Source organism: Desulfobulbus rhabdoformis (assembly GCF_016919065.1).
Lineage (GTDB): Bacteria > Desulfobacterota > Desulfobulbia > Desulfobulbales > Desulfobulbaceae > Desulfobulbus > Desulfobulbus rhabdoformis.
Window position 1 is genome coordinate 115,344 of sequence record NZ_JAFFQA010000003.1, and the last position, 57,671, is coordinate 173,014.

A 57,671-nucleotide genomic window follows, 5' to 3' on the forward strand; every position below is an offset into this window, starting at 1 on the left:
TAAGGAGATAAATGAATGGCTGCTCCCACATTTCCAGTAAACGCCCATCGCCACGATCCCTACCGTACCTTCAAGTTTCAGATCATCATCGACGGAAAGCCTGTGGCCGGTTTGAAAAAAATGGGTGCGCTCAAACGCAAGACCGAAGCGGTTAAATGGCGTTCTGCCGGTGATCCATCAACCGAGCGCATTCTTCCCGGCGGCACCAGTTATGAACCTGTAACCCTGGAGCAAGGACTCTCCCATGACCCGGTTTTTGAAAACTGGGCCAACCTGGTCAACAATGTCGACGGTGATGCGGCCATGTCATTGGCCAATTTCAGAAAGGATATTGTGATTAACGTGCTCAACCTTCAGGGAACCGTGGTTCTATCCTATGTACTCTACCGGGCCTGGGTCTCTGAGTATCAGGCGCTCCCGGAGATGGATGCGGGCTCGATGAACGCGGTTGGCATTCAGACCATTACACTCCAACATGAAGGCTGGCAGCGCGATACGGCGGTGCAAGAGCCTGCGGAGTCCTGATAGAGCGTGTTGCTTCCAGGTGGCCTCTTTGAAGGTGGAACTCGCTCTCGGCACTGGAGCTTTAAACCGGTTTCAGGACGGCTGGAGTTGGCGCTCTGTGAGGCTGCCGAAACAGGTAGCAATACACCTCGGGCAGTGACCCAGGTGCTACGTCTGGCCTTGGCCCATTTAGGAGAACGACCAGTAACCGAGGCGCGGGTGGCCAACCTTTGTGTTGGGGACAGGCAATTTCTCATGCGTGAGCTTGAGCAGCATCTGGGCAGAAGCGGTGGCTGGTTTCATGCCGATTGCACAACCTGCGCCAACCGCTTTGATTTTTCTTTGCAGTACGCCGATCTTCCAGTGCAGGAAGCCGGGCCATCCTACCCCCTGGTCCGGGTGCAGTGGCAAGATCGGCAGATCTGCTTCCGCCTGCCAACAGGGGCTGACCAGGAGCAGATTCTTGAGCAGCCCCAGCCAGAGGCAACATCCTGGTTGTTGCATCAACTGCTGGAGGAACCGGAATGTGTTCTTCCCTGCGACAACGGTTTTCAAAGTGTCGTCGATGCCGCCTTGGAGGAGGTAGCTCCGGGCATCGTTACCCGGGTTCTGACCTCCTGCCCGGAGTGTGAGGCGGAAAATACCGTTGAGTTAGATCCTTATCGCCTGCTTGCCTGGAAGAGTGATGGATTGTTGAAGGAAATTCACCAGCTGGCCAGTCACTACCATTGGAGTGAGGCGGAAATTCTGGCACTCCCCCGCTTCAGGCGGCAACGCTACCTGGATTTGATAGATCAGAGTCGCGGGATGATACAATAACAGGGAATTCCAATACATCGACATTGTACAAGTGATGAGTTTACTCGGCGATACCATACGTGATGCCCATCGTCCTTTGCCCAGTGCGGAAGAAGGACAACTGCGACGTATGGTGTTCCCGGAGGATACGGAGAGCAGCCCAAAAGAGGAACACACAACCTCAGAGCTGCAGACCGTGTTTCGATTTCAGAAGGAGGGGCAACCGTCGCCCAAGACGGGGCCCCGCGAGGCGTCCTTCCGGCCGGGAGCTGCTGATACCGGTTTACCGGCTGGTGACCCTTTGTCAGTGGAGAGTACGGTTGAAAGGCCAAGCTTATTCACCAGCGATGTTAACGGCAACGAAGACATCTTTTCCGTAAAGGGCGATAATCGAGGAAACGAACTGGAAACAGGACAGAGCAATCACGGAAGTCCGAGTTGGACAACGGCAGCCAAGATGAGCGCTGTTTCAAGTACGCATCAGTCAGAAGTTATGTCTGAGCCAAACGAATCAGTTTCTGCACATCAGCGGCATCAGTCCCGCGAACAAAACGGCAGTGGGCGAACTGTTAGTGAACAAGAAGAAACGTACCAGAGCCGGATTCCGGGTCAGGGCGCCCCTTCTGAATCCTTTTCCACCGCACCGATCACCCCCCTGAGATCGGTATCACCGGGACCGACTCCAGTCGAGCGGCCACATGTCCCTGGCCAGACACCACGTCAGGCTGAAGCGGTTCCCGGTCAAGCGGTGGAATCTTTTGAAGCAGTACCCGGTGAGGCCGGTCCCCAGCAACCGGAAGAGCAAAAACCACGAACAACTCTTGCCCAGAGTGGTGCCCCCAGGGAGCAATCTGGTGTCCAGGAGCCTGTTTTTCCAACCCAAGCGATTGAGAGCCAGCCCTCCGCACCTTCTTCCGGGCCACACCTCGTGATCGGCCGCATTGATGTCGTGGTGGTAGCCGATTCCAAGCAGGCCAGTTCGGGTGCACGGGTTCACACTCGATCAGATTCCGGCTTTGTCAGCCGCAACTATTTAAAACGGCTCTGATATGGCATTGGTATCCTCTCCTCTCTCCCAGGTGTGCAAAGGTATTCGCTCCTATCTTGATGCTGCGGTCAACGGACCAGATCGCAGCCGGGTCAGTGTGGGCCTGGATACACCGGCTGAAGCCGCCTCTTCCGGGGCTGGCGATTCTGATCATCGGCTCAATCTCTTTTTCTACCGTTTTGAACCCGCTGGACTGTTTCCCGATATTCTCCCCGGTGAAACAACCTGGATGCGCACCTTCTGCTTGATAACTCCCTTTGCCGGTGAGGAAGAGAGCGTGGGGCCCGGGGAAAACGACCTGCGCCTGATCGGCGAAGTCAGCCGCATCTTCCACGAACGGCCTATCTTCCATTTGGATGTGGATGGGGTGCGTTACCACCTGCAGGTGATCATGCAACCCATGGCTCTTGATCAGCTCAACCAGCTGTGGTCCACCCAGGGAGATACGGTCTACCGGCCCTCACTTCTCTATGAGATCTCTCTTATGCCGGTGGTCCCGGTGGACAAGGCTGTTCCCGCTCCCCTGACCGGTGGTCTGGGGCTGGAGGTTCTCTCGAGTCTTGATACCCATGATGTGAGTCCGAAAACCAAGCCGCCTCTGGTGATGGTCATGGAGCCGGATGTCCGCTTGCCGGATTGGACTCCGGCCGTTGCCTTGGTTTATCAGGGACAGTGCAGCCTGAGCCTGCTTTTCCAGGTGGGAAGCGAGGCTCTGGCCAGTTTTATTCCCCATATCTGGCTGGCAGGGGAGGTCGGGGCCTCAGTTAACCTCCGCTGGGAGACCTGGGAGACTGGTCGTGGTTGGCAAAAAGTGGAGCCAGCCACACCGGTACTGGTGCCCAACCGGGCCATAGACCCGGACAACGTGGGGATTGCTACGGTTGTCCCGGCGACGCTGCCCTTTGCTGATCGTGCCGGTCAAATGCTGCTGTATGCCGAACGCAGCCTGATTCGTCCTTCGGATGGAGCCACCATGCAGCTGCGCTCCAACCCATTGCTCATAACCCTCTATGGTGGTTGAGCCCATGAATATGGCCCGGAACAACAGACTTGATCAGCTTGATCCCGAATGGCGTCGGCTGGAGCTGTTGTGCTGGTGTCTCTCCAAAGGGCGTCGCGGGGAAAAACCAGGCGATGATGAGCTACAACAACTCAGAGATTTACAGGCTCAGGTCCATGCACTGCGCGGGCAGGACGGGGGCTGGCAGAGTCTTCTCGAGCTTGAACTTCATCCCCTGGAGTTTGATATTCTGGCTGCTGTGCTGGCACCTGAACTTGAACCCAGAATTGGCTGGAGCTTTCAAAATCTGCAGGCTGGGTTGAGCCAACCCTGGGCAACCCGTAGCCTGATGCAGGAGCTTTTTGCCCTGGATGTGCAGCAGGCTGCAGAGTTGCGAGGCTTTCTCGGGCCGCATGGAACCTTGCGGCGGCGCCGTTTGATTCGCTGTGAACAGGAGGGGCCTTATGCTCCGATTGTTCCCGAGCCTGTGTTGATCGGGTGTATTACCGGTATCACTATGGAAATTCCTCCGCCTCCCGGTGCAACTCCAGTGCATCAGCAGGCCGGTTGGGATGACCTGGTGTTGCCGGCAAGTAAGCTGGCCATGCTGAAGGAGTATCTGCTTTGGATTGAGCAACGAGAGACGGTCGTTCATTCCTGGCAAGGGCAGCCTGTCGGTGGCCCGGTGGCACTATTCACCGGCCCATCTGGAACGGGCAAGACCTTTGCGGCCTCGGTACTGGCTGGATCGCTTGGCTGGCAACTTTTTCGGGTGGATCTGGGGTGCCTGGTCAGCAAGTACGTGGGAGAGACCGAGGAAAATCTCAATAAACTCTTTGATGCAGCCCACAACCAGCCCATGGTGCTCCAGTTTGATGAGGCCGATGCCCTCTTTGCCAAGCGTGGGGAAGTGAAAGAGGCCCGGGACCGCTATGCCAATATGGAGGTCAGCCATCTCTTGAGCCGCATCGAAGCCCATAACGGCCCCTGCATTCTCACCACCAACCTGCGTAAACAGCTCGATGGGGCCTTCACCCGTCGCTTCCAGATGGTGGTTGATTTTCCTCGGCCCGATGCCGAGGCCCGTGCTGCCCTCTGGAGCCATTTGCTGCCCCCCAAGGCACCGCTTGATCCACAGGTTGAGTCAGCCTTTATTGGTGGAGCCGTGGCACTGACCGGTGGTTCGATCCGTAACGCGGCGCTCCATGCCGCCTACCTTGCCGCCGGTGCTGAGTTGCCCATTGGTCTTGCCCATATCGCTCATGCGATCTGGCGTGAGTTGGGGAAAGAAGGGAGGGAGATTCAGCTCCAGGACCTCGGGCCGCTTGCCGAGTATCTCCCCTCGGAGCTTGTGCATGAATACTGAGATTGGCCAGTTGCAGCTACAGCTGCCGCCGGGTTTCGAAAAGAGGGCCCAGCGCATCGGTCGCCTGGTGGGAGAGAACCTGGCTCACTATACAGCGCTTCCTTCCGGGCGTATAGAGCACCTGCAGGTGGGACCCGTTCGCATTGAACGCCACTTTTCCGATAGCCGGGTGGCCAGGCAGATAGCGGAATCAATTTATTCTGCTCTCCATGGTCAGTCATTTCATCCCTAAATCCGTCAGAGGGAGCATCGCCAAGTAACTGGTTTTGTGTAATGGGCAAGAGTTCTGACACATTTTTTACCAAAGGAGCCCAAAACGTATGATAGCCCATCTGAAAGGATTTCTGGTTGAGTACGCCACCAGCAAACCACCGTTGATGCTCTCTTTTCGTTTTAACCCCCAGAACCTGACACGCAACCGCAGTGTCACCCTCAATTTAGGCAGTACGCCCGCCACCCGTGGCGGCTATGATTTTGCCTTGCCTTCAGAGACATCCCGTGTGGCTCAAGGGGTCACGGTGGAACCGGAGTCTTTTGACCTGGAGATTCTTGTTGATGCCACCGATCGTATGAACATATCGGATCCCATTGCCCAGACCATCGGCATCCAGCCGGAACTCGACACCCTGCGTTCCATGGTTGAGCCCAAGATTCAGGGGCCAGACGGCGTCCAGACCCTGGCCGGTCTTGGTTTTGGAGGTGATCGGGCCTTTCAGCACAACCAGTCCGCCTCGGTGCTGCTTCTGGTCTGGGGGATTCAGGTGCTGCCGGTCTTTCTCAAGAGTATCGAGGTGGCCGAATCCGCCCACCTGCCCAACCTGACCCCGTATCGGGCCACGGTCAAACTGAGCCTACAGGTTATTGAGGGCAACAATCCCTTTTACGCGGTGGAAAAACGGCGCCAGGATATTGGCTCCAAACTCAACAGCCACCAAACTGTTCTCGGAGGAATTTTGGGAGGGCTTATCTGATGCTGCTGTCCAATTCACGCTATAAAAACGGACGTCGATTTGAAGCGGATACTCAGGGCGTGGTGCGGTGTAAAGGGATTCGCGAACGAGAGATCGGTGCGGCGGTTGGTGTGGTGGAACACATGATTGAGGCCGGGGATCGTCTCGATCTGCTGGCGCATCGCTACTACAACGACGCTCGTCTCTGGTACCGCATCCTTGATGCTAATCCAGACCTGGCAAACGGGGTTGAAGTGTCGCTGTCCCAGCGGGTGGGTGAGGTCATTTTGATTCCCAAAGCCAAGGGGTGATCCATGCCGCTTGATCTGTTTGCTCAGCGTGATCGCGATCCCGCCGAATGCATCATCACCGTTGATGGGGCCGAGATCAGCGAGTTCTACCCCTTTTTGCTTGAGGTGCGGGTGGAGTGCAGCCGCACCGAGGCAGCGACCGCTACCTTGAGTTTTGAAACCAGACGCGACGAACTGGGGACCTGGACAATCCAGGATGCCGGAGTGCTTGAGCCCTGGAAACGGATTGTGATTACAAGCGCTTTTGGCAGCCGGGAAGAGGAGATCATGCGTGGCTACATTCGTGAGGTCCGTCTGGAGACCCCCGAGGATGCGGGGGCTGCCCAGGTTGTGGTGGAGTGCCAGGACGACTCGCTGCGCCTTGATCGTACCCACAGACGAAGAACCTGGGGCACCTCCGAGCTGCCCACCAGCGATACGCTGCTGCTCTCTGAAGTACTGGCGACCTATGGCATGCTGCCCCATGGGGACAACGAGTCCGGACAAAATCGGCTGGTGGGAGTTGCCCAGGACGATACCGATATCAAGTTTCTCAAATCACGGGCGGAATTCAATGGGTATGAACTGATCTTTCGCGACGGGCGGGTCTACTTTGGCCCCATGCGCCTGGAGGCTGATCCGCAGGCCACGATCATGGTCTATGCAGGGGAGGCCACCAACTGCCTCTCGCTTTCTGTGCGTGCAGACGGACATCAACCCGACGCGGTCAGCTACGATCTGCCCAGCGATACTGGGGACAGTGTTGAGTCCCCTGAGCCTGTCCGCTCGAATCTCTTTTTACTGGGGACCAGCCGGGCGGACTCCACCGATGCCGGGCTGGAGGATTTTGTCTGGCGCATGTCGGCCCAGGCCAGCGCAGACGCCGAACGTATGCGGGCCCTGGCCCAGATGAAGGCCAATGATCTTGATATCCATCGTCTGCAGGGAGAGGGAGAACTCGACGGCGCCCTCTATGGTCATGTGTTGCAACCCGGCTTGCCTGTTCCGGTGGATGGCCTTGGCGAGCGCATGTCGGGAATCTATTATGTGGACAGTGTCAGCCACAGCTTTACCGCTACGGGCTACAGGCAGCAGTTTCGTCTGCTGCGCAACGGTTATGGCGACAACCTGGCTACGGTTACAGGCCTGATGCGATCCCTTGCTGGAGTGATCTGATGCCCGATGACGTCATAGGACAACACCTCTCGCAGATGCTGCGCGAACGCCGAGCATACGGCAAGTACCGTGGCTTTGTGGTCGACAACGACGATCCCCAGCGTCTGGCTCGGGTCCGGGTGCAGGTGCCCAGCCTTCTGGGCGAGGCAGAGACCGACTGGGCCTTGCCCTGCCTGCCCTGCGGAGGCCTGGAAAATCAGGGATTTTTTACGGTGCCCGATATTGGCACCCAGGTCTGGGTGGAGTTCGAAGGAGGGAACCTCGACTATCCCATCTGGACAGGGACCTTCTGGCAACAGGAAGCAGATATTCCCGAAGAGGTGAAAGAGGACCAAACCACAACCAAGCTTTGGCGTACGCCTGGAGGTCATGTCCTGCTTTTGGAAGACTGCGGCGGGGAAGAGACCGTACGCCTGGAGCACTCGGGTGGTGCCAAGCTGGAGATGGATGCCGAGGGCAACCTGGAACTTGCCAACAATGACTCGGAAAAATTGGTTCTGAGTGCCCAGGAGCAGAGCCTGAATCTGGAAGATCGGCATGGCAACAGGCTGATTTTGGACAGCACAGGGGTCACCCTGGAAGATATGAATGGCAACCGGTTCAGTCTGCGCACCTCGGGCATTACCATTGAGACGGGTGGGACGATTTCGTTGAATGGAACCTTGGTGGAGTTGGGCGGCAGCGGTGGAGAGCCGATCATCAAAGGACAAAGCCTGTTGACCCTCTTGGCCACACATGTGCATCCCACAGGCGTGGGGCCCAGCGGTCCTCCCGTCCCCCAGGGGGAAATGTCCACACTTTCTCTGAAGGTTACCAGTGCATGAGGAACTATCATGGCGCGTCGACTTATTGATCCCCCCTATCTGAGTTTTCCCCTGGAGGTGAGCGCAGACGGTCCTCGTCTGGCCAGTCGCTCCGAACATATTCGTGGACAGATCGAGCAGGTTCTCTTTACCCTGCCCGGTGAGCGTGTCTTTCGCCCGGACTTTGGTGCCGGGGTCAAGGCGTTGGTCTTTGAACCCAACAGTACCCCCCTGTGGCAGATCACCAAACGCCGTTTGCTCTCAAGCCTTGCCGATGCGCTCCAGGGGGAGGTTGATCCCAAAAGTATCGAGATCGAGGTCACTGGCGAGGAGGCAACCCTGACCATCACCATTGGCTATACCCTGGCCGCTGTTGGTGTGCATGAGACCCAGACCTTTACCGTGGGAGGAAGCTGATGGCACAGGATCCTGTTGCGGCTCTACTTTTTGATGGAGGATGCCCGGACTGTGGTCGCCGGGTAATCGATCTGCCTGATGTACTGCCAGAGGTGGGGGATGATTTTGACTGGGATCAGCGAGATTATGACGGATTTCGCCTGTTCATGCTGCAGGAACTTGCGGCCAGGTTTCCCGAGCGGCGACGCTGGACCCCGGCCGATGTGGAGGTTGCCCTGGTTGAGGTGTTGGCCTATGCGCTTGACCAATTATCCGACGGCCTTGATCGCGCCCAGGCCGAGCGGTATCTGGAAAGCGCCAGGCGACCGGAGTCATTACGGCGTCTGCTGCTTATGGTGGGCTATGATATAGCCGGCCAGACCAAACGGACCCAGCAAGGGCCTTTTGCAAGCCTTGGCGCAGAGCAGGCTGCAACACCGCTTGATGCAGCTGATCGGCTTCGTTTTGATGACTGGTGGCTGGATCACCCCGAAAAGATGGAGCAGGCCCGGTTGGATGGTCCACGTTCCATCCATGACCAACACCGCATGGTCACCCTGGAGGATTTTCATTTGCAACTTGAGCGTCATCCTCTGGTGCTGCGAGCCCATGCCTGGGAGCGGTGGGACGGTTCCTGGTCCACCGTTCATGTTGCCGTGATTAACTGGCGCAGGCTTGATCTGGATACGCCCTGTGATGATTTCAGTGATGATATCTGGTTGCAGACGCAAAGCTTTCACGCCGAGCGTGGTGTCCATCTGCCGGAGCGTGCAGATGATCCTAATGTCCGTTCGATTCTCTACCCGTATCTTGAGGCCTACCGCATGGTTGGCCAGGAGGTGGTGCTTGAAGAGGCGGTTGAGGTGGGAATCGTGATGAGCCTCTCCATTCAGGTGAACAGCGAGTATTTCCAGTCAGAGATTCGCCACGCAGTGGAACGTGCTCTGGGAACAGGGCCGGGGGGCTTCTTTGCCCCGGGAAGGCTCCGGTTTGGAGAAGATCTCTTTGCCAGTGACCTCTATGAGTTGCTCATGTCCCTGGCCGGGGTGGATAATATCTGCATCAACCGGTTCAAGCGGCTCGGAGATCGATTTCGGGACCAGGCTGCCAGTGGACAGATTGTCCTGGAGGGCTTGGAAGTGGCTATCTGCGATAACGATCAGGCCCAGCCGGAACGGGGCTATTTCACCTTGAGTTTGCATGGAGGACGCAAAGGATGAGTGATCTGACCCGCTGGAACCGTGCCGGTCTTTCCCGCTTTGATTACGTAGACGGCAACGCAGCTGTCTATCTGGAGCGTTTACGTGCGGGCCTGGCCAATCGTTTCCCCGGTTGGCAGCCGGTCGCCGGGGCGACTCCACCGGTCGATGCGGAGAGTGAAGAGGCGAAAAAAGAGCGGCTGGAAAATCTCTACAGCGCAGACCCAAGCGATATGCTCTGGCAGTTGACCCGCCAGTTTGCCCGTTCCTACCATGTATTGGGTGCTCATGTTGACGCCTTTGCTAATGAGGGAACCCTGGAGACCGCCAGCCAGTGGGAAAACCTGCGTAGACTGGTGGCCCTGCTTAATTATGCGCCCCTGCCACCAGCCTCTGCCTCTGTCCCCCTGGCCCTGGAGGTGAAAGAAGGAAAAAGCGGGACCGTGGCCAGCGGTTTTCAGGTGAAACATACCCCCACCGAGGGGAAACCCGTCATCTTTGAAACGCTTGAGGACTGTGAGGTCGATGCCGCCTGGAATGGGTTGCGTGCCCGGGGCTACCAGGTGAGCCCTGTCCCGCTGGCTGGTTCTGAGCTTGTTGTTCTGGAAAAGCTTGAGAAAGTTCGCATTGGTGACCCCCTGGTTCTGGAAAACGAGCAGAGCGGGAAACTCTCCGCTCATCTGGTGCAAGGGCTGGTGCTCGAAGAAACAACCAGCAGGTTGAGCCTGAGCCCGGCCATACCGGCGGGATTTACCCGGGGGACAACCCTGGTGCACTGCTGTCCTCAGGAAGAACTGAAACCGCTTGGCCCTCAAACTGGAGGGGTCGAGGCTGTGGGGCATAGTCTGCAGCTGGCGACTGCCAGCAAGGGGCTGGCACCCGGCGATATCGTGGTTATCCGCTCAGAGGACAACAAGCCCCTGTATCGCCGGATCAAAGCGGTGCATGACGATCGCTTAGTCTTCTATCATCCCATTGGCCAGTTGACCTTGCGTGGTGCCACTGTGGCCCGGCCGGTGAAGCTGCCCATAAGTGAGCTGGCAAATCCCCCCAAAGGTCGTGAAATCCTTGATGCGGACAGTGATGGACAGGCCAAAGGGACAGTGATTGATATCGTCTATGCCGCAGGTGACTGGTCCCGGCTTGCAGGGCAGTGGTTGGCGGACCGGACTGATCGGGGCAAGGGGAGTTCCAAACGGGAGTATTTTCCGGTGTATAACTGTACCCATGCCAAATATGTCCCTGTGGAAACAGAGACCTTTTCCGTGGAAAAGGGAGATCGTCCGGGCTACACCACTCTTACCCTGAGCTATCATCCGGATACCGATGGTGTTCCCGGAGCTGTTGATCTCCGCCTGAAAAATCCGCAGACCCTGCTAGCTCCCCCGGATGGTGCTGGTCCCTGGCTTGTGGATAGTTTCCTCAATAAGAGCGAGGGGGGAGGGCTCACCAAAGAGCTGGTGACTGAATCTTGTAAGAAAACCACTGCCGGAGATCTGGCGGTGGTGGTCAGGGCTGGGCAGCTAGCCTGGAGTCGGCTTACCACTGTGGCCCATGACCGGGAACATGCGGAGTCCATCCTGACCGGGGGGCCCAAATGGCAGGATCGGGGCGGCGGTCCCTTTTTCTTGAGTCGCACCCGGGTACACAGTCATTTTACAGAGCAGGTTCGGGTTCGTGACTGGCAGGAGAACACAACCCCGTTGCGTTCAGCGCGTATTTACCTGCAGAAACCTCTTTTCGGGGCCAAGGCAGGCCGCCTGCTGCTGGTCAGCAATACGACCGAGGTCTTCCAGAGCCGGATTGAAGAGATAGCTGCAAATGGTGCCTGGCTGCGACTGACTGATGCACCACCCGAGGGAACTACGGTTGGAAATCTGGAAATTCTTGCCAACGTGGTGCTGGCAGGTCATGGCGAATCTCGGCCCTGGCGGGTTCTTGGCAGTGGCGATGGCTCAAAAAACAGTCAGTGCTTTACCCTTGAGGTGGAAGAGCTCAGCTTTGTTACCGATTCCACCATGGACAGTGGGGTCAGAGCGGCGCTTGCAATCAAGGTGGGCAATGAAACCTGGACTCAGGTGGATAATCTCAAGGATTCAACAGCGACAGCGGCCCATTATCAGGTACGGATGAACGAAGACGGCTACGGCGTCATCGAGTTCGGTGATGGTCGTCACGGCAGGCGTCTTCCCTCTGGGACGAATAACCTGCGGGTTCAGCTGCGTCAGGGGGTGGGGCTAGGGGGCAACCTTGTTCCTGAATCCCTGGTTAAACCGGTGCAGCCACACCCGTTGATTACAACGTTGCGCCAGCCTTTGGCGTCCAGCGGCGGCAACGATCGCGAAGGAAACGCGGATCTGCGCCAGAATGCCCCGGCCAGCCTGCTTGCCTTACACCGGGCAGTCTCCATAGAAGATGCTGCCCAGTTGGCACGCAGCCACCCCAGTGTCTGGCAGGCAGCCGCTTTTCGCCTGCGGCCCGGTCTGGGTAGACGGGAGCGGATCGAGGTGGTGGTCATGGCTGCCGGTGGCGGTTTTCTCTCAAGCAGTCTCAGGCTGGCTGTGCAGCGTTGGCTGGTCGCCCGTTGCCAACCGGGGATGCAGGTGGTTGTCACGGATTACCAGGGGGTGTCTTTTGAACTTGCTATCACGGTGCGCATAGGTACAGGCATGGACCCGCAAACTATGAAAGAACTGGTGGAAACAAGCCTCAGAAATACCCTGTCTCTGTCCAGAAGAGCGCTGGGACAGCCTCTTTATCGCGGAGAAATCTATAGCATTGTCGATGGCGTGCATGGGGTGGAAAACAGCTCGTGCGAACTTCTTTTTCCCTGGCCGCAGAGTGGCGTTCCAGAAAATGATCGCCCTGAGTCGGTTTCTGCCAATGGGACGCTTATGTCGATTCTTCCTTTGCCCAGGCAGTGTTTGGTGCTTGATTCTTCGGCTCTCAACGTACGCATCGAGGCGGCGGAGGAGGGCTTGGCATGAGTACTTCGTATAATTCCCCGGATTATGCTGCCCGGATGCTGGAATGGCTCCCCACGCATTGGCGGGCGCGGGATAAAGGGGATCTCGACAATCTGCTCGCAGTGTACGGCGAGTTGCTCGATGCCATGCACGCAACCATCCATCAGCATCTCTACGATGGGTTTCCGGACAAAGATAGAAGCGGTAATCACTGTCAGGATTGGCTTATTCCCTATTTTGCCCGGTTGTTGGATGTGCAGCTGGTCTCCCCGGATGGGGACGGACGGCGGGAAGAGGTGGCCAAGGCCGTGCACTGGCGGCAGCGCAAGGGAACCCGAATTAGTGTTGAGGGAATCGCCGAGGCGGTCGGTCAGTTCGAGGTGGAGGTGCAGGAAGGCTGGAAACGGGTGGCCATGACCCCCCGTGTCGATCGTCCGTTGCTTCCGGAGCAGGCCTATGGCGAGGAGCCGATTTCAGGGAAGAAGACACCTCCACTGCATGCGCGTCATCCTGGACTGGTGGCCGCAACGGTTGATTTTCGTTACTGCTCTCGGGCGGTTCAGTGCCCAATCAATAACGATGGCGCCAGCAGCACACAGTTTCCCGGCGTCAAGGAACCGGTGTGCTGGCGCCAGGCCAATCGACACGGTGTACCCTGCGTTCCGGACAGTTACCAGGATTCATCACGTCGAACCGTTGACCTGCGAACTCCCGGTGACCAGCAGGGGCGGTATCATCCCAGACGATTACTGCTCCATCTGCCGCCCCCTGAAGGTTTTTTCTCAGCGGACCATCTAAGTGTGCAGTGGTCCCAGATCGAACCCTTGGTGCAGGAGGCGTTAGAGCATCAAAAAGCAGCGGTGTTTAAAGATGCCATTGGTATCACGGCAGAACGAATTCAACTCGGTGGAAGCGCATTACCGTTGATCACTCTGCAGGGGCTCAGCGAAGTTCCGGTACGCATTCGTGGAATAGTCAGTTTTGAGACCGAAGCAGTCTACCGGCTTGCCAACCTCTGGTGCGATAATCGGGTGGATATTCGCAAAGGGGTCATTCAACTTGCGGGCTGTGCCCTGCGCCATCTTCGCTCCACCGTGGCCGAGCGCACAAAACCGGTGATTATTGCCAGCAACTCGATGTTTAAACGGCTTGAGGCTGCCCGCGGCCTGGTACGGCTGGAGTATGTGACAGTACTGGAAACCATGCTTGCTGAAGACTTAGAGGCAAGCGATTGTATCATCCTTCCTTCACTTCACAAAGATCGGGTGGACCAGGATGTCCCCGGCAGTGGTTGTCTGCGCTATAGCCGGATTCCTTTTTTTCCCAAGGATGCCAAAGGACTCAGGCCGGTTGATCTGGCTGCTGGTCGTTATTCCGACTGGTTGCGTCAGGGCCAGCCCTCCAAACTGCGTTGTGCCACCACCACCTGCACCACTGAGATTCCAATTTTTTGCAATGAGGTTTTTGGCGAACCCGGTTGCGGTGTGCTTGCAGGCCGTTGCACAGCCAGTATTGCCACCGGTGCCGAGGATGGTGGCGAAATGGGGGCCTATCATGGTCACCGTTATGTCCTGCGGCGCTTGGCCGTCGTTGAGAAGCTGCGAGAATTTTTGCCCGTGGGCATGGAGCCGGTTTTGGTGATGGATGAAAGCCTGCGTTGTGTGCCGGCAAAGGCGGTCAGTTAGTGTAAATTTAACCTGACAAGGTCGATTGAATGAAAACTCAAATATCGAACAATTCGTTTCAAACAGGCAAAGATTATTCTGGTGTCTATCTGCAGCAGGGCAGAATGATCACCGATGCGGACTGGAACGAACTCACTGATATCGAGAAAGCACGTCTGAGCAGTGTTCTGGCTGATCTGGTTGATGGAGGTGCGCCTAGGGGCAGCGATGGCTTGCGCATCATCGCAGACCCGGAAGGATCGACCAATGTGTGCATTCAACCGGGGCGACTGTATGCCGAGGGCGTATCCGCCGAGTTGCGAGCTGCTGAAAATGTAAGCATCGATAAACAGCCCGATTACCCCCTTCAGGCGGTCTACAGTGGTCAGAATTTGCATCTCTATGCCGATATCTGGGAGCGGACTGTTACCGCACTGGAAGATGCATCCCTGATGGACCCCGGCCTACACGGGGCGGACACGGCCACCCGAACTCAGACCATGCTCCAGGTGAAGTGGAGCCCCAGCAGTGGTGGCAATGCGCTTGATCCCCGGGATACCAAACTCAATCCAGCTCTGGGCAACGGCGAACTCAAACTGCGCCTTGCCCTTATCACCGGTTCTGCTGATAGTTGCGATCCCTGTGCGAGTCAGGCAAACGTGGATGAGCGCATCGGCAATTACCTCTTTCGGGTTGAGGTGCATCAGTATGATGCGTCCACAAAGATTCTGACCCTGAAGTGGTCGCGTGATAACGGTGCGGAAGCCTGTCGGGTTGATGAAATGCCCACCGGGTTTAATCAGGGACCCTGGGTCTGGGAGTTTTATAGTGATGAAACCGAACGGCTTGTAGGCAACCACTTTGCCCCCAATGCAAAAAATCTGCGTGGCCTCTTGCGCGAGACCTTTACCGTGCCCACAGGGGCCAGTGAGCCCAAAACCTATGTGCGCCAGTGGGATGGGTATCTCACCATTGATCTGAACACCCTGTCCAGTCCTTCCCACATTCTCAACGGCATGGATCGAGGTGTCCCGTTGGCCCAGGGGGCAGCAGCCTCCGCAAGTCATGGCCGGGTGAGTGTGAGTGACGGCATAATCAGTATAAATCTTGAGCGAATGGAGCTGCACCTGCAGACCAAAGAGCGAGGTTTTGTTCCGGGTGACTACTGGCTGACCACAGTGCGCGAGTCTGTCCAGGTGTCTGGGCAGTATGTCCTGCCCGCCATGGATGATTTGAGCGTACCCACGACAGGAGCAACGCCCAGTGGAATTCGCCACCACTACCTCTATCTGGGTGAGATCGGGATCAATAAACGTTTGGTCGATCAGGGAGATAGCTTCAGGCGGCAGATGGCCTTTCCGCCCCTGACCGACATTCGGGCGGCAGATGTCGGCTTCAGCAATACCTGCTCCGGACTGTATGGAAGTGCCGAGAACCTGCAACAGGCTTTGGATACCCTCTGTTCCATTGATGCCGGTGATATCGCCTATCCCCTGCCTGGTTGTAAGGGGAGGCAGGAGACTGTCCGACAGCAACTGGCTCAGGCTCTTGATCCCGATGAAGATGGCAAGCTGGATGTGCAGCATGCACTTGATACCCTGCTCTGCCACCTGAACGCGGATTCTCTGCCGGTGAACAAACTGGACGCGGGCCTGTGCACGGATCTTAGAATAGACGAGGTGATCACGGTCCAGGATGCGCTTAATGTGTTGTGCACCAAATCATCTGGCGGATGCTCTGTGGTGGTCCGTTCCTCTTCCCACCTTGTGTTGCTGTTGGACGAGTTCAGTAAACAAGACGAGGTACAGGATCTCTGGCTCTGCCTGCCTGCCGGCACCTATGAACTGCCCGCATCGATCTTCATCAGTGGCAAACGGAGCTTGCGTATCAGCGGACAGTCACAAGAGGCGGTCCAGCTGAGTTTTGGCGGTAGCCGACTTGCTCTGGAGGCGGATGAGGTGGTGTTAGAGAATTTCTCCCTCACATTTACCCGTGGAGACGGTCAATTGGCTATCAGCGCAGGAACTTCTACAACGCATGGTTGCTCCTTAGGGCGTATGAGTACCACGGATACGGGACCGGCAATGGTGAGTGTAAGCGGGCAGGGGAGTGCAGAGTGCCGCTTGCTGTGGGAAAACAACATCTTGTCGTCCATGGCTAGAAAAACGACGAGTTCCGGGGCAACCTGGATCGACACGTTGGGGCCGGGCAACATCGCGATTAAAGAGGGGCTCGGGGCTCTCAGCGGCGTTGAGTTGCTCGAAAACAAAGAGGCCTATGATCGGGCGGTGAAAGCGGTGGCTCAAGAGATTATCAAGCTGCCGTATGCAGAGCGTACCAACTGGAAAACAAATCTTGAAGCGGTGGCTGCTCCACAACGACTTGCCCTTTCACGCGTAAAAAAATCCGGGGCCGCCAGTCTGATTACCATTCTTGCACATGATGTTCCTCTCAAGCATGAAGTGGTCACGGCGGTGGAAGAACTGGTTGCGGTTTGGATTCGATACATGCCTGCTTACGCCATGCGTCTGGAGAGCGCCAAAGTGGGAGGGCAGCTAAGCAATAACAATGTGAGTGGCTGGCTCCTGTTGGCCAATGGGATCAGCGGATACCAGCATCCAGATGTTGCTGTTGTTGGCTCCACTGTGGATGGCGATGTCATCGAGAGTGGTGGAGAAGATTTGTACATACAGGGTAACTGGCTTGAGGGGGTGAAAGCCAACCTCCCCAGCGAAAGTCTCAATGGGCAAAATCGGCTGACGCAGCAGGTGAGCGGGTATGGTCGGCTTTTTTTCAAAGGCAATACCCTGGAGCAAGGGCTGAATTCGATTGCGGCGGCACACTTTATTGGCGAAGGCAACACCTGGAATAGGGGAAATGAAGAGGAGCCGCTGGGGTCGGTGATTGGTCACCGGGGGGTGTTTAACGGTAACCTGCTTACCTTTGATTCGGATCTTTTGTGGTTGACCAGTACTATTCGTAAGGATCGAGTGGTCTCCACTGGGAATTTAGGGGTAAGTTTGGCCAGTTCCATTTCCTGATGGGCCAGTTTTTCCCCTGAACCCGTGAGCATTTATCTATCGCTCTTTGGAGGCAGCGTATGCATACTTTTTTCTCCAATGGAACCCGAAAAAATTCTGTGCAGCAGAGGGGGGCGTTCCGCTCTGCGAACAAAAACCGAGTTTCCAAAGGACACTCTCCGGAGGTGAGATCGATCCTGCATGAGCGGGATGCAAGGCATCAGCAACCACCTCTCAGGGCATCCTACACCTGCGCTGATGGCTTGCTCCAAACAAAGTTAGATATCAGCAGCCCTGGGGACGCGTGTGAACAGGAAGCCGATAGTGTGGCCAATCAGGTGATGCAGGCTTCAGAGTCAGGCAAAAAAGCGAGGTCTCCTCTGCAGGGGCGAGGAGGCGGAAGCGCTGCAGCAACCTCCGAGAATATGATCTGTCGCATGTCAGCAGAGGAGGATGAATTGCCTGGTAAAGTCCAGCGTACAGCCACCCCCTCCCAGACAAACACCATGCCTCCCCATGTAGATGCAAAAATTCAACAGGTGTTGCGATCTGGTGGAAAGCGGTTCGATGGTGATACCCGTTCTTTTATGGAAAGCCGTTTTGGTCGGGATTTCAGCCAGGTGAAGATTCATGCGAATCAGCAGGCGGAGCAGGTCGCCCAAGCCCTCCAGGCCAAAGCCTTTACTCTGGGCCAGGATATTGTGTTTGGGGCGCAGGAATATGCGCCGTCTTCTTGGGAAGGGAGGCATTTAATCGCCCATGAACTGGCGCATGTGGTGCAGCAGCAATCAGGAGGCGCCTCGCAGATATCCCGGCAGCCTGACGTTGAAGAAAAGACGGCGGGGGGGGAGTCAAATGCTCCGGTACAGCCCGTGTATTCTGTCACGACCAATATCAAGCCTGCATCGAAGACCAAGTCGTCGACCACATCTATTGACAAGCATACCGTGACAGGCGTTGCCACCAAGGATACTGCGAACGATGCCTGGCGCTTTCAAGTCACCTCGGTCAAGGGGAAGGGAACCATTGACATCGTCCCATATCCAGCAACCCATATTCCCAACCCGACCAAAGGGGGCAACATTGTCAATGATGCATCGCTTGGAGCCAATGGCGGTCATTACTGTGATGTGATTGCCGATCTTGCCGATTATACCTCAACCGGTAAGGCGGGACCGCGCTGGCATGTTACTCAGGCAACCATCGACCATGAAAATTATCACTGGAAGAAAGAGTGGCAGCCTTCATTTAACAAGCGCTGGATCGAAGGCGAGAAAAAAATAGAAAAGCTCAGTGTTTCGGCAACGACGTACGCAACAGCGGATGCAGCTTTAAAGGCGATGCAACCGGATGCGGATCGAATTTTGAAGACGACCAAAAGTGATGCACATACCGAGTATATGGCCTTACCCGATGGGGCCAATGATCCGCCGTACAAGGAAGGACAAAAGGCGTTGAACACTATGATCGCACAGATCAAGACATTTGCCCGATCGCAAAAATGGCCGAACTGCGCATGATTGTCTTTCTCGTACAATGCCTCAAAAACAGCGTTTAAGCTTCGGAACTTTTTTTGGCGCGGCGATCATGATTGAGGGCCGAACAGTCGTTCAGCCAGTTCAGAGACTGTTCGGACCGGCACGATCTGAATATCTTTGTTGTCTTTTTTCTGCAGTTGCTTGCAGCAGGATTCGGGCATGAGGAAGCTGGTAAAGCCAAGACGCCCCGCCTCGCGCAGCCGTAGTTCCATCTGGCCCACCGCGCGAACCTCACCGGCCAGGCCCACCTCGCCACAGACAACGGTGGAGGGATCAAGCGGGCGTTCAAAAAAGCTGGAGAGCAGGGCGGCGACCACGCCCAGATCCAGGGCCGGTTCCACAATGCGGACCCCCCCGGCAACATTCAAAAAAATATCATGATCAAAAAGGGTGACCCCGAGTTTTTTCTCAAGCACTGCAGTCAGCAGCGCCACCCGTTGGGGATCGGCCCCGATGGCCGTTCTGCGAGCCGTACCGAGGCTGGAACGGCTGACCAGGGCCTGCACCTCAACCAGAATCGGGCGGGTGCCCTCAACACTGGGCATGACCACTGAGCCCGGGACATTGACCGGCCGCTCGGCCAGGAAGAGGGCAGAAGGGTTATCCACTTCGGCCAGACCGCTTTCTTTCATCTCAAAGACACCGATCTCATTGGTCGAGCCAAAACGGTTTTTCACCGTGCGCAGAATACGGAAGACCTGGCCGCGATCCCCCTCAAAATAGAGTACCGTATCCACCATATGCTCCAGGACACGCGGACCGGCAATGGCGCCATCCTTGGTCACGTGTCCCACCAGAAGAATGGGAATATGGTTCTCCTTGGCCAAATGTAGCAGGCGCGCCGTGGACTCCCGAACCTGGGTGACCGAGCCAGGGGCAGAGCCGATCTCCTCGCTGAATACAGTCTGAATGGAGTCAACCGCCAGCAGAGCAGGGCGCGTTTGCAGAGCTAGGTCAATAATCGCCTCAACACAGTTTTCAGTGGAGACGGCAATGGATGCTTCGTGAATGTGTAACCGGTCGGCACGCATACGAATCTGGCGCGCCGACTCCTCACCGGTGACATAAAGAGTGGGGCATTCCTGGCGGGCGAGGGAGGCCAGTAACTGTAAAATCAGGGTCGATTTCCCAATCCCAGGATCACCACCGATTAAGACCAACGAACCAGGAACGATTCCTCCGCCAAGTACCCGGTCCATCTCGTTGATTTGGGTACGTAGACGTTCCTGTTCTTCGGCAACTGCCTGCGTCAAGGGCTGGGCAGTGGCTGCTTTACGCCCCAGTCGGGGGGAAGATTTGGGCTGCTGTTCACTCAGACTGTCCCAACTGCCGCAGTCTGGACAGCGGCCAAGCCATTTTCTGCTCTCGTAACCGCATTCACTGCAGATAAATATATGCTGTTGTTTTTTTGCTGGTTGCATATTGGGCGAAAGTGAGAATCTTTTTTAAGTGATACGCTCCAAACAAGCTCTGGCCTTGCACTGTAGGGAGCTGGAAGAATATTTTACCTGGATCCGTGAGCATTCATTGGTGTGTCAGCTTCACTGTTCGTAACAAGCCGATAAAGTATACTTTAATCGACATGTCACAAACAGTGAAGCTGGCGTACTAATGGATGCCCCCAAAGGGCGGTGGATGAAACTGAATAGCAAATAAATTAGTTTGAAAATTTCTGCATTATCAACTGAATATGTTATTCAGAGACCATCCACCGTCACGGATTCAGGTTTTAGTTATACTCAACAGGTGGGGCCAGCGCAACAGGGCCTTGGCTGGGAAGTCGAGAGCCCTTTTTGAACGTTTTTTGATCAAAATTCAATCAATTCCCAATAACCAGCGGGTACAGTTGATTTGCTGGCTTAATCTGAGCACTCGGAGAAACCTCCATGCATTATGTCGCCACTAAAATCTGTCGAACCAGTGAGATTGGAATAAACGGCAACCTCTTTGGTGGCACCATGCTTTCCTGGCTTGATGAAGCCGGGGCGGCATATGCGGGCTATCTCTGCCGAGATCCTAACATCGTGACACTGAAGATGGAAGAGGTCCTGTTTAAACGACCTGTCAAAATCAGCCACCATGTGCGTATTTACGCCCGGGTGTATACGATGGGCAAGTCATCGATCACCCTGGATGTCGAGGCTCGACGTTTTGATTTTGACAAGGAACTCGAGGAGAGCGTCTGCTCGACCCGGATGGTCTATGTTAAAATTGATCATCAGGGGAATCCTACCCCCATTGATCCCCGTCTACGGGAGAATATGGACCAGTCTATCAGTGATTTGATGCAGCGGTTATGACCCCTCTCATGAGATTTTTGTAAAAAAAAGTTTATTGGTGCCTTCATGTATAATCCCCCTGTTCTTCCGCAATGTAAAACCAAGATTGTCTGTACCATCGGTCCGGCCACGGACTCGTTGGAGATGCTGATAAAAATGTTGGAAGCGGGGATGACCATTGCCCGGCTCAATTTCTCCCATGGAGATTTTCACGATCATGGTGCCGTGATTGGACGTATTCGTCAGGCCGCGAAGCAGGTGGGGCGCCCGGTCGCGATTATGGCAGATTTGCCGGGTCCGAAAATCCGTATCGGCGCGTTGGCTCAGGAACCTGTTGAGCTGAAAATAGGCGCTCCTTTTACTTTGACCACAGAACAGGTTGTCGGCAATGGAGAGTTGGTCGCTGTCACCTTACAAGAGTTACCCCAAGCGGTTAAACCCGGTGATCTCATCTTTATCAATGACGGTTTAATTCAGGTTCAGGTGGAGAGCATAGAGGGCGAGCGGGTACATTGTCATGTGGTTGTTGGGGGACGTCTGCGTTCGAAAAAAGGGTTGAACCTGCCGGGGATTGATTTGGGGATATCCGCCTTTACCGACCATGATCGCGAGTGCATGCAGTTTGCCCTGGAGCAGGGGGTGGATGCGATCAGCCAGTCCTTTGTCAACAGTAGTGCTGATATTCATGCTGTGCGTGCGGCGGCCAAAGAGATGGGCTATGAGCCTTTTGTCATAGCCAAAATTGAACGCGCTTCCATTCTCAGTCGTATTGATGAGGTCATGGAGGCGGCCGATGGCGTTATGGTAGCTCGTGGGGATCTGGGAGTAGAGCTGCCCATTGAGGAAATCGCTGTGATGCAGAAGATGATCACTGCTCGGGCAAATATTTTTGGGAAACCGGTGATTACCGCGACCCAGATGTTGGAGTCCATGATCAATAACCGGCGGCCAACTCGAGCAGAAGCAACGGATGTGGCCAATGCTATTTTGGATGGAACCGATGGGGTGATGCTCTCAGAGGAATCAGCCCTGGGGCGCTATCCATTGGAAGCTGTTCGTATGCTGGTGCAGATAGCTCTGGCCACAGAACCTCACCGGACCAAAAAGAGTTACACCAAGCAGCCTGAACACCCAATTTTTTGTGAAATTAAAGAGGTGGATTACATCGCCTCCAGTGTCAATGCCATTGTTGGCCAGAACGACACCGTGGCCGCCATACTCACCCCTACTGACAGTGGCCTGACCGCACGACGTCTTGCGCGGTTTAAGCTGCCCACCTGGATTATCGCTGTCAGCTCCAACAGGCAAACCTGCCGAGAGTTACTTTTTTCTGCGGGTGTTTTCCCTCTGTATGAAACGCATCACCCGGCCGATTGGACTGAAAGTGCTCTTGAGTATGCCACCCGCTTTCAGCTTAAAGGGAGTTGCATTATTCAGACCGAGGGGCCATCACCGGAAAATCCGTATAGAAATCACAAGATGGAGATTATTGACCTCCGCGAAATAGCACCTAAGCTCGGAGGTTAAAATTTTCTGCAGGCGCTTTAAAGAGTACGGATTATATAGAAATTGTGTGAATGGAAATAAAGATATATTAATGATAAAACAGTAATTTACTTTGTGTTCTTCTTGGTCGCCTCCTCATTGTGAGGAGGACAAAAAGAAGCGAGCTGCGCTTCTCCCTTTTTTTCTTCAGGTACCTCAACGTAACAGTCACAGTTGGTCAGCTTCTTTAGACCCGTGCCAGCAAATCATCCTATTGTCCTTCCTTAATTTTTTCTTTAATCGAGAAAAAAATGGATATTTGTTTATTCCTGTTTGCGAATTCTTGCAAATCGAGCTACATATCTCTTTTTACAAACTTGTAAACAGCTGTCTGGGGGCAGTTAAACAATAAAAATTTTTGAGTGCAGAGAGAGTATTTTCACGGAGGCAGGATGTTGGAGTTTAAGAAGGGCGTTGATATTTTATCAGCGGTTGGCGGGATTACGACCATTAGCGAAGCCAAGAAGCTGTTTGAGCAGCAACTTGATCAGGATCATTTGAATCGCCTGGCTAAAATCACCAACGAGGAAGCGCTGCTTAAAGTTGCAAACGCTATCGCCATGTGTGAGCCCAAAGCCGTCTACATTCACACGGGGAGTGAGGAGGACAGAGCTTTTGTCCGTCGGTTAAGTCTGGAGAAAAAGGAAGAAAAAACCTTGGCTATCGAGGGGCATACTGTTCATTTTGATCTTCCCGAAGATCAGGGGCGTATGGTCAATCAGACCCTCTATATCGCCAACGAAGGCGAGCAGGTCTCTTCCCTGGCAAAAAAAGAGCTGCGTGATGAATCCCATGCCTACATGAAAGAGCATATGCGGGGCATCATGCAGGGGATGACCATGTTTGTCGGTTTTTACAGCCGTGGTCCGGTTGGCGCGAAAGCAGCTATTCCAGCCATCGAAATTTCCAGCTCTACCTATGTCATGCATTCTGCGGAGTTATTGTACCGCAACTGTTTTGCTGATTTCGATGCCGAAGTTGCACGACGTGGGGAGTTCTTCACGAACGTCCACTCCGAGGGAACCAATCGCTCTGAAGATATTCCCAAGGCGCGCATCTACATGGATCGGAGCTGGCAGACAACCTTCTCCACTTTCTGTACCTATGCCGGCAATACCCTGTTGATGAAAAAGGGCAATCACCGCTTTGCCTCAGACTGTGCCATGTACAAATACAACGGCACGGAACTTTCTGAGCATATGTTCATCACCGGAATGACAGGTCCTGATGGGCGTAAAACCTTCTTTGCAGGGGCCGCGCCCTCGGGTTGTGGTAAAACCACCACCGCTATGGTTGGCAGTGACTTTGTCGGCGATGATCTGGCCCAGATGTGGATCGAAGAAGACGGTACCCTGCGTGCAGTCAACCCTGAGATCGGTATCTTCGGTATTATTGAGGACGTCAACCAGGAGGGGGATCCCCACCTGATGAAATGTCTGCGTCAGCAGGGAGCAGAAGTCATCTTTTCAAATGTCCTCATCGACGAGCAGGACAAACCGCGCTGGGTTGGTGATGGTGAGCCGGTACCGGAGAAGGGCGTGAATTTTCAGGGTGAGTGGACACCGTCCATGGAAAAAGTCCCCATGTCGCACCCGAACTCACGTTGTACCCTGCGTGCAGATAACATTGCCAATCACAGCAAGGACGCTAACGCCGATCCCGCAGGACTGGTTGTCGAGGTTGTGACCTACTCCGGGCGAGACAGTAACACCATGCCGCCTATCTGGGTTGCCAAGAATATGGATGCCGGAGTTGCTATCGGTGCCTCTATTGTTTCCAAGGCAACCGCAGCTGAAATTGGCGCAACCGGTGTGAATCGTCAGCCCTGGGCCAACACTCCCTTTGTGGCAGGCAACTTGGCCGATTATCTTGATGCCCAATTTAACTTTTATGGTAACCCCAAAATGAGCCGGAAGCCGATCATGTCCGGTTTGAACTACTTCCTCACCAACGAGGCTCGTGGTGGCGAGGGAAGTGGACTGCTGGGAGAGAAACGTGATGTCCATGTCTGGCTGGGTTGGCTTGAGCTGTACACCCACGGCGATGTGGAGGCAATTGAAACCCCCATCGGCATGATTCCCAAGTATGAGGACCTGAAGAAGCTCTTTTCCGAGAAGATCAATAAAGAGTATCCAGAATCACTCTACACCATGCAGTTTTCCCTCTATGTCGACAACGTGATTGCGCGTATCGACCTGCAGGAAGAGGCATGGCGCAAAGAAGAGGGGGCCTCAGAACGACTTTTTGCCGTGTATACCGAGCAAAAAGCAGCGTTGCTTAAACTCAAAGCAGAGAAGGGCGAGATCGTTAAACCGCAGGATCTGTAAGATCCTCTCGCACCCCACCTGAGTCAGCTCAGACAGAGGTAATAAAAAAAAACCGGAGTCGCTTATGCGGCTCCGGTTTTTTTTTGAACTGATTTGGTCGGAAGATTATTTCTCCAGGAGTTGTTTGACCTTCTCCTGAATATCAGCAGTGCCCAGTCCCTGGTAAGGGATCTGCTCGGATAGTCCTCCCATACCATCTTTCCAGGTACCCATGGAGGAGAACTTGGGGGCAAAACCGCGTTCCAGTAACCAGCTACCGTAACGGCTTCCCAGTCCGGTTTTGGTGCTCTGGGTCTCGACGATCAGTGCCATGGGGCTTGCGCCGACTTTGGCCAGCATCGCCTCATCAATCACGTTGAGCACCGGTTTATTGATCAGGCCGATATTGATCCCTTCTGCTTTGAGTTCCTCAACCACATGGAGGCAGCGGTAGAGCATCTCGCCGTAGGAGATGATGTAGCCGTCTTTACCTTCGCGAATGACCTCGTCTTTGTCAGCCTGAAACTCGTAGCCCTCACCGTAAAATTTTTCTCCCTGCTCGTTGAGAATGAAAGGAGTTGCTGAACGGGTGGAGAAGACAAAGCGCAGTCCCTGATCGTAAAAGACCTTGCCAAGCAGCGCCTCAAGCTGGAGGGCGTCTGCCGGGAAGTAGAGGCGGGTCTGGTCGTGCTCGGCCAGGCCGTTGTCGGCAAAGAAATTGTTGATACCAAAGTGGCAGGTGTTATCTGCCATGTCATCAACACCAGAGTGGGAGAAGTGAGCCAGAACGTTGGCCTGGTTGAGGCGGGCCATGGTGATTTCAGAGATCACCATCTCCTGGAAGGCGGCAAAGGTACCAAAGATTCCCTGCTTATCCGGGGTGGAACCAAAACCAGCAGCGACTGAGAAATTATTACGCTCCATGATGCCGCCGTGGACATAGACTTCCGGGCAGTTTTTGCGAATATGGTGCAGGCCGCAGGAACCTTCCAGGTCGGAATCGACCACGATCACCTTGTCTTTGGGATTGTCCATTTTTGACAGGTGGTCGCAGACAATTTTTCCAAAGGCATCGCGGTTTTTTCCTTGCTCGGTAGTGCTGCCCTTATACTCGGCTTTGGCCCCCTTCTCCGGTTTTTGCTCCAGCATAGCAACAGCCTCGGCATGACCTTTGGCATTTAAGTAATCAACTGCCAGGTTAACCGGAATGACATCATGGCCTTTAGGGAGTCCTTCGATACCAGCCACGCCGACAGCCATTTTACGGCGGATAACCACGGCAGCAGGCCCTTGGGTGGTGATTGCCTGGCGAATATTTGTATACAGAGTGTCAATGTCTTCGCCATCACAGGTGGTTACGGTAAGGCCTTGGCCGGAGAGGGTTTTGACCAGATCGTAGCCCTGCATGTACTCGGTGGGGTGACCGGCGATGGTTACATCGTTGTCATCCAGCAGTAAGGTCTGGTTGAGTTTGCGGGCAACAGCGTAACGGGCTGCCTCGGCATCGTCACCTTCCTGCTGGGAGCCATCGCTGCCAAACATGAACACGGTTTTTCCGGGGTTGGCCTCGGTAACACCGTTGACATGACTCCACATGTGGCCCAACCGGCCGGAGCTGAAGAAGATTCCTTCCTCTTCATGGCGCTCGGGGTGCCCGTAGAGTCCCTGTTTGAATTCGCGGTAATGGAGCAGGGCTTCAGGCTTTTTATAACCGTTCAGTACTGCCATGATGTATTGAATGGCAACTCGATGACCAGCCTCGTCGAAATAGACCGGATAGCAGGAGTCGCCTCCCTTCATGAAACCATCGGCAATAAGCAGTTCGGGGACGATATCATAGGCGCCTCCTGTATGACCACCGAGGCCCTTCGTGTTGGCCAGAGCTGTAAAAAAGACGATAGCGTCGCGAACGAGGTTGATATTCTTTAGCAGGGTGGCCTTTTGTTCGCTGTCCAGACTCTCCTGGCTGAGGGAGAACTTCAGAGGCTGGTAGGTCGATAAATCAATGGGAAAAGTCATAAGGTTACCTTATATGGAAAAGTTTGCCCTGAATCCTGAACAGCAGGCGGCTGCTGAACTACGTATTCTTTTGAAGAATGCTCACGGTTTCAGGTTTATAAAAACGGTACGAGCAACGTGTTGAAAACCCGTTCTTGAAGGATAAAAAAAGTAACAGCACTGATACCAGAATCTTCAAATTCTGCAAGTCTGATCTGGTTAATATGCTGTTGTTGTTTGCTTCTTTGAGAGGATCACTTGCGCAGGGAAGCGATCAACGGTAAAAGGGCGGAGGTATTCAATAAAGTGAAAATGTTTGAACAGGTCAAACGGTGTAACCACCATACAGGAGTCAGCGATGAAAACCATTTGGAAATTTGAACTCACCCCTAATCGCCTGCAGTCGGTGCCCATTCCCTTCGGAGGGCATATTCTCACCGTCAAGGTCAAAGACGATAAATCCCCTCTGCTCTGGGTATTGGTTGACCCTGATATGCCTCCCAAAGACAGATATTTGGGTATTTATACCACAAATACGGAGCTGCCGGATGATCCAGGGCACTATATCGACAGTTTTTTTATTTACGAGGGAAGTTTGGAATTCCATCTCTTTGAGTTGGAGAATCCCCCCGAAGAGTCTGAAGAGACTGATATTCAGTAAGATACTCTTGTTTACGTAAACACAATGGTGCGGTTTTGAAAGACCAGCAGCTGTCGTTGCAGGTGATGCCAGATGGATCGGGATAAAATAACCTTTTCAAGATCACGCCCCTTGCGAACCAAGTCATCGATTGAATCGGCATGACTGACGCGAATAATGTCTTGGGCGATAATAGGTCCAGCATCCAGGTCTGCGGTGACGTAATGGGAGGTGGCTCCTATAACCTTCACACCACGTTCAAAGGCTGAGTGATATGGTTTTGCTCCCGGAAAGGCAGGGAGAAAGGAGTGATGAATGTTGATGATGTTGTTGCGGTAGTGTTCGATAAAATCAGCCGTGAGAATTTGCATATACCTGGCCAGGACAATGAACTCAACATTGTGTTCGGCCAGGAGGGCCAACTGGGCCTGCTCCTGTTCTTCTTTGTTGTGCTTATTGATTTCAAAGTGATAAAAATCAATACCAAACTGTTGAGCGACCGGTTCCAGGTCCCGATGGTTGCTGATAATAAGTGGAATATCGACCTCCATCTCCTTTGATTTCCACCGGGAAAGAATATCATAAAGGCAGTGGGGCATCTTGGAGACAAAAATAGCCATGCGTGGCAGTTCATGCGAAAAATGCAGCTGCCATTTCATGCCATATTTTTGAGCGATGAGAAGATCGAAATATTCGCCGATTTTTTCATCAGGAATGATGAAATCGGAGAGCTCCCATTCTATCCGCATGAAAAAGACCTTGAGGTGTGTATCCACATGCTGATCTAGATAGGTGATATTTCCGTTGTTTTTGTAAATAAATTCGCTGACGGTGGCAACGATCCCCTTGTTGTCCGGACAGTGAATAAGCAGGGTGGCAGATGCATCGATGGATTGGGAAATGGGTGCGCTCATAAGACACAGATAATGTATTCTAAAAAGAGTAGAAACCAATATATTTGAACAATCGCCGGTTTCTACCTGTTTTGATATTTTTTGGCAAGACGGGAAAGATGAAGGAGCCTACTATTTCTTTGCTTGGCCCTCATAAACGATGAATCTCTAAGAGCGCTAAGGAGCGTGGCCGCAGTACAGCTCTGTTTTGTACAGGGTGCATCCGATATTTATGGCAAATTACTCTCGATACACTACATGCAGCCATCAGCATGGATGATCAGCATCCATATATGGCGCCAAACCTTAAAATCCCACAACTGTCGGATGCACCCTTTTGTACAGAGGTCAGGTTTTGGTGCAGAACTACTCCCTCGGTATAGCGTCCCAGCCACTTGCAGGGCTCCTCCGCATCGCCTCCCTCTATTTTTTTACAACTAGTTGATAAGATAGGTTTAAATTGGATCCTCCTTAAGGATAAGCGAGATGGCTCTCGGCAATGGAGGTTTGAGGGGAATCTTATTGAGATAGGGGGAAGAAATTGGAGTGACTGTCCGATAAGATGATAAATATCAGGGGAAAACAGTTCGTAACTTGACAAAGGGGCTAATTTATGTGCTTAATAATAGCCAGGTGGAAAAAATTCTATAATTTTTACTAGTTCCCCTGTATCACCGCCCTTTACCCCCTCAAATAGACGAACAATGGCTAAAAAAGATAATCTCATAGTCGGTGTTGACATCGGTTCCCACGCTGTAAAAATCTGTCAACTTCAACACACAGGCACAGGCTATAAACTTTTGTCTTTAGGTAGTGCCAATATTCCTGCAGGAGCAGTAGAAGATGGTGTGCTTCAGGAACCTGATGAGGTGGGGAAGGCCATATCCGGCCTTTTAAAAAACCTTAAAATTAAAAAATCGAAGATTGGTATATCTATCTCCGGCTATTCAGTTATTGTGAAAAAGGTAAATCTGGAGAAGATGGAAGATGAAGTTCTGGATGAATATATTAAATCTGAAGCAGAACAGTATATTCCATTTGATATTGAAGATGTGTATCTAGATTATCAGCAGGTTCGTACTTCAGCTTCTGAAGCAAATGACCGTGTTGAGATTATGCTTGTTGCCGCTAAAAAAGAAGTGGTTAATGATTATCTCAATATGCTTTCTGAATTAAAGCTGAAAACAGTTGTAGTGGATGTTGATGGTTTTGCCCTTGAAAATATCTGGGAAACAATATCAGGAGGTAAAGAAAATGTCGCTTTGGTTGATATTGGCGCCTCCAAGATGAATATAAATATCCTTTCTGAGGGAGTTTCTGTACTTGCCAGGGATATCGTTGTTGGAAGTGATCAGCTCACCGAGCAGTTGGCTAATACTCTTGATGTTGATTTTGAAACTGCTGAACGTATAAAGATAGGTGCGGAGCAAGCAGCTGAACATTCCGAGGATGTTACCAGGATATTTAACCAGACATGTACACAATGGGTTCTTGAAATTAAAAAAGCCATTGATTTATATTTTGCCAATAATCCAGATAAACCTTTACAAGCTCTCGTGCTCAGTGGCGGTGGATCAAAGGTCAGCGGTCTGGTAGACTATATTCATCAGGAAACAGGGCTTCAAGTGTACGCCTTTAATCCGTTTGAACGGATGACCTACGATCAAAATAAGTTTGACTCATCGTATATACAACTGATTGGCCCTGAAATGGCGATTGCTGCTGGGCTAGCTATCCGTCAATCATCTATTTGACAAGAATATGATACAGATCAATTTACTTCCCATTCGGGAAATAAAGAGAAGGGCCCGTGCTAAAAACCAGATAATTATATCCATTATTTCTTTTTTCGGGTTTTTGGTGATTCTCGCTGGCGTTGCCTGGTACCAAGGTAATGTTATTGCTGATTTGAAGGCAGAACATACTAACATTCAAAATGAAAAGAAAAAGTATCAGAAAATTGTTAATCAGATAAAACAGATAGATAAAGAAAAAGATCTTCTTAATACTCGCATTTCCGTCATTAAAAAGCTTAAACAAGACTCATCTCTCACGGTTCACGTGCTTGATGAGGTCGCATCATTAACACCATCCCGCAGAATCTGGCTGAAATCGTTAAGTCAATCGTCATCCAGACTTTCAATACATGGGATGGCGCTCGATGACCAGACTATTGCACAGTACATGGATGATTTAGAGGCATCACGCTATATTAAAAATGTACACCTGGCAAATACCAAGATGGACAGATATGCCGACAGAAATCTGAAATCATTCAGTATCTCTTGCGTGGTTGGTTTTGAGAAAGCTCCAGCTACTCCCCCAGACAAAAAATGATATAAAAGGTTTCCATCATGGTTGCAGGTGTACAGAAATCAAAGTTTGATACCTTTATTGATGAGAAATATATTCCTTTTGACCAAAAGAATAAGCTCATCGTTTTGGGGGCACTTTTTGTTCTCCCTTTGCTGGCATTTTACTTTTTGGTTTTCAGTCCCAATGTGGAGCAAACGAAAAAATTACACACACAAATCCAAGATGCCTCAACCCAACTCAAACGGGTTCGGCAAACAGCGCGGGATCTTCCCAAGCACAAAGAAGAGTTGAAAAAAACGAAGGAAGCCTTTGCCTTGACCGCTGTTTTACTGCCTAAAAGTCAAGAGATTCCCGATCTGCTAAGAAATATTTCTGATCTCGGAAAGCACTCTGGCCTTGATTTTCTTTCCTTTGTTCCTGGCGGAGAGACACCCAAGGATTTTTATGCAGAGATTCCAATTGATATAAAAATTCGAGGTCCTTACCATAATCTGGGGCTGTTTCTCGATAGGGTAAGTAAGTTGGAACGTATCGTTACAGTCAACAACATTAAGACAGAAAATGTCGGTTTTGATGGGAACGAAATTCTGCTCACCTCCTCCTGCCGTCTTCTGACTTATCGGTTTACCAACAAAAAGCTTGCCAAGCCCAAAAAGAAGAAAAGGAGGTAACCCCTGAAGCTAGTACGTCAGGGGGGAAATTGGTACTCGTCTTAGTCACTAGAGTGCCGTAAACGCTTCATTTCAAGCTCCATACAGTGCTCCTTAAGTGATGATCATCGTTTTTTGAGCTTATGGTATGGGGTTGCACCACTTAATCATCATTCATCTGGCTATGCGGAACAACTTCATGAAGAAATATCTCCTTGTTCTCGCCTTGGGAAGCCTTTGCTTGACTGGATCAAGCATGGCGGCTGAACTCACGGACACAGAGCGTCTTATAGAGGCTGGAATTCTTGAACAGTCAGACACCTACACTTATGAGCTTGAAGGGAGAGCAGATCCCTTCAAGCCTTTTATCAGTAAACAGGTTGTCGCTACTGGCCCTGATCCTAATGAAATCATAGATGAAAATACCGGATTGTCTGGTATGCAGCTCTTTGAGCCTGGGCAGTTGAATCTTGTCGGTGTTATGCTTTCTCCTCAGGGAGAGCTTGCTTTTGTAGAGGATCAGGCAAGAAAGGGGTACGTCATCAAGGTGGGTACTCTCATTGGTAAACGTGGAATTGTCACAAATATTACGCCCGATGCGGTTCTCATTGAGGAAACGGCTCGAACTAGGTCGGGGAAGGAAATTACGTCAACTGTGGCCATGAGATTGAATAAAGAGGGGGACAGGTAACTATGCTTCATCTTTTTACCAAGACTGTTACAAAGACATCGCAGGGAGCGTTTTGTGCTCTTTTGCTTTTTGTCGCCTGTTTGATTGCACCTCATGCAGCGCAGGCAGCGGAAGACCTGCACCAGATTCTGGCCTTACAGTCCAAAGTAAGTGGCAATGAAACGGTGATTCGCCTGCAAGGCGATAGTCCGTTTGTTTCCTCTGTGTACGAATTGCCTAAACCGGCGCGAGTGGTTGTGGATGTAGCAAATGCGGTTCTCGCAGAAAATTTTATTCTCCCCGGAGATACTCCCTTCCGTGTAGCCACCACCAAGGTTGCTGGAACAAATCCAGTGATTACCCGGTTTGAGATTTATGTTCCTGAACTGGTTTCCTTTACATCTCGCCAGGAGGGGACGGATACGGTTCTGACCATAGAAAGTAAGAAGTCCCCAAAGGCTGCACAACATGCGGATTTTGGTGTGGTTGAGATGCCGCAGGTAAACTTTACGGGATTGAGTATTCAGAAAGGGAAACGGGAAACACGAATTATCCTAGGTTTTGATGGCCAGGTTCTCCGTTATCAAAAAGATACCACACCAAAAAACCCTTTGCAAAACCCGCAGCTTATTCTTGATGTGGATCAGGTGCGGGTTGACGAAAAGCTGCTTGCTTCCAAAATGGTGAATACCGCGGTTGAGAAAATAGTTACCGCTCAACGGGGTTCGGGCCTGCGGGTGAATTTTATATCTTCCACAAATACACTGTTTCCCTACACCATAACCAAGACCGAAAAGGGGATTGAGGTTGTGGTAGAAGAAGCAGAGGTGAAAGACCAAGTATCTAAAATTATCGGTCAACACCGCAACATAGATAGCCAGCTTCCAACGATCAACCCCCTTGAAGCGAAACTCTCCCCTCAGGCCCGCGAACAACAGATGCAGGACGCTTTTAACTTCTCAGGATATAACAAAGAGCGTATCTCGGTGGAGTTTCAAAAGATGGATCTGCACAATGTCTTCAATTTTCTGCGTCAGGTCAGCGGCGTCAACATTGTGGTCGACGAGGCTGTCAATGGCTCCCTGACGCTGATACTTGAAGATGTTCCCTGGGATTTTGCCCTGGATATCATCCTGAATTTGAAGGATCTGGAAAAAGAAGAACGATTCAATACGTTGGTCATTTACCCCAAAGGCAAGGGATTTAAGTGGCCGGAGATGGCAGAAAACAACCTGAGTTTTGAAGCAGATTCAGCTGTGATCGAAAAGGAAGCGCTCGTTATTCAGCAGCAGGAGCGACAATCCGAAGAGGTGGTTGAGGCCAAACAAATTATCTCTCGCGGCTTGAAAGCTGAAAAACGCCAGGATTTTGAAACCGCGGTTGTCATCTATGAACAGGCCCTTGAGAAGTGGTCGAAAAATGTCCAGTTAGCCAACAAGATCTCCGCCTTGTATCTGGTTCGGCTGCAACAAAACGCCAAGGCCATGTATTTTGCCCAGCGGGCACTGAAAGTTGCTCCCAAAAATGAGGTTGCCTTACTTCATGCAGGTATTGCCTGCGCGAATATGCTGGATACTGCAAAGGCCGATCAATACTTTGCCCGCAGTGTCCAGGGGAAAAAACCAATGCGTGAATCTCTCTTGAATTATGCGGCCTTTAAAGAAGAGCACAACGCATACTCCAAAGCGCTTGCGTTGTTGAATCGCCACGACCTACTCTACGGGAAAAGCCTTGATTCTATGATAGCCGAAGCCAGGATTACCGATAAGATGGGGAGCACCTTCAAGGCGAACAAGCTCTATCAAACTATCCTAACCTCAGGTTTTCGCCTGCCACCGGACCTGGCCAAATACATTCAAGGACGAGTGGCGCAGCAATCAAATTAAAAACATATATGCTCTAAAGAACCGGTTGAGGAAACAGTATATGAGAATGAATAAGTTTTTTGGAGTCATCTGTCTCGCCCTGACGGTGCCGGCTCTGGTTTCTTGTGGCGCTAAGAAGGTTGGGGACACGAACGCAGATTCCACCGAAAAAACGGCCAAAGCGTCCATGTCGAAGACTCCGCCGGTGCGACCAGTACAGTTACCGGTACGCTTTCAATCGCCGAGTTACGTTGCCGCTTTGGATACCTCCAGCTCCGGACTTATGGGGGAAGAGGGGGAGGAATACCAGATTCGCGTCGGTGCGACTATTCGTTCGACCGGCGGACCTCAACCGCTCTGGCAGGTCATGAAACGGTTGGCAAATTTAAAGGGCATGACGGTCAGCTGGGCAAGTGATGTTGATCAGACGATAATGGTCGATGTGGATATCGCCGCTGATGATAAATTCTTTGATGCTGTTGCTAATTTGCTCAGGCAGGCTGATTACTTCCATGAGGTGAATGGCAAGAGTATTGTCATCCGCAATAAGGCCACTAAGGTGTACCAGATTGGCATGCCTGCCATGAAAGGTGGTTATTCCACCAATATTGGCGGCAACTTTCTGGCTAATAAAGATGCCGCTTCCGGGGCAGAGGGAACCGTTAAAATTACCAGTCCTGAAAACAATTTTGATGTCTGGAAAAATATAGAGACCAATCTCAAGGTCATTCTTCAGACTGCGGCGGCAGAGCGTCAAGAAATCCAGCTGGCAATGAATGCCGCTAATGCCGCAAACGCGGCAGCTACAGTGCCAAATGGCCAACAGGCAGCGCCCACAACGACCGCTAAAATTACCAACACGGCTCCAACCAACACTGCCAAGGACGGCGGCTATTTTGTTATTGATAAGAATGTCGGCCTGGTGACAGTGACTGCCAAGCCCAGTCTGCTGAGAACCGTTGATGATTATATCGAGAACTTGCGTAAATCAATGTACCAGCAGGTCAATATCGAAGCGAAAATCATAGAAGTCTATTTGCAGGATAATTCCCGCATAGGTCTTAACTGGGATGACCTTCTCGGTGGAGAAACCGCCTTGTCGAGCACGTTTTCTTTTGGTGACGCGGGGCAGGTGTACCCCCATGCGAATACACCCGGAACCTATGCCTCTACCTTTGTTAGCCGCATTTCCATGAGTGATTTGGGTTTTGATGTTTTTCTCAATGCGCTTAAGGAGCAGGGCGATACCCATGTGCTGGCAAATCCAAAAATTACTGTACTCAATGGGCAGCCTGCCCTTATCAGTGTAGGCAAGGATGTGGCCTACATCAAATCCGTGACGCGGGAAAAAGACGGGGATACCGGTGATATTACCTATACCGCAGAAACCGGTAATGTTGTCCAAGGGATTGCTCTGGGCGTCATGGCCTCTGTGCTTGATGATCAACGGGTCATTTTGCACCTGACACCTATTACTACGGATCTTGAAAACCTTAATAGTGACGGCGATATCCCTATGACTCTTATTGGCGAGGGAGAGACTGCCATGTCACTGGGACTCCCCAAGGTCAAGGTGCGGGAGATGTCCACCATGGTCGAGGTACAGAACGGCGAAATGCTCATCATTGGTGGCCTGATCGATAGTACGGAAGGAGAAACAAGTAGTTTTGCTCCGGGAATTGGTGATATTCCGGTACTTAAGTATCTCTTTGGGTATGAAGAAAAAACCATGCAAAAACGTGAGCTTGTTATCCTTCTGACTCCCAGAATTATGTAGACTTCCTTCTCAAGACCTTTTACGAGAACGACAATATTGACGCGGAACAATTTAGGAGAAAGAGTATGAAATTCTGGCGCCATTTACTGATTTGCGCATTAGCTGTTACTTTCAGTGGATGTGGAACGACGGTCAATCAGTCGCTGAAGGTATCACCTGCATCACGAACTCAGGTAGGGCAGGATAGAATAGCGGTCATTTTGCCCTTCGCAGATTATACCCATGCGAACAATATTGAATTGGCATTTCGTAGAAATATGTTTGTCAATGAAAATGTTACAGATCAGTTTGTTCGCTTAGGCTTTAGCTTACCTGTGCAGGAGGATGTGTTCAGATTTCTTGCACAGCATAACATTATTAATGTAGCTGCCTATAATCCTCAAATAACGAAATCTCTTGAGTATGAAATGGGCAAAGAATGGTCACCAGCGATGAAGGAAACCCTGCAGGAGTATATTGATTATGCCCAACAGGTTGATTTTAAAAACGATGATGGTGATGATGCCTTGACCCATGGTCTTAATGGCCAAGAGATCGTAAAAATCGGTCGCCACTTTTCAGCTGACTATATTGTTCGAGGGAGAATCATTCAATATAACGATCGATTGGATCCTTCTGGGGCAAGGTTTTGGAAAACAGGTGTGTTACCTTTTGTCGTTGGGGGGACCAAGCATATACTTGTGGGGAAGGCTCTGCCCCAGAGTTACGATTCCTTGAGCTCTCTTGATTCTGATAAGCAGAGCATCCTGTCTTTTGGTGATGTACCGCAGGCTGTCGTTCAACTTCGTATTTGGGTACAGGATGCCTATACCGGGAATGTTGTCTGGACAAATCGGACTAATGTACAGGTATCTCCACAGTCTTTTTTTGCAGATTATCAATATGATAATCTCTTTGAAACTGCTGTGGAACAGGCTGTAACAACCTTGATGGATGATTTTGCATACACAGTCTACAATTTTTCAGTGCCAGTCGAACAAACAAAATAGAAGTATCAGAAGCATAGAAGTTTTTATAAAACCTCCTGGGGTGCCCTCAGGGGGTTTTATTTTGCCCTTTTGCCGGGCTTGGCTTGATAGACAATGGAGCCAATAATGAGCGAGAGTCCCCAAAAGGTTGCCTGATGAATTGTTTCCCTGACCACAAGGTGCAGGCAGAGAAGGGAAAGAAAAGGCGTCAGATACATGAGGTTACCGATCTTGGCCGTTGAGGTGGTACGTTGGAGCGCGGTCAGCCAGAGGATAAAGGTCAGGCTCATCTCAAAGAGTGCGATGTAGACTAAAGGAATCCAGGCGTGTCTATCAGGCAAAATGAACGCAGCGCTGAGTGAGCAATATACCAGAATACAGAGGAGTCCTGAGCAAAAGCTGATAAAGAGTTTCATGATGGGATCCTGCCCATCTTTGGCATTGAGAAGCCAGAAGAGCGCCCAGATCAGGGTCGAAATTACAGCCAAGCTTACTCCTTGAACGTTAAGTTGCCCGAAGTGAATCATCTGCCCTTGGGTGGCGATCATCACCGCTCCAAAAAAGCTGATCAGTATGGCGATGATCTGTTTGCTGCTGAGGCTTTGCCCGAGTAGCGGCACCGAGAGCACGGTGAGTACTAGAGGCCAGCCGTAGTTGAGTGCCATGGCAATTTGTCCGGGGAGCAGTGCATAGGCTTTAAAGAGAACCAGGTAGTATAAAAAAGGGTTGAGCACCCCTAAAAGGACGCAACGGGCGATGGCCGCAATAGACATGTTCCCTATTGCCCGAAGTTTTCCTCGCAGTACCAGAATCAAAAAAAGCACCAGAGTGGAGAGGGCAGTGGTGTAACAGAGAACCATTTGCGGAGAGGTTGTCCGCAGGGCGAGCTTGAAGGCAGAGGCGGCCGTGCTCCAGAACAGCACCGCAAGCAGCGTCAGCAGGTAGGCTTGAGTTTGTTTGTGCATACGATTCGTGATTAGCCCAGCTGGCTCCCGTGCCTGCGTCGATTGTCGACACCAACCCGATCGATCAGGGCATGTCCTGGGCTCGTTTTCCTAAATTTCCATATCGGTGGTAGTTGCAACAGATTGCCTGCTGCCGCATATACTGGATCAGCTCCAGGCGGCCTTCCATATATACCGGACTTCGCAGAAGTGTGACTCCTTTTTTGGCAGCCGCTTGCAAAAGCCTTTGTGAGCCAGCCACCGGTCCAGCAAAACGGATTCGATCATTGAGGCCGATTCGCCCAGCAAGTGTTTCCTCGTCTTCTCTGACAAGAACATTTTGACCTAAATATTCACCTCCTTTATGACTTTCAAGAAATTGCTGTGCACTGCTGTGCAGGGAAGGATCCATGGAGACCACTGGTTCACAGCCTGCAAATGTGGCCGCAGCAATACGAGCCAGGGTCTCGAATATGCTATCCTTAGCTTCGATACGAATGATGAGTCCGATAACCGGAAGAAAACGGATCAGATTGTCCTGGCCACGCAGATGAAAATAATCGTGCATAACCCCAAAGTAGGTTTCCATCTGCTGGGCATAGCTGGTGACTGCTGCAAGAAGTTTGTCCATATCTGTATGGAGTTCAGCTCCCAAATCCTCTTTGGCCAGCAGGCGCCACTCCTGGAGCAGTCCTGGAATGCGGTGGGAGGATTGCCGAGGTGCCAGTGGGGGCGGTGATAGTTCCTGGATCTCCATGAATTGACTGACGTATTCGGGGCTTCCCGCCTTGATACCAGATCCAAGCGAGGATTTTCCAAAGCCACCAAAGGGTTGCCTGAGCACAACAGCACCGGTTGTCCCTCGATTGATATAGAGGTTCCCTGCAAAGATTTTTTCTTTCCATTTCCTTTGTTCCCGCTCATCAAGACTTTCCAAACCACTGGTCAACCCGTAGCCGCTTAGGTTGGCAAGTTGAATAGCTTCATCCAGATTGTTTGCCTCCATGACCCCCAGCAGTGGCCCAAAAAATTCTGTGAGATGGGTAGAAGAACCCGGCTGAATCCCATATTTAATTCCTGGAGTCCAGCATAAAGGATTGTCCTTGAGCTCCTTGGGCTGCAATGCCCACTCCTCTCCTGGTTCCAGTGAGGTTAAGGCGCGGAGTAAATCACCGTCCGGCGGACGAATGAGTGGGCCAATCTTGCTGCTGAAATCCCAGGCTGATCCTACGCCCAGGCTTTGTGCCGCGTCCACAAGTTGCCGCTTGAACTGTTGATCACGGTAAACATGTGTTTCCAAAATAAGCAAAGAGGTCGCGCTGCATTTTTGGCCGCAGTTGCTGAAGGCAGAGTGGAGCAGGTTTTTGATTGCCAGATCGCGATCTGCCATCTCTGTGACAATGGTCGCATTCTTGCCACCGGTTTCAGCCGCCAGATACACCCCGGGAGCCTGCTGTAAAATCTGCAGGCCTGTTTCCGTCCCTCCGGTGAGGATGACATTGTTCACCAGGGGGCTGGTGGTCAGTCTAGGACCTATTTCACTTCCTGATCCCGGTACAAATTGTAGGGTTTTTTTCGATATACCTGCTCTCCAGAAACATTGGCAGAGGATCCAGCCACACAAAACCGCATCAGAGGCGGGTTTGAAAATGACCGTGTTGCCAGCAGCCAGGGCTGCGGCAATACCGCCGCAGGGAATGGCTATGGGAAAATTCCATGGGGCAAGAACCAGGACCACACCACGTCCCTTGACCTGCAGATTGGGCAGCTGTCCATACTGGCGCACTGCCAGCGGGTAAAACTCAGTGAAGTCTATCGCTTCTGACACCTCCGGATCTGCTTCGGTAAAGACCTTGCCGGTACTGGCGGCTGCCGCTCCAATCAGATCGCCCCGGCTTAGACGTATTTCCATCGCCGCCCGCGCCAGCAGCTCGTGCCGTTGATCATGCGTTTTTACGCGCCAACCATCGGCATCTTCAGCTGCTGTTTGCAATGCTTGTTCGGCGTCTTCTTGGGAGGCCCTTGCAGAAAGGGCGACCGTGATGTCACGCTGATTGGGATCTTTACAGGGGGTGGTTGCGCGTCCGGCAAAGATCTCCTGTCCGTTGACAACGACAGGTACCTGCAGGGGCTCATCCGTACTTGTTTTGTACCAGCGGGTGCGAATGGATTCTGCCCAGTGTCGGTTGGCAGCCAGGGACCAATCCGTGTCCGGCTCGTTTTTGAAGGTGTTGCTGATAAAGGGGGAGACCGAGCGGGGGAAGGTTTCTGTGTTGCGGTCCTGCTGTCGGTGAGAGCGGCTACTCAGTCTTTCTTGACGAGCACAGGAGCGGAGAAATCCTTCTTTGAGCATAGTCCATTGGTGTGAGCCAACCTCAAGCTCCGGGGCATAACGCAGGAAATTTTCTGCAGCGGTGTTTTCATCAAGGCGTCGAATGAGATAGGCAATAGCGTTAATAAACTCGCTTTTTCCAGCTACAGGAGCATACAGGAGGATATCGCTCGCATCTTCCTGCAGAGCCCGGCGGATATGATCCGCCATGCCCTCAAGCATCTCAAAGCAAAAATAGGGTGTAACCTGTCGCTCTCTAGCCACGGTTGCAGCATAAGCAAGTTCAAAGAGGTTATGTGAGGCGATACCTAAATTGACGGCTTGGATGTTCTCCAGACGCATTCCGTACTCCACCATCCGTTTGTAGTTGGCGTCCACTGCCACTTTAGTATCAAAGGGGGCCAGCGGCCAATTATTAACGGAGGACTCCAGTTTCTCCATCTCCATGTTAGCCCCTTTGACGATGCGCAACTTGATAGGCGCACCACCAGTGGCGACTCGAGCCCTGGCCCACTGGGTTAACTGTTGCTGGATGGCAAAGCTGTCGGGGAGGTAGGCCTGGAGGACAATACCTGCCGAACAGTGTTCAAATTCCTGTTCACTGAGCGTTTCGACAAACACCTGGTAGGTAATGTCCAAATCTCGATATTCCTCCATATCCAGGTTGATAAATTTGGCGACCTGCTCACCGCCTGCCCGTTGAAAGGAGTGTTCCTGGGCTACCCTGTAGAGGATAGAGAGTCGTTCTTTGAGCAGCTCAATAGTTTGGTCAAAGGCCAGGGAAGATATCTGGGAATAGAGCGTCGAGATTTTTATGGAAATATGCTCGATATCTCGATCTTTGAGATCAGCGATATAGGTCGTGAGTCGGTGTGTGGCTTCCTCTTCACCAAGTACCGCTTCGCCCAGATGGTTGATATTAATGCGCACATTCTCAAGCCGCCGCTTACGCAGGTGCTGATGCAGGGGGGCAGTTTCTCCGGCTATAATAAGGCGCGCGGACTGCTTCCGCATCTGCTCAACCAGAAGTGGCATAAGTGGAGCCAGCAGGCGTGGATTGAGGTTTGTAAAAATTCTCAGGAGGCCTCGTTCAATGAGACGTAGAAATTCCGGTACACCATACTCCCGCAACAGGGTCTGCATCTGATCGGCAATACGATGGGGATGTGCTGCTCGAAAACTCTGATCAATGAGTTGGCTCAACAGAACCTTATCATGTGGATGATCCAGCAATCGCTGAAGTTGTGCCTGAAGGCATTTTTCCTGGCGTGTGCGGATACGGTTGGCTCGATTCTGCCATTTTTCGGCAAGAGAGACGGCTTGACTGATCAGTTCCTGCTGCTGGCGTTCCATATCGATTGCCTCCTGCACTGTGGAAAGGGTTACTGAAGACGAGCTTGGTGGTTTGTATTGTACGTTATGGGCCTTGCTCTTTGCATAAAAAAAGCCGCGTCAGGAGTTCCTGACGCGGCAGTATGCATTGGCTGGGGAATGTGTTTAGTGTTCCAGACGAATACCGATCCCCTCGAAGAAAAAGAGCACCCCAAAGCCGTACCATACCGTATAGAGGACATAGAAGGTTAGGGCAAAGACCAGCAGCAGGACCTCATCCTTAACCGGTTTGGCCAGCACCCCATAGTAATTGTAGGCGGGCTCAATGGCCTTGGTCATGGCACTTTTGACGGCCTTGGCTTTTTCAAATTCTTTGGCCTTGTTCAGGGCTTTTTCCATGACTCCCAAAGATGTGTACCAGCTGCTCATCACTTTGCGCTCGTTAATCCCGTATTTCTGGTTGATGGCTGCACCGTCGTTGTCATACATCAGATCAGCATCTTCAAGCATTATAGTGAGCATGGCTCCAAAATCACCTCGGACAGTAACCGCAGTTCCTTCAACTGTCGCTGAAATAGCATTGGTGGTAAAGAGCTTGGCGGTGGTAGCTGCCTCATCAGCCGAATGCATGGTGAGGGTTGTTGAAAATTCCTGACCAGTATACTGAGCCACCTTCTCTTTTTGTCGGTCCACGTAATAGGCGGATCCTTTAGAGAGTTCATTGAAGAAGTTATCCAGATAATCCAGTCCATTGACTTTCCCCCCCTTAGCTCCTGGGTACCATGGCATAAAGATGGCGGCAAAGACCAGAAAAAATGGGATAAGTAATAGAAATGCGCGGGTTCGATATTGTGCGGAAGTAGTTGCCATATCAGTGTGCCTCCTCTGTGCGCAGAATGTTGAGGTTGGAGAAAAAACTGTAAAAAACCCAGGTGGCGAAAATGATGATGATCACAAAGAAGCCAACCGTACCGATGGTATCTAGCACTTTCAGTGTGCCGGGGCTCAAACTCATGTAATCCATCTTGGTCAGCTTGCCAGGTAAGGCACAGGCGCGGTTAAAAAAACCGGCACTGACGGTGACCGCGTAAAAGGCACGAATCGTGGTACCATGCACTACCTTGGTGACGATGGAACCGATCTGAATACCGATCAGGGAACCCAGGAGCATGCCCATAGCCAGGGTGTAAAAAATAAACCCGTAAATGGCGTACTGGCTGATGGAGGCATAACCGGCGGTGAAAACGATCTGAAAAATATCGGTTCCCACCGTGGTCATGGAAGACACGCCCAGACCGTAAACAAACATGGGAAAGGTGAGAAAACCGCCGCCAACACCCATGATGGCTGCCGTCAGACCAACGATGAATCCACAGAGAACGAGAAAGATTGCAGAGATACGGCGGCCACCGGGAGTAACGCCCTCATCAAAGGTGAGCATCGGAGGAATATTGACTTTCTGCAGGGCCTGACCAACGGGAGGAATCTCCTCTGCCTGGCGAGAGGAACCGCCTGCTTGGGCAGCGCCTGTATTTTTGCGAGCTGTCTTGGCCCAGTCCGCCAGGGCATAAAAGGCAAGAAAACCAAGCATGAACACATAGATGGTGGTGATAAAGGCATCGCTGAGCACCGGGTTTTTATCATAGAGGGCACGGTTGATGTATCCCCCCACGGTGGAACCGGAAATAGCGCCAATAAGGAAGGTCACAGCAAGTCCCACTGAGATGTTACCCATTTTGCGGTGAAGGACTGACCCCATGATCGCTTTGGCAAAGATGTGAAACAGATCGGTACCCACGGCAAGAATACCTTTGACGCCGATGCTCATCAGTGCCGGAGCAATGATAAAACCGCCACCAGCCCCGATACAGCCGGTGATCAGTCCCGCACAGAGGCCCACCAGAATAGAGGCGAGAAAAACCATGGTCGAGTAATGCGAGGGACCATAGGCGGATTTTCCTCCTAAAAAGCTGGGAAGTGCATTCCCAATGTCCTCGGCAAAACAGATACCTCCAATGAGGGCGGGCAAAAGTAGCAGACCAAGGATCAGCAGTCGTTTGCGACTTTTGAGGATATTGGTCGACATCTCCAATTCCCACTGTGCATGGGCCCTGGCCCCCGCGACCATGAAATGGTTTAGATAACGAAAAAATTGCATTGTGATCTCCTTGTGTAAGGTTGCTTCGTTTGTTTACAATCCAGCCGCTCTTAGCAAGTGCTCGAACTTGCGACAAAAATGTTCATGAGCAATTTGAGCTAGCTGGGTAGCTTCATGTCTCGCTTCACTTGTGCCATCTCAATTTTTTCCTGCTGGATCCGTTTGCGTTCATAGGCGGCATCGAGCTTTTCCATCAACGGATCCATATCAATGGGTTTCATCAGATAATCAAAGGCCCCGAACTTGATCCCATTGATTCCAGATTCCACAGAGGCATGGCCGGTGAGCATCACGACCTCGGTGAGCGGGGCCAGTTTTTTGATTTCCCGTAGAGTGGCGATGCCATCCATACCGGGCATCTTCACGTCCAGCAGGACAACGTCGTAGCCTTTGGCTCGTACCTTTTCCAGGGCTTCTAAACCGTCGGCGGCGCTCTCGCAGTTAAGCTCCCGCTTTCCGAGTTTCTTGGTCATGATCTCGCGAAAGTCCTGTTCGTCATCCACCAGCAAAATGTCATAACGGGTCATATGTTTTCTCCTTATCCTTCCTGTTGAACTGAGCGAATGGGCAGGGTCACGGTGAAGATGGTGCCTCCCCCTTCACGGTTTTTGGCTGTCAAAGTTCCTCCCAACGTGCGAATTATGTTTTGGCTTATAGACAGACCCAGGCCTGTCCCTTTGCCTTGTTCCTTGGTAGTGAAAAAGGGATCCCAGATTTTGGCCATGACCTCAGGGGGGATGCCGGGGCCGTTATCGGCAAGGTGAATATGTATTTCCTGCTGCGTACTTGCGGTGCTGATTTCCAACTTGCCGTCTTGGCCAATGGCGTCCAGGGCGTTATCTATGAGGTTTAAGAGGATCTGTTGCAGCCGGTGCGCTTCGGTCATGGTGACCGGCAGCTGTGGATCCAGCTTGAGTTCAACGGAGATGTTGTTGTGCTCGGCTTCTTTCGCCAGAAATGAGAGTGCCTCCTGGATGATCTCATTGATCTGCACCTGCTCCTGTTCGGCACTGATTTTACGGGCAAAGCCGAGAAGTCTATGGGTGATGGTGGCAGCTCGCTCAACATGATGTTTTATCTTTTTGATCGTCTGTTGGTATTCTTGGAAATTCTTTACTGTTGCGGGATCTTCTTCGGGCAGTAACTCCTCGATCCATCCGGCCTGGGCCAGAATCATTTGCAGGGGATTGTTGATTTCGTGGGCAACCCCCGCAGCCAGACGTCCAATGTTGGCCATCTTTTCGATATGGGCCATCTGTTGGTCCATGGCTGCAGCTTCACGATCGGCCTTGTCCACATGGGCAACAATGAACTTGCTGAGGAAGACGGCGATAATAAAGAACAGGGTGGCTGTGATGGCGATGATCACCAACGTGCGGTTGAGGTGCTGGTAGTAGGGGCCAAGCATGTCAGGAATCCGCACCTTGAGCATCAGCATCCAGGTCCCGTTATTGAGCCAGGTCGTGGCATAGAGGGTTTCACCGTCCTGCACGATTTCCGGGGCGCTGTGGTGACGCACCAGGTATCGTTCGTTCTCAGGGAGAATGTGCATGTTGCCCTGCAGGCTCGGGGTTTGCAGTTCTCCCGCTTTGTTTACGATGAAGACATCGCCGCCGGTACCTATCTGGGCGCTGTGCAAGAGTGAATTAAAGACGCTTGAATTAATGGTGGTGCGCAGCACATACCGTTTGAGCGGGTCGGTCAGGGCCACCACGAAATGGGGGAGTTTGCGGTAGCCGCTGAACAGGTCGCTGACGTGTGCGCCACGCACCAACACCTGCGCAAACCAGGGTTGATCCTGATAATTTTTGCCTGTGACCTGGTCCCGGTAAGGGCCCACGTAGGCCATCTGCTGCCCATTCGTGTCGATCAGCTGTAAATCGACCATGCCGCCGGAGCCGCTGATAGCGAGAAAAAGCTGATCCAGATGCTCTTGATCCTTGAGGTATTCCTGGGGATAGAGGCTGATCAGAGTGGTGAGGAGATCAAGCTGATGCTTGAGAAAGTTATTGATCACATCCTGGCGATGTTGTGCCACCTGATTGGTGGTCAGTTTCAGATCCTGGATCGCCACCTGTTTGGAGTTATAGATCGAGGTGGTGGCAATGATGAGTATGGGAATGATGCCGCAGATGAAAAAACCAACCGCAAGCAGCTTGGTCAGGTTCTGGTAATGGTGTTGTTTATCGGCCATGATGTTTTTCTCCTCAGCTGTCCAGCAGGGTGTCGATGTCAACGACTTGGTCCACGGGGAAGGTAAAAACGGGAATTTTTCGTCCCAGGATGGCGTTGACGTTCAGCGGGAGCTTGCTTGCAGGAAGATTCTTGCTTTTGAGTAGAAAAATCGCATCTGGATCAAAGGTGATGATCTTTAGTTCCGTATTTTCATTATGTTGTATAAAATCGAATATATAGCGGGCATGCTCTTTCTGGCGATAGAGAGCCCAGATGACGTCTCTGGTCATCTCGGAGGAGAGAGCAGGCTGCATCAGGATGAAGAGGATCTTCTTGGTCGATCCCTGGAGAAGTCGCGCGGGGATGCGAATATTGTGACGGATCAGGTGCTGAATCAGATCCTGGGAGCGGATCAATTCCTGCGTATTGGACTTGATAACCGGAAGCATGCCTTTGTTTATCCAGCGCGTCAGTCGTTCCTGGGAAATGCCACAAAGGTCTGCCACCTGGGTAAAGCTCAGATATTCCAGATCGTCAGGGTGCAGATTGTGTTTCAGCTGGTTTTCCATGGTGTCCTCCACAGGCGCACATCCATTGCGCTACCTTTGCAGCTATAAAGGCAAAAACAGGCCCTCTTTGTTTTAAGCGTGAGGTTTTTTTAAATTTTATTTAATTCCAAGCTGTTATGAGGTTGGTGTTGCGGGGGGCGGGAAGGGAATCGGGGCCTGATTAAAGAAGGTGTGTAGCGTTTGGGTAACGTTTTTCTCTTTTTTTGTTGTGTAAAATGTTGATATTGCGAAAGAGTGAATTTGTGGTGACACCAGAGGCAGCAATGTGTAGATAAAGAGACAAACGCTGGTCGAGAAGGCGTGGAAATACTGGAGTGAGCTGCAAGAGAGGGAAAAACAGAAAGGCTGAAACAGTTGGACTGTCTCAGCCTGGGGGAGTGACGAGCGTATTCACGTGTACCTCAGTTGGCTGAGGCACGACATCAGGAGACTTCAGGAGGATGGGGGTCTTATTCACTTCCCCTGGTTGATCAGGGCCTTTTGCGCGGCCAGCTCAACCTTTTCCAGCAATTCCAGAACATCGATGGGTTTGAGGCAGTAATCAAAGGCACCGGATTGCATCCCCTCTATCCCTGATTTTACCGAGGCATGTCCCGTGAGAATAATCACTTCCACCATCGGCCAGCGTTGTTTCACCTTTTTCAGGCAGGCGATACCGTCAACCTCCGGCATGCTCACATCCATGATGATAACATCAGCCGGTTGTGTTTCCAAAGACTGGAGGGCGGCACGGCAGCAGTTGGCAAGGCTGAGCCGCACCCCCATCCGGGTCATGCGTTTATGGATAATTTCCTGGAAATCCGGCTCATCATCGACAAGCAACAGGTGGATCTTCAGGGCCGCATCAAGTCGAAAGTTTCGCTTATTTATCATCACCGAGCATCTCCTCAATTTCAGCTATAAATTTATGGCGATACCGCTGGCGTTCCCGGTCATCGGCCATCACCATATCAATTTGGCGGGTGTGGATGGTCAGGTATCCCAGTACCTGTAACCGGCTGAAAAGAAATTTTTGTGTCCGTTTTTCAACCCGTGCAGTTATTGCGTCGCCTGAGCGCTCCACGCGAAAATTGAAACGTGTAAGAATTTCGTCTAACAGTGCAATACGGCCCACTCGACGGGTTTCGTCCGCCGCCCCACCCTTGAAACGAAAGGTAACGTAGCGTTCGGTACGCAGGCTGCTTATATAGGCCTCTATCATAGCGTAATGATAGCCAAGCCGAACACTTAAGTTGCAGTAGTTTCGTGAAACCAGGAAATAATTTTTTTGGTTCAACTTTGAGGACACCGCTGGATCAAGGGCGGGATTCATAGCCGATTGAAAGACGATGGCCCCCATGCCGCGCATACTCACCGCTGGCGGTCCCTGCCAGGGAAAGGCATGCATTCCCTTCCAGAGTGCAAGCATGGGGCTTGAGACGATATCGTTGATGTTGATGAATTGAGCAGATGCATCGAATGCAGGTGAAAATCCATCAGAAAGATTAATTACCCACCATTCCAGCGGCATATTGTCGACCAGACGTTTTGCCGCTCCCTTTGCAAAACGGTAGCGTCTGCCAAAGTCGAACATCTCAATGACCGACTTCTCGTGACAGAAACGGGTAATATCGTGCATGGTGGTACAGTGAGACGCTCGAAAGTAGACCGAGTCAGGATCGGTTAGGGTGAGTGGAGTAATGAGTGCAAGGGCATCGCGCAGTATTTGCTGGACCGGGCTGCCCTGCATCGGGTTATCGGGTTTGGTGCCCGAAGAAGCCTCCAGTAATTCATCAATGCATCCCCGGTAAATGACCCTGTTGCCAGCGTCCACAGTAACGATTTCTCCCTTTGCCAGAGATGTGGTTGCCTGGTCAAGGGCAAGCAGTGAAGGCAGGCCAAACTCGCGGGAAAGAGTGGCCAGGTGTCCGGCCTCGCTGCCGGTTTCAGCAACCATGGCCACGGCTCGTTTCAATAGCGGCGCCCATTCGGGAAGCGGATGCTCCACGACCAGCACTGATTTCCTGGGAAAATGGACCATGTCCTCTTGGGTACGGACAACAGTGACAGGCCCGGAACCCACCCCACGACACCCGGTGACCCCCCCCTGCAGCAGTACTCGTTCATCGGGGGGAACTGGCGATGGTTCTCCAGCAGCGGTAAAGAGATCTATCGAGATAGGCCGACTCTGCAGCACATAGATCTTGCCTGTTTCATCAATGGACCACTCGATATCCTGGGGAGAGCCGAAATGATCTTCCAGGCGCATGCTGATGGCTGCTAAGGCTCCCGCCTGCTGTTGGGAAAGTATGGTTGTGTCGCGCTGTTTGTCGCTGGCTGCTTCGACAAGAGCATGGGGAGGCTGTCGGGCAATAAGGGAGTGGTCGGTTTTCCGGGTGCCGTCGACAATGCCCTTGGCCAGGCCGTCTGCAAAAAAGATATCCAGCGTACCGGGGGGGCCACTGAGGGACTGGGAGTAGCAGATTCCACTGATTGTCGCGGGGATCATGGCCAGGCAGCCCACGCACATGACAATATCCTCATGGCGAAACCCTTTAGCCAGGCGATAGGACATTGCCTGGGGAGAGTATTTGGAGGCAAGGACGGCTTTATACGCAGTAAGGAGATCTTTTCGTTCAACAAAGAGTTCCGTATGGTAGAGACCGGCAAAGGATGCCCGTGCCAAATCTTCGCCAAGCGCGCTGGAACGCACCGCCAGTTTGACACCCGGGCCGACCTCTTCTGCCAGCTGATCAAAGTGTTGATAGAGTCCTTGTTCAAGCTCAGCGGGTAAAGAACTCTCCAGAATCAGTTGCCGTACCTCCTGACTTTTTTGCAGCATATCTTCCATATCCCGAGCGTCGGTCTGCTGGAAGATTCGGTTAATTTCCCGGTACATGTTATTGTCGAGGTAGAACTGACGACTGGCCGCAGAGGTGATGGCAAACCCTGCCGGAATCTCAATGCCAGGCAGGGAGCCCGCCTCACCGAGATTGGCCATTTTCTCGCCGGTGAGCTCGGCCAGGCTGCGATTCACTCCGGTCATGGGGATAATCCACTCACCCTCAGGGAGTGTGATTTCTTTATCGATGATGGCATCAATTCTTTGTTGAATACGGGTAAAGGATTGGTCCAGGTTTGCATAGCCGCCATCGGCTAACCGGCGCAGGTTCTGCACCATCTTATATATATTCACGGTGACAACGGTTGACTTGGAACGAACAAAGCCCATGGAAAAGGTGCGGCCATCATGGAGAGCGGCTTCCAAATCAGCCATGGCCTCAAGGGCATTGTTGTTGGCGGTGAGCAGTTCCCGAAAACAACGATACTTGGTTGTAAACAGGTGCTGTAATTCCTCCGCAGTGAGAGTGGGGGCAGTGGAGATCCCCAGGAGGGTTTTGATACGGCTAGCGAGAGAAGGGGGCATGACACTTCCTCAAAAATTGCGGTCAGAGGTAAGCTGGATGCAAACCATTTGAGAAAACAGTGAACCAGGTTGATGTCATTGCTCGGCTCGTTGTTTCCTGGATCCATGACAGCGGATGATTATTCACGGATTCAAGAGGGAAAAACTCTTGAACGGGCATCTGTCTTGCTGCAGAAACAAAGCAGATATAATGCCAGCCGAGTTTCAGATAATTTTAGTTGAGAAATATCTATTTTTTTCAAAGTGTTAGTTCGTTAGTCCTGCCGTGCACAACCAAACTGTACTCTTCAGGGCTGTGTACATATGGTAACATGCGATTGATGGGTATGCTGTAACTTGTTGAAATAGAGCGCCTTATCATTTTGTATAGAATTGGTTACATGAAAGGGCGGCTAGCGAACGCTTTGTATAGTTTTGGTGACAGGGGGCGGGATGGAACAGAAGACAATACAGATCCTGGAGCAGCAACGCCAAGATCTGGTGATTCGTGTTCTGAAAAAACATGAGGAAATCGAGGCGACTCGATTTTTCACCGAGCGGATTCTTGCTGGAATCAGCGAATTTTTTATTCTTCTGGATAAGGATTTCCAGGTTATTCAAACCAATCGGGAATTTCTTGAGCGCACCGGCTATGCCCCCTTGGGGGAACAATCGCTTTGGTTGCATCAACTGTTTACAGAGGAGACAACGCAAAAAATTACCAAGGTGCTCAGGCGCGACGAGTTTGCCGAAATGGAGGCACAACTGACGACGCAGTCTGGGGAGCATTTGCCGGTGAAGATGCGCGGCTCAACCCATGTCACCCAAAACGGCAGGGTGCTGCATATGCTCATCTGTACCGATTGCAGTGAATTTTTTGAACTCATGTCCCAGATGCAGGAAGGACAAAAGCAACTGATGCATTCCAGCCGTCTGGCCAGCTTAGGCGAAATGGCCGCCGGTATCGGCCACGAGTTAACCCAGCCCCTGAATGCCATTCTTCTTTTTTCCAGAAACTGTCTCAAAGCCCTAGATACCCCTGGGGACCACAGCGAGATGCTCAAAGAAAATTTGCAGATCATCATCGACAGGGTGAACAAGGCGACCTCCATCATTACCACCATGCGCAGTTTTGGGCGCAAGGTGGATGAAGAACGAACTCCGGTTGATGTGAATGAGGTGCTGAATAAAATTATAAAATTCCTTGAAGCGCAACTGATGCTCAGCGAGGTCGAACTTGACCTCCGTCTGACTCCGGAACCCTGTGAGGCCATGGGCGTTGAGGTACGGCTGGAGCAGGTATTTTTAAATCTCCTCCAGAATGCAATTCAAGCCATGGGGCGGGTGGTGCTGCCCAAACTGACCATCACCAGTAAACTGACTGACTGTCTCAACCTGAGTACCATGCGCAAAGAACCCTATGTCCTGGTAACGGTGCAGGATAATGGGGAAGGCATACCTGAAGATTTACAGAAAAAAATTTTTGATCCATTTTTTACAACTCGGGAAGTGGGGACTGGTATGGGGTTGGGGCTTTCCATTGTCGATCGTATTGTACGGGGGATTTCCGGTTATATTGAGGTGGAAAGCGAACCAGGGAAAGGCGCCTGCTTTCTGGTTTATTTACCGCGGTGTCATCGACTGCCAAAAGAGCAGGAGGCAAAGCCATGAATATCCAACAGGGGGGGCGCCCCGAAATATTGGTTGTTGATGATGATCTCTATCTGCTTGCTGCCATTCAGCAAACCCTGGCGCTCAACGGCTACACCGTACAAACCTACGCCAACCCGGTGGAAGCGCTTGCAGGACTTGCCGGGCAGAATTTTTCCGCAGTGCTGGCCGATATTCGTATGCCGGAAATGAACGGTATGGAATTGCTTTCACGTATTCGTGCCTGTGATGCGGATCTGCCTGTCATTCTGATCACAGGTCATGGGGATATCTCCATGGCTGTGGAAGCGGTGAAAAAGGGCGCCTATCATTTTTTGCAGAAGCCCGTCGATGAGGAGATGATTCTGGCAACGCTTGCACGTGCCATTGAACGCAGACAACTGGTGTTGGAAAAACGGTTCCTGGAAAAACAGCTCCAGGCCAGTCGTGAAGGACGGTCCCGTTTTTACGGTATCATTGGCAGCCATCCGCTTATGCGTGGACTTTACACCCTTATTGAGGCGGTGGCAGACGAGCAGGATCCCGTCCTTATCAGTGGCGAAACCGGGACCGGCAAGGAGTTGGTGGCCAGGGCGATTCATGACAGCGGTGCGCGGGAGCGTCAGCCCTATGTGGCGGTCAATATGGGGGCGATTCCCTCGGAAATGATTGAGTCGGAACTCTTTGGTCATGAACGAGGGGCCTTTACCGGGGCTACGCAGCGTAAGGTGGGGAAGTTTGAATTTGCTGGCGAGGGAACGCTGTTTCTCGATGAAATTTGTTCCATGCCCGCCTCGTTACAGTCTAAGCTGTTGCGCGTGATTGAAGACCGCACCTTTTCGCGGGTGGGCAGCAATGCAGTGCTGCCCCTCAAGGCCCGCATCATAGCCGCCACCAATCGTGATCTGATGATGGAGATCGAGCGAGGGACCTTTCGCCAGGATCTTTACTTTCGCCTCAATGTCCTGCCGGTTCATCTACCGGCGCTCCGGGAGCGTAAAGAGGATATTCCCGAGTTGGTCGAGTATTTCTGGAAGGAGTACTGTGGAGCCCAGGGAGAAGAGGGGGGCACGTGTCCTGGAGAGTTGATACATCAGCTGGTGCGGCGGGATTGGCCGGGCAATATTCGTGAACTCCGCAATGTGGTCCGCCGCTACTGTGTGCTTGGTGATGCCCAACCGGTTAGTGACCAGGGGGGAGCAGAGGAAGACAACTCTCTGAAGGGGGAGAATCTTTCTTTACGAGCCTTCATGGAGCAGCAGGAAAAGCGCTATATCGAACAAATTTTAGCTCAGACCGGCGGACAAATAACCGTGGCGCACAAAATTTTAGGGATATCCCGCAAAAGTATGTACGACAAAATCAATAAATACCGCCTGGATTTGACGTGTTTTCGGCAAGAAAACAAAGAAACATAATTTTTACCTGAAGCCGTGAAGTAAACTTTATCGGCGTGCATCTGCCGTCACGGATTCAGGGCTAATCATACAAGGTTTTACTCAGAAGTCGTCAACCAGGGGCAGTATGATCGAGCATCGCTGGGAATCGGGTTGGTGTTCCGTCTTTTTGATCTGCTGAAGAATGGTTTTTATCTGATGTCGTTGCCTCGTCGATAGGCTGCCTGTCCCTTTCTGTTTCAGGAGTAGTTGCCCGTATCGGGCTATATCGAGAAAGAATGATGGAGCAGGTGTTTTGTGGCATCCCTGTTGTATCATCCTTTGCCAATGGGTGATGCTGGGAACTGTGGCAGACAAGCGCATGGATTGGTCGCTAGCCTGTGGCGTGGCAAAGGAGGAGACAGTGCTTCGTTTTGCCTTCCGTGGCAGGGACTCGCCGAAAATCGCCGGTGGTGCAATGGACTCCTCTTCTCTTGTTGTTGCCTGGTTACTGTCAGCAGGTGGTGCAGGAAACGATTGCCTGGCTTCGCTGGCCGTACTCATTTTTTGAGTTGAGGTTTCTGACTGCCGCAGTGTTTCGGGTTCAGATGGGGGGAGAGCCGGGATTGAATCTGAGGGTTGCTCGGCCTGCGGTAACACCTTGTATTGCAGCGGCAGCGAGTCGGTTGTCGGCTGCAGGGTGATCTGCACAAAGACGGCGACACTGGCGGCAACCGCCAGCAGGGAACCCGTCGCCGCGAGGACTTTGGGCTTGGAAAGAAACCGGTGCAGGGTGGTGGGCCTGTTTGTTTTTTGTTGGTTTTGCCAATAGGCATCCAGACGCATCCATAGAGCAAGGCAGTTCTCGCAATCAGCCAGGTGTGCCATGCAGGCGTCCGTTGTCGTCCGATCAAGCCTGCCTTCCACCAGCGCGGCCAGAGTTTCGTTATCCAGGCATTCGCTTTCTGGTTGGGGCCTTCCCGCAAGCAGGGCAAGGAGTGCCAGTCGCTGCTGCTGGTGTTGCGCATGTTTGAGTTTTGTGATCTTGCCCATGACGGTGTTCTCAGGCTCCCTCGAAAAAATGTGTATACCAAGAGACGACGGACATATTTGCCTTATGTGTCGTTTTCTTGCAGAAGAAGCTGCAAATCTTCTTCCAAGCCAGCCGCACAAAATTGCTGGCGGATTTTTTGGAGAAGGCGACGTAACCGCCCATGCACCTGATGTCGATTCCAGCCAAGCATGCGGCCAGCCTCGGCAACCGGTAGGCCATCTCGAAAGCAGAGTTTGAGCAGAAGCCGCTCTCGAGGTACCAGCTCCAGTTTGACTTGGTGTATTTTTTTAAGAACGGGCAGCACCGTGTCCGTGCGTTCCTGGTCAAAAAAAATTTGAGCAACAGCATGAAGCCATTGAGCCCGTTCTTCTTCTTCCAACCGCTGGCTTGGACCTGCCTGTTCCGCTTCGGGATCGGTCATCTCATCTTCCAAGGCGACTGATTCCCCTTGTCGACCTCCACAATGGGGGAGCTCCCCAAGAAGCTGGTAGGCTGTCCGCTCCACAACTTGTGTATTCCTGGCCTGCCGGGTCGAGAGTATTTCTACGGCCTCAGCTGGGCTGTAGCGTTCCAGGCAGAGCAGGCGAAAGAGCGACATCCAGATTCCGCCTAGCTTCCGCACCCAACCTGGCGCTTGCAGGCGTCCGAAGCGGTTCCTGGAAAAATCCTCCAATAAACGCAAGCTCACCGAGGCCAGGTAGGTCGAGAGGGATGCCTTTCCGGAGAACGCCTGCACACGCTGCCAGTTATTTTCAGCGAGTTTATCCATGACAAACAGTGCGGCCTCCTCCGCCAACTCTTCACGGGAAAAGCGGCGTTTGGCCAGGTGATTGATCATCGGCCAATGTTCAAGAGTTTGCTGTTGCCAGGATTGGGTCATGATTCACTGATTTGCACTGAAATTTTTAGGCCGCTACAATAAATTATATTTTTCGCGACACATTCGAGAAGGGAAACCGTCAAAAAAAATAGAGCATCACGGATGTAAGTGATGGATCAATTTATGGGAACCTTGAATAATTGCTTTTTCTGCCAATCCCGCGGAGTCTGGCGCTTACCTCGTCATGCTTAAAATTTTATCCTCGGAATATAACTATATGCCTGCGGTAAAATTTTGCGCAATCCTTGGCCTTGATTGAAAAATCTAATTATTCAAGATCCCCTTCTCTTGTAAAAAAAGGAGTTCTCACGATGAAGAAGCAAACGCTCGTAGTGTTGTGTTCCCTGGTTTTTGTTGCCGGCTGTACTGATTCTCTGCATAAAGAAGAAAAGGCGGATGGTACTATCCAGGTGCAGGAACAGGAGGTCGCCCTCACCGAGGTCCGGCCTCAGATGGATGCAAAAAGAAATTATATGGCAACCATGCGGTCCAAGTCGTTGGCCGTCGCGCCCATGGCTACCGGTTCGGGAGCGGCCCTGCGAAATTTCTTGGATCCCTGGCCACAAAAATCTCCGGAATGGAACCGTGAATCCTACGATGCCCGGCAGGAAAACGGTTTTATCAATGCCGCAGCCGATCCCCTCTCCACCTTTAGTATCGATGTGGACACGGCAAGTTATGCCAATGTTCGTCGTTTTGTCAATGGCGGCAGTTTACCCCCGGTGGGAGCAGTCCGCATTGAGGAGATGATCAATTATTTTTCCTACGACTATCCAGAGCCGCAGGGCAAGGATCCTTTTACCCTGACGGCTGAGGTGGGAGCCAGCCCTTTTCATTCCGACTACCTGCTGGCCCGTATCGGCCTGAAAGCAAAAGCACTGCCCAAAGAGCAGTTACCTGCATCCAACCTGGTCTTTCTTATGGATGTCTCCGGTTCCATGCAGTCTGCCAACAAGCTTCCCCTGCTGCAACGGGCTTTGCCCCTCTTGGTCCAACAACTGGATAGAAAAGATCGGGTCGCCCTGGTTGTCTATGCCGGTGCCGATCGGGTGGTCCTCGAACCCACATCCGGTGATCGTCAACAGGAAATTTTGCAGGCCATTGAACATCTCCGTGCTGGTGGCTCGACCCATGCGTCCAGTGGTATTCGTACCGCCTATGAGCTGGCACGAAAATCGTTTATACCCGGTGGTAATAACCGGGTGATCCTAGCCTCAGACGGCGATTTTAATGTTGGGGTGACCAGCCGCGACGAGTTGACCCGTCTCATTGAAAAAGAGCGTGAAGATGGAATTTATTTAACGGTTCTTGGTCTTGGCATGGGCAACTACCATGATGATACCATGGAGGTCCTTGCAGATAAAGGCAATGGCAACTATGCCTATATCGATAGTCTGTTGGAGGCAAAAAAAGTTCTGGTCAAGGAGATGAGCGGCACTCTCTTTGCATTAGCCAATGATGTCAAAATTCAGGTCGAATTCAATCCGGCACAGGTGGGAGCCTATCGGCTGATTGGCTACGAGAACCGCATGCTGGCCGATGAGGACTTTAAAGACGACAGCAAGGATGCCGGAGAAGTCGGGGTGGGCCACCGGGTGACGGCACTGTATGAGTTGATTCCTGCCGGGCATACGGCTATTCCTCAGCTTGATCCCCTGAAGTATCAGAAGGTGAACGCAGTTCAGTCTGCAACAAGTGATGAGCTGATGACTGTGAAACTGCGCTACAAACCCGAAGGAAAAAAGGCTTCACAACAGATTTCCCGGGCAGTGACTGCGGGGAACAAGCAGGTGTCGGCTGATTTTCAGTTTGCCTCCGCCGTGGCAGGATACGGTATGCTGCTCACCCATTCAAAACATCTGGGGGATTTCAGCTGGCAAGACTGCCTGCAACTGGCCCGCACAGGCCGCGGAGCTGATGCAGAAGGGTACCGGGCTGAGTTTTACCGGTTAGTGGAGGCAAGTGAGTTACTTTCCAATGAGCAACCAAAAAACAAGCCGCCCGAGCCGCAGCCAACGCTCAGGTAAGGAAAGCCGCCCAGTCCAGCTTGGGGAAGATGGCATGGAGCATATGATCATCTTCCTCCAGGCGAATTTCCAGATCATTAAATGTTGCCTCAGCCTGAGGCTGAACCAGCGCCGGGGGACAGACCGTATCGTGCCGCCCCATGATAAGCAGGGTTGGCACATCTATTTTTTTCTTTGGGGGCTCATATCCCTCAAAGTTAAGTGCTGGTGCCAGCAGGATGAGTTGCTGGCATTTTTGGGGGTTGCTTAGGGCAAAACAGGTTGCCATGAGACCTCCAAAGCTTGAACCCACAAGGATAAGCCGCTCCAGTCGGGCCACCTGGGTTTGCAGTTGCGCGAGGCGTTGGTCCAATGTGCCCTCGTAATTCTGCATCTGGACTTGAGGAAAATTTTGGCGAAACCACTTGGCCTTGGTTCCCTCAATGGAGGAATCAAGGCCGTGGAGAAATAAAGAGGTGGCTGGTGGGGGGGTAACAGTTTGTGTCATAATCATTTAAAGGATGAAAAATGAGAGAGAATTCGATAGGGTGAGTGGCTGAAAATTGACGTGCGGTGTTTGTTTTCCGATAGAGATAACCTGTTGGAATCGCTCGGAGCCCTTCTGCTGTAAAGGAAAAGAGAAGTTTTTTGTCTGTTTGCAGCTCTTAGACAGAGATGGGTAATTGGGAGCAAGGAAAAGCTCTATTTTTTTAGAAAATTAAAGTATACTCCCAAGATAAACTCACCGCAATGAGCCAGAACCCTAACGTATATGCAAAATGTTGCCTGGAGTCGTGACGGCGGATTGTGGGCCGAACAGTTTATCCTCTTTCATGGACACAGATTCTGTCAGAACAAACCTGTACTGTTTAGCACTCTCCACAGCCCTTCGGGGCATCCATACGTACGCCAGACCCATGCAGTGTGCGTTACGGCCTGTCCCAACAACAAAACTGGCGCACCTTTGAATGTTCACGAATTCAGGTGTAACTCAATCTTTTTACACCGGCAGGAACCGATGCCGGTTTCTCACCATATATCATAAAATTCATGACACGTCGCGTTGCTGTAATCAGTTACGCCTTTCGTTTTCCAGGCACGAGTAAAGAGTGTTTCTGGAAAGATCTGCTTGATGGACGTAATCTCATTACCGAGGTTCAGGCAGAACGATGGGCGCAGGAATCT

46 protein-coding genes (1 of these 46 only partly in view) are annotated in these 57,671 nt (G+C 52.0%); 31 read left to right on the forward strand and 15 right to left on the reverse strand.

Annotated features, from left to right (window positions below; all coding sequences use genetic code 11):
- Positions 1 to 15 precede the first annotated feature (15 nt).
- The 16 genes from JWJ90_RS02550 (at position 16) to JWJ90_RS02625 (ending at position 18,700) form a co-directional block, all read left to right on the forward strand.
- The gene (locus tag JWJ90_RS02550) at positions 16 to 525 is read left to right on the forward strand and encodes a phage tail protein (protein ID WP_205225607.1); all 510 of its coding nucleotides are present in this window, start codon (positions 16 to 18) and stop codon (positions 523 to 525) included.
- A 6-nt stretch (positions 526 to 531) separates the two neighbouring features.
- Complete coding sequence (locus JWJ90_RS02555) at positions 532 to 1,323, forward strand: hypothetical protein (RefSeq protein ID WP_205225608.1); 792 nt, start codon at positions 532 to 534, stop codon at positions 1,321 to 1,323.
- Between the two features lie 34 nt (positions 1,324 to 1,357).
- Positions 1,358 to 2,350 carry a hypothetical protein gene (locus JWJ90_RS02560; RefSeq protein ID WP_205225609.1) on the forward strand — a complete coding sequence of 331 codons (993 nt, stop codon included), beginning with the start codon at positions 1,358 to 1,360 and terminating at the stop codon, positions 2,348 to 2,350.
- 1 nt (position 2,351) lies between these two features.
- Complete coding sequence (locus JWJ90_RS02565; protein ID WP_205225610.1) at positions 2,352 to 3,371, forward strand: Pvc16 family protein; 1,020 nt, start codon at positions 2,352 to 2,354, stop codon at positions 3,369 to 3,371.
- A gap of 4 nt (positions 3,372 to 3,375) precedes the next feature.
- Positions 3,376 to 4,716, forward strand: coding sequence for an ATP-binding protein (locus JWJ90_RS02570; protein WP_205225611.1), 1,341 nt, complete (start codon positions 3,376 to 3,378; stop codon positions 4,714 to 4,716).
- Positions 4,706 to 4,948 (forward strand): hypothetical protein, encoded by a 243-nt coding sequence (locus tag JWJ90_RS02575; protein WP_205225612.1) that lies wholly within the window; start codon positions 4,706 to 4,708, stop codon positions 4,946 to 4,948. Before JWJ90_RS02570 ends, JWJ90_RS02575 begins: the two co-directional genes overlap by 11 nt.
- Positions 4,949 to 5,036: 88 nt before the next feature.
- Positions 5,037 to 5,687, forward strand: a complete 651-nt coding sequence (locus tag JWJ90_RS02580; protein WP_205225613.1) for a hypothetical protein — start codon at positions 5,037 to 5,039, stop codon at positions 5,685 to 5,687.
- A complete protein-coding gene (locus JWJ90_RS02585; RefSeq protein ID WP_205225614.1) occupies positions 5,687 to 5,977 on the forward strand; it encodes a LysM peptidoglycan-binding domain-containing protein in 291 nt (96 codons plus the stop codon). The genes JWJ90_RS02580 and JWJ90_RS02585 overlap by 1 nt, the downstream gene beginning before the upstream one ends.
- Positions 5,978 to 5,980: 3 nt before the next feature.
- Entirely contained in the window at positions 5,981 to 7,132 is a 1,152-nt protein-coding gene (locus tag JWJ90_RS02590; protein WP_205225615.1) for a phage late control D family protein, read from the forward strand.
- Positions 7,132 to 7,956 carry a phage baseplate assembly protein V gene (locus JWJ90_RS02595; protein WP_205225616.1) on the forward strand — a complete coding sequence of 275 codons (825 nt, stop codon included), beginning with the start codon at positions 7,132 to 7,134 and terminating at the stop codon, positions 7,954 to 7,956. The genes JWJ90_RS02590 and JWJ90_RS02595 overlap by 1 nt, the downstream gene beginning before the upstream one ends.
- A 9-nt stretch (positions 7,957 to 7,965) precedes the next feature.
- Positions 7,966 to 8,352, forward strand: a complete 387-nt coding sequence (locus JWJ90_RS02600; RefSeq protein ID WP_205225617.1) for a GPW/gp25 family protein — start codon at positions 7,966 to 7,968, stop codon at positions 8,350 to 8,352.
- A complete protein-coding gene (locus tag JWJ90_RS02605; protein ID WP_205225618.1) occupies positions 8,352 to 9,551 on the forward strand; it encodes a baseplate J/gp47 family protein in 1,200 nt (399 codons plus the stop codon). The genes JWJ90_RS02600 and JWJ90_RS02605 overlap by 1 nt, the downstream gene beginning before the upstream one ends.
- On the forward strand, positions 9,548 to 12,517 hold the full coding sequence (locus JWJ90_RS02610) for a baseplate J/gp47 family protein (protein ID WP_205225619.1): 2,970 nt from the start codon (positions 9,548 to 9,550) through the stop codon (positions 12,515 to 12,517). Before JWJ90_RS02605 ends, JWJ90_RS02610 begins: the two co-directional genes overlap by 4 nt.
- The gene (locus JWJ90_RS02615) at positions 12,514 to 14,181 is read left to right on the forward strand and encodes a phage tail protein (protein WP_205225620.1); all 1,668 of its coding nucleotides are present in this window, start codon (positions 12,514 to 12,516) and stop codon (positions 14,179 to 14,181) included. The genes JWJ90_RS02610 and JWJ90_RS02615 overlap by 4 nt, the downstream gene beginning before the upstream one ends.
- A 29-nt stretch (positions 14,182 to 14,210) precedes the next feature.
- Positions 14,211 to 17,201: a DUF6519 domain-containing protein gene (locus tag JWJ90_RS02620; protein WP_205225621.1), complete on the forward strand. Its 2,991-nt coding sequence runs from the start codon at positions 14,211 to 14,213 to the stop codon at positions 17,199 to 17,201.
- 437 nt (positions 17,202 to 17,638) lie between these two features.
- Positions 17,639 to 18,700, forward strand: coding sequence for an eCIS core domain-containing protein (locus JWJ90_RS02625; protein WP_205225622.1), 1,062 nt, complete (start codon positions 17,639 to 17,641; stop codon positions 18,698 to 18,700).
- Between the two features lie 65 nt (positions 18,701 to 18,765).
- Here the strand turns inward: JWJ90_RS02625 and radA are convergent, their stop codons facing one another.
- Complete coding sequence (radA, locus tag JWJ90_RS02630) at positions 18,766 to 20,139, reverse strand: DNA repair protein RadA (RefSeq protein ID WP_205225623.1); 1,374 nt, start codon at positions 20,137 to 20,139, stop codon at positions 18,766 to 18,768.
- Positions 20,140 to 20,604: 465 nt separating this feature from the next.
- On the opposite strand from radA, the gene JWJ90_RS02635 reads away from it, so the two are divergent.
- The 3 genes from JWJ90_RS02635 (at position 20,605) to JWJ90_RS02645 (ending at position 24,869) form a co-directional block, all read left to right on the forward strand.
- Entirely contained in the window at positions 20,605 to 21,018 is a 414-nt protein-coding gene (locus JWJ90_RS02635) for an acyl-CoA thioesterase (RefSeq protein WP_205225624.1), read from the forward strand.
- Between the two features lie 45 nt (positions 21,019 to 21,063).
- Complete coding sequence (gene pyk, locus JWJ90_RS02640; protein ID WP_205225625.1) at positions 21,064 to 22,524, forward strand: pyruvate kinase; 1,461 nt, start codon at positions 21,064 to 21,066, stop codon at positions 22,522 to 22,524.
- 410 nt (positions 22,525 to 22,934) lie between these two features.
- On the forward strand, positions 22,935 to 24,869 hold the full coding sequence (locus JWJ90_RS02645) for a phosphoenolpyruvate carboxykinase (GTP) (RefSeq protein WP_205225626.1): 1,935 nt from the start codon (positions 22,935 to 22,937) through the stop codon (positions 24,867 to 24,869).
- Positions 24,870 to 24,974: 105 nt separating this feature from the next.
- On the opposite strand, the gene JWJ90_RS02650 is transcribed toward JWJ90_RS02645, so the two are convergent.
- Positions 24,975 to 26,867 carry a transketolase C-terminal domain-containing protein gene (locus tag JWJ90_RS02650; RefSeq protein WP_205225627.1) on the reverse strand — a complete coding sequence of 631 codons (1,893 nt, stop codon included), beginning with the start codon at positions 26,865 to 26,867 and terminating at the stop codon, positions 24,975 to 24,977.
- Positions 26,868 to 27,204: 337 nt separating this feature from the next.
- On the opposite strand from JWJ90_RS02650, the gene JWJ90_RS02655 reads away from it, so the two are divergent.
- Positions 27,205 to 27,507 carry a DUF7352 domain-containing protein gene (locus JWJ90_RS02655; RefSeq protein WP_205225628.1) on the forward strand — a complete coding sequence of 101 codons (303 nt, stop codon included), beginning with the start codon at positions 27,205 to 27,207 and terminating at the stop codon, positions 27,505 to 27,507.
- An 11-nt stretch (positions 27,508 to 27,518) separates the two neighbouring features.
- On the opposite strand, the gene purU is transcribed toward JWJ90_RS02655, so the two are convergent.
- Complete coding sequence (gene purU / locus JWJ90_RS02660; protein ID WP_205225665.1) at positions 27,519 to 28,376, reverse strand: formyltetrahydrofolate deformylase; 858 nt, start codon at positions 28,374 to 28,376, stop codon at positions 27,519 to 27,521.
- 707 nt (positions 28,377 to 29,083) lie between these two features.
- On the opposite strand from purU, the gene pilM reads away from it, so the two are divergent.
- The 7 genes from pilM to JWJ90_RS02695 all read left to right on the forward strand — a co-directional run bounded on the left by pilM (position 29,084) and on the right by JWJ90_RS02695 (position 36,646).
- Positions 29,084 to 30,133, forward strand: coding sequence for a type IV pilus biogenesis protein PilM (pilM, locus tag JWJ90_RS02665; protein WP_205225629.1), 1,050 nt, complete (start codon positions 29,084 to 29,086; stop codon positions 30,131 to 30,133).
- 7 nt (positions 30,134 to 30,140) lie between these two features.
- Positions 30,141 to 30,716, forward strand: a complete 576-nt coding sequence (locus tag JWJ90_RS02670; RefSeq protein WP_205225630.1) for a PilN domain-containing protein — start codon at positions 30,141 to 30,143, stop codon at positions 30,714 to 30,716.
- A 17-nt stretch (positions 30,717 to 30,733) separates the two neighbouring features.
- Positions 30,734 to 31,366: a type IV pilus inner membrane component PilO gene (locus tag JWJ90_RS02675; RefSeq protein ID WP_205225631.1), complete on the forward strand. Its 633-nt coding sequence runs from the start codon at positions 30,734 to 30,736 to the stop codon at positions 31,364 to 31,366.
- Between the two features lie 235 nt (positions 31,367 to 31,601).
- The gene (locus tag JWJ90_RS02680; RefSeq protein ID WP_205225632.1) at positions 31,602 to 32,036 is read left to right on the forward strand and encodes a pilus assembly protein PilP; all 435 of its coding nucleotides are present in this window, start codon (positions 31,602 to 31,604) and stop codon (positions 32,034 to 32,036) included.
- 2 nt (positions 32,037 to 32,038) lie between these two features.
- Entirely contained in the window at positions 32,039 to 33,901 is a 1,863-nt protein-coding gene (locus JWJ90_RS02685) for a hypothetical protein (RefSeq protein WP_205225633.1), read from the forward strand.
- 40 nt (positions 33,902 to 33,941) lie between these two features.
- On the forward strand, positions 33,942 to 35,657 hold the full coding sequence (gene mshL, locus JWJ90_RS02690; protein WP_205225634.1) for a pilus (MSHA type) biogenesis protein MshL: 1,716 nt from the start codon (positions 33,942 to 33,944) through the stop codon (positions 35,655 to 35,657).
- A 65-nt stretch (positions 35,658 to 35,722) separates the two neighbouring features.
- Positions 35,723 to 36,646 carry a carbohydrate kinase family protein gene (locus JWJ90_RS02695; protein ID WP_205225635.1) on the forward strand — a complete coding sequence of 308 codons (924 nt, stop codon included), beginning with the start codon at positions 35,723 to 35,725 and terminating at the stop codon, positions 36,644 to 36,646.
- A 56-nt stretch (positions 36,647 to 36,702) separates the two neighbouring features.
- Here JWJ90_RS02695 and JWJ90_RS02700 read toward each other — a convergent pair whose 3' ends face one another.
- The 9 genes from JWJ90_RS02700 to JWJ90_RS02740 form a co-directional block, all read right to left on the reverse strand.
- Positions 36,703 to 37,590, reverse strand: a complete 888-nt coding sequence (locus tag JWJ90_RS02700) for a DMT family transporter (RefSeq protein WP_205225636.1) — start codon at positions 37,588 to 37,590, stop codon at positions 36,703 to 36,705.
- Between the two features lie 64 nt (positions 37,591 to 37,654).
- On the reverse strand, positions 37,655 to 41,254 hold the full coding sequence (locus JWJ90_RS02705) for a proline dehydrogenase family protein (protein ID WP_205225637.1): 3,600 nt from the start codon (positions 41,252 to 41,254) through the stop codon (positions 37,655 to 37,657).
- 144 nt (positions 41,255 to 41,398) lie between these two features.
- Positions 41,399 to 42,103: a hypothetical protein gene (locus JWJ90_RS02710; RefSeq protein ID WP_205225638.1), complete on the reverse strand. Its 705-nt coding sequence runs from the start codon at positions 42,101 to 42,103 to the stop codon at positions 41,399 to 41,401.
- 1 nt (position 42,104) lies between these two features.
- The gene (locus JWJ90_RS02715; RefSeq protein ID WP_205225639.1) at positions 42,105 to 43,391 is read right to left on the reverse strand and encodes a sulfite exporter TauE/SafE family protein; all 1,287 of its coding nucleotides are present in this window, start codon (positions 43,389 to 43,391) and stop codon (positions 42,105 to 42,107) included.
- Between the two features lie 98 nt (positions 43,392 to 43,489).
- Positions 43,490 to 43,918: a response regulator gene (locus tag JWJ90_RS02720; protein ID WP_205225640.1), complete on the reverse strand. Its 429-nt coding sequence runs from the start codon at positions 43,916 to 43,918 to the stop codon at positions 43,490 to 43,492.
- A gap of 11 nt (positions 43,919 to 43,929) precedes the next feature.
- On the reverse strand, positions 43,930 to 45,585 hold the full coding sequence (locus JWJ90_RS02725) for a sensor histidine kinase (protein ID WP_205225641.1): 1,656 nt from the start codon (positions 45,583 to 45,585) through the stop codon (positions 43,930 to 43,932).
- A gap of 13 nt (positions 45,586 to 45,598) precedes the next feature.
- Positions 45,599 to 46,135: a helix-turn-helix domain-containing protein gene (locus tag JWJ90_RS02730; protein ID WP_205225642.1), complete on the reverse strand. Its 537-nt coding sequence runs from the start codon at positions 46,133 to 46,135 to the stop codon at positions 45,599 to 45,601.
- Positions 46,136 to 46,588: 453 nt separating this feature from the next.
- Entirely contained in the window at positions 46,589 to 47,008 is a 420-nt protein-coding gene (locus JWJ90_RS02735) for a response regulator (RefSeq protein ID WP_205225643.1), read from the reverse strand.
- A complete protein-coding gene (locus JWJ90_RS02740; RefSeq protein WP_205225644.1) occupies positions 46,998 to 49,541 on the reverse strand; it encodes a PEP/pyruvate-binding domain-containing protein in 2,544 nt (847 codons plus the stop codon). Before JWJ90_RS02740 ends, JWJ90_RS02735 begins: the two co-directional genes overlap by 11 nt.
- 432 nt (positions 49,542 to 49,973) lie before the next feature.
- Between JWJ90_RS02740 and JWJ90_RS02745 the strand changes: the two genes are divergently transcribed.
- Both JWJ90_RS02745 and JWJ90_RS02750 read left to right on the forward strand, forming a co-directional pair.
- The gene (locus tag JWJ90_RS02745; RefSeq protein ID WP_205225645.1) at positions 49,974 to 51,191 is read left to right on the forward strand and encodes a sensor histidine kinase; all 1,218 of its coding nucleotides are present in this window, start codon (positions 49,974 to 49,976) and stop codon (positions 51,189 to 51,191) included.
- Positions 51,188 to 52,588, forward strand: a complete 1,401-nt coding sequence (locus JWJ90_RS02750; protein WP_205225646.1) for a sigma-54-dependent transcriptional regulator — start codon at positions 51,188 to 51,190, stop codon at positions 52,586 to 52,588. Before JWJ90_RS02745 ends, JWJ90_RS02750 begins: the two co-directional genes overlap by 4 nt.
- An 81-nt stretch (positions 52,589 to 52,669) precedes the next feature.
- Here JWJ90_RS02750 and JWJ90_RS02755 read toward each other — a convergent pair whose 3' ends face one another.
- Both JWJ90_RS02755 and JWJ90_RS02760 read right to left on the reverse strand, forming a co-directional pair.
- The gene (locus JWJ90_RS02755) at positions 52,670 to 53,599 is read right to left on the reverse strand and encodes a hypothetical protein (protein WP_205225647.1); all 930 of its coding nucleotides are present in this window, start codon (positions 53,597 to 53,599) and stop codon (positions 52,670 to 52,672) included.
- 62 nt (positions 53,600 to 53,661) lie between these two features.
- Positions 53,662 to 54,480 (reverse strand): RNA polymerase sigma factor, encoded by an 819-nt coding sequence (locus JWJ90_RS02760; protein ID WP_205225648.1) that lies wholly within the window; start codon positions 54,478 to 54,480, stop codon positions 53,662 to 53,664.
- A gap of 311 nt (positions 54,481 to 54,791) precedes the next feature.
- Here JWJ90_RS02760 and JWJ90_RS02765 point away from each other — a divergent pair, with 311 nt between their 5' ends.
- The gene (locus JWJ90_RS02765; RefSeq protein WP_205225649.1) at positions 54,792 to 56,507 is read left to right on the forward strand and encodes a vWA domain-containing protein; all 1,716 of its coding nucleotides are present in this window, start codon (positions 54,792 to 54,794) and stop codon (positions 56,505 to 56,507) included.
- On the opposite strand, the gene JWJ90_RS02770 is transcribed toward JWJ90_RS02765, so the two are convergent.
- On the reverse strand, positions 56,500 to 56,994 hold the full coding sequence (locus JWJ90_RS02770; RefSeq protein WP_205225650.1) for an alpha/beta hydrolase: 495 nt from the start codon (positions 56,992 to 56,994) through the stop codon (positions 56,500 to 56,502). The genes JWJ90_RS02765 and JWJ90_RS02770 overlap by 8 nt on opposite strands.
- Positions 56,995 to 57,536: 542 nt before the next feature.
- Here JWJ90_RS02770 and JWJ90_RS02775 point away from each other — a divergent pair.
- Positions 57,537 to 57,671, forward strand: partial view of a type I polyketide synthase gene (locus JWJ90_RS02775; RefSeq protein WP_205225651.1) — the 5' end (the start) only. The gene runs 7,494 nt beyond the window's last position; 135 of the gene's 7,629 nt are visible here — the first part of the coding sequence; the start codon lies at positions 57,537 to 57,539; the stop codon falls past the right edge of the window.

What these genes read in the sequence shown, in the direction of transcription:
- JWJ90_RS02550 (WP_205225607.1), top strand. Translation starts at nt 16, where the DNA reads ATGGCTGCTCCCACATTTCCAGTAAACGCCCATCGCCACGATCCCTAC.
- JWJ90_RS02560 (WP_205225609.1), top strand. Translation starts at nt 1,358, where the DNA reads ATGAGTTTACTCGGCGATACCATACGTGATGCCCATCGTCCTTTGCCC.
- JWJ90_RS02565 (WP_205225610.1), top strand. Translation starts at nt 2,352, where the DNA reads ATGGCATTGGTATCCTCTCCTCTCTCCCAGGTGTGCAAAGGTATTCGC.
- JWJ90_RS02570 (WP_205225611.1), top strand. Translation starts at nt 3,376, where the DNA reads ATGAATATGGCCCGGAACAACAGACTTGATCAGCTTGATCCCGAATGG.
- JWJ90_RS02575 (WP_205225612.1), top strand. Translation starts at nt 4,706, where the DNA reads ATGAATACTGAGATTGGCCAGTTGCAGCTACAGCTGCCGCCGGGTTTC.
- JWJ90_RS02580 (WP_205225613.1), top strand. Translation starts at nt 5,037, where the DNA reads ATGATAGCCCATCTGAAAGGATTTCTGGTTGAGTACGCCACCAGCAAA.
- JWJ90_RS02585 (WP_205225614.1), top strand. Translation starts at nt 5,687, where the DNA reads ATGCTGCTGTCCAATTCACGCTATAAAAACGGACGTCGATTTGAAGCG.
- JWJ90_RS02590 (WP_205225615.1), top strand. Translation starts at nt 5,981, where the DNA reads ATGCCGCTTGATCTGTTTGCTCAGCGTGATCGCGATCCCGCCGAATGC.
- JWJ90_RS02595 (WP_205225616.1), top strand. Translation starts at nt 7,132, where the DNA reads ATGCCCGATGACGTCATAGGACAACACCTCTCGCAGATGCTGCGCGAA.
- JWJ90_RS02600 (WP_205225617.1), top strand. Translation starts at nt 7,966, where the DNA reads ATGGCGCGTCGACTTATTGATCCCCCCTATCTGAGTTTTCCCCTGGAG.
- JWJ90_RS02605 (WP_205225618.1), top strand. Translation starts at nt 8,352, where the DNA reads ATGGCACAGGATCCTGTTGCGGCTCTACTTTTTGATGGAGGATGCCCG.
- JWJ90_RS02610 (WP_205225619.1), top strand. Translation starts at nt 9,548, where the DNA reads ATGAGTGATCTGACCCGCTGGAACCGTGCCGGTCTTTCCCGCTTTGAT.
- JWJ90_RS02615 (WP_205225620.1), top strand. Translation starts at nt 12,514, where the DNA reads ATGAGTACTTCGTATAATTCCCCGGATTATGCTGCCCGGATGCTGGAA.
- JWJ90_RS02620 (WP_205225621.1), top strand. Translation starts at nt 14,211, where the DNA reads ATGAAAACTCAAATATCGAACAATTCGTTTCAAACAGGCAAAGATTAT.
- radA (WP_205225623.1), bottom strand. Translation starts at nt 20,139, where the DNA reads ATGCAACCAGCAAAAAAACAACAGCATATATTTATCTGCAGTGAATGC.
- JWJ90_RS02635 (WP_205225624.1), top strand. Translation starts at nt 20,605, where the DNA reads ATGCATTATGTCGCCACTAAAATCTGTCGAACCAGTGAGATTGGAATA.
- pyk (WP_205225625.1), top strand. Translation starts at nt 21,064, where the DNA reads ATGTATAATCCCCCTGTTCTTCCGCAATGTAAAACCAAGATTGTCTGT.
- JWJ90_RS02645 (WP_205225626.1), top strand. Translation starts at nt 22,935, where the DNA reads ATGTTGGAGTTTAAGAAGGGCGTTGATATTTTATCAGCGGTTGGCGGG.
- JWJ90_RS02650 (WP_205225627.1), bottom strand. Translation starts at nt 26,867, where the DNA reads ATGACTTTTCCCATTGATTTATCGACCTACCAGCCTCTGAAGTTCTCC.
- JWJ90_RS02655 (WP_205225628.1), top strand. Translation starts at nt 27,205, where the DNA reads ATGAAAACCATTTGGAAATTTGAACTCACCCCTAATCGCCTGCAGTCG.
- pilM (WP_205225629.1), top strand. Translation starts at nt 29,084, where the DNA reads ATGGCTAAAAAAGATAATCTCATAGTCGGTGTTGACATCGGTTCCCAC.
- JWJ90_RS02670 (WP_205225630.1), top strand. Translation starts at nt 30,141, where the DNA reads ATGATACAGATCAATTTACTTCCCATTCGGGAAATAAAGAGAAGGGCC.
- JWJ90_RS02675 (WP_205225631.1), top strand. Translation starts at nt 30,734, where the DNA reads ATGGTTGCAGGTGTACAGAAATCAAAGTTTGATACCTTTATTGATGAG.
- JWJ90_RS02680 (WP_205225632.1), top strand. Translation starts at nt 31,602, where the DNA reads ATGGCGGCTGAACTCACGGACACAGAGCGTCTTATAGAGGCTGGAATT.
- JWJ90_RS02685 (WP_205225633.1), top strand. Translation starts at nt 32,039, where the DNA reads ATGCTTCATCTTTTTACCAAGACTGTTACAAAGACATCGCAGGGAGCG.
- mshL (WP_205225634.1), top strand. Translation starts at nt 33,942, where the DNA reads ATGAGAATGAATAAGTTTTTTGGAGTCATCTGTCTCGCCCTGACGGTG.
- JWJ90_RS02695 (WP_205225635.1), top strand. Translation starts at nt 35,723, where the DNA reads ATGAAATTCTGGCGCCATTTACTGATTTGCGCATTAGCTGTTACTTTC.
- JWJ90_RS02700 (WP_205225636.1), bottom strand. Translation starts at nt 37,590, where the DNA reads ATGCACAAACAAACTCAAGCCTACCTGCTGACGCTGCTTGCGGTGCTG.
- JWJ90_RS02705 (WP_205225637.1), bottom strand. Translation starts at nt 41,254, where the DNA reads ATGGAACGCCAGCAGCAGGAACTGATCAGTCAAGCCGTCTCTCTTGCC.
- JWJ90_RS02710 (WP_205225638.1), bottom strand. Translation starts at nt 42,103, where the DNA reads ATGGCAACTACTTCCGCACAATATCGAACCCGCGCATTTCTATTACTT.
- JWJ90_RS02715 (WP_205225639.1), bottom strand. Translation starts at nt 43,391, where the DNA reads ATGCAATTTTTTCGTTATCTAAACCATTTCATGGTCGCGGGGGCCAGG.
- JWJ90_RS02720 (WP_205225640.1), bottom strand. Translation starts at nt 43,918, where the DNA reads ATGACCCGTTATGACATTTTGCTGGTGGATGACGAACAGGACTTTCGC.
- JWJ90_RS02725 (WP_205225641.1), bottom strand. Translation starts at nt 45,585, where the DNA reads ATGGCCGATAAACAACACCATTACCAGAACCTGACCAAGCTGCTTGCG.
- JWJ90_RS02730 (WP_205225642.1), bottom strand. Translation starts at nt 46,135, where the DNA reads ATGGAAAACCAGCTGAAACACAATCTGCACCCTGACGATCTGGAATAT.
- JWJ90_RS02735 (WP_205225643.1), bottom strand. Translation starts at nt 47,008, where the DNA reads ATGATAAATAAGCGAAACTTTCGACTTGATGCGGCCCTGAAGATCCAC.
- JWJ90_RS02740 (WP_205225644.1), bottom strand. Translation starts at nt 49,541, where the DNA reads ATGCCCCCTTCTCTCGCTAGCCGTATCAAAACCCTCCTGGGGATCTCC.
- JWJ90_RS02745 (WP_205225645.1), top strand. Translation starts at nt 49,974, where the DNA reads ATGGAACAGAAGACAATACAGATCCTGGAGCAGCAACGCCAAGATCTG.
- JWJ90_RS02750 (WP_205225646.1), top strand. Translation starts at nt 51,188, where the DNA reads ATGAATATCCAACAGGGGGGGCGCCCCGAAATATTGGTTGTTGATGAT.
- JWJ90_RS02755 (WP_205225647.1), bottom strand. Translation starts at nt 53,599, where the DNA reads ATGGGCAAGATCACAAAACTCAAACATGCGCAACACCAGCAGCAGCGA.
- JWJ90_RS02760 (WP_205225648.1), bottom strand. Translation starts at nt 54,480, where the DNA reads ATGACCCAATCCTGGCAACAGCAAACTCTTGAACATTGGCCGATGATC.
- JWJ90_RS02765 (WP_205225649.1), top strand. Translation starts at nt 54,792, where the DNA reads ATGAAGAAGCAAACGCTCGTAGTGTTGTGTTCCCTGGTTTTTGTTGCC.
- JWJ90_RS02770 (WP_205225650.1), bottom strand. Translation starts at nt 56,994, where the DNA reads ATGACACAAACTGTTACCCCCCCACCAGCCACCTCTTTATTTCTCCAC.